We start from the raw sequence: 56137 nt of genomic DNA on the forward strand, positions 1-56137 counted from the left end.
AAGCTGGCCCGCCTGGTCGACCTGTACGCCAAGCGCCCGCAGGTGCAGGAGCGGCTGACCTCGCAGGTCGCCGACGCGCTGGATCGCAAGCTCGAGCCGCGCGGGGTGATCGTGGTGGTCGAGGCCGAGCACCTGTGCATGGCGATGCGCGGCATCCGCAAGCCGGGCGCGCGCACCACCACCTCGGCCGTGCGGGGGATCATGCGCACCTCGCCGACGACCCGTGCCGAGGCGCTGAACCTCATCAAGGGCCGTCGATGACCTGGGCGCTGCCCGCGCCGGGGCGGTGCGTGGTGATGGGCGTGCTCAACGTCACGCCGGATTCGTTCTCCGACGGCGGCCGTTACCTCGATCTCGACGCCGCCCTCGCGCACGCCCGCGAGATGTGGGCGCGGGGCGCGGACGTGATCGACGTCGGTGGTGAGTCGACGCGGCCGGGTGCGTCCAGAGTGGACGCGCCGACCGAGACCGAGCGGGTGCTGCCGGTCATCCGCGCGCTCGCCGAGGAGGGCGTGGTGCTTTCGGTGGACACCACGCGGGCCGCGGTCGCGGCGGCGGCGGTGGACGCGGGCGCGCGGATCATCAACGACGTGTCGGGCGGTCTGGCCGATCCGGACATGGCGAAGGTCGCCGCGGCGGCCGAGGTGCCGTGGGTGCTGATGCACTGGCGCGGGCACAGCCGCGAGATGACCAAGCTGGCCGTCTACACCGACGTGGTCGCGGAAGTCCGGGCGGAACTGTCCGAACGGGTCGACGCCGCGCTGGCGGCCGGGGTCGCCGAAGACGCCATCGTGCTCGACCCCGGGCTGGGCTTCGCCAAGCAGGCCGAGCACGACTGGGCCCTGCTGCACGGGCTGGATTCATTGCTGTCACTGGGTTTCCCGGTGCTCGTGGGAGCTTCGCGCAAGCGGTTCCTCGGCCGGTTGCTGGCGGACGAAGCCGGCGAGCCGCGCCCGCCAGCCGGTCGGGAACACGCCACCGCCGCGGTGTCCACACTGGCCGCCGCGGCCGGGGCGTGGGGTGTGCGCGTCCACGAGGTCGGCGCCACTTTGGACGCCGTGGCCGTCGCCGCGGCCTGGAGGCGGGGATGACCGATCGGATCACGCTGACCGGGCTGCGGGTGTTCGGGCGGCACGGGGTGTTCGAGCACGAGAAGCGCGACGGGCAGGAGTTCGTCGTGGACATCACCGTGTGGCTGGACCTGGACGAGGCGGCCGCGACCGACGACCTGACCAAGACGCTGCACTACGGCGAGCTGGCGCAGCTGGCGGCGGACATCGTCGCCGGGGAGCCGTACGACCTGATCGAAAGCGTCGGCGGCCGGATCGCCGACGAGGTGATGAAGGACTCGCGGCTGCACGCGGCCGAGGTGACCGTGCACAAGCCGTCGGCGCCGATCCCGCTCACCTTCGACGACGTGGCGGTGACGATCCGCCGATCGCGGCGAGGGACACGCGGATGAGCCGCGCGGTGCTCTCGCTGGGGTCGAACCTGGGGGACCGGCTGGGTTTCCTGGCTTCGGTGGTGACCGCGCTGCGGCCGGTCGCGGTGTCGAGCGTGTACGAGACCAAGCCGTGGGGCGTCGAAGACCAGCCGGATTTCCTGAACGCGGTCTGCGTGGTCGACGATCCGGCGCGCGACCACTGCGCCTGGCTGCGCGCCGGGCAGGAACTGGAGCGTGCGGCGGGCCGGGTGCGTGATCAGCGCTGGGGGCCGCGCACCCTGGACGTCGACGTGGTGACCGTCGACGGGGTGCGCTCGACGGATCCGGAACTCCTGCTCCCGCACCCCGGCACGCCGACGCGGGCCAGCGTGCTGATCCCGTGGCTGGAAATCGAGCCGGACGCCGTGCTGCCCGGCCACGGCCCGATCGCGGCGCTGCTCGAAGCCCTCCCGGCGGACGAACGCGCGGGCGTCTGCCTTCGCGTGGATCTCTCCCTCTGAAACGTTCGCTGCGACGAGGTGGCGCCGCGGTCATGCTGTACTGCTGGGCGGGCGAACTCAGTCGATCGCGGCCCGCATCGCTTCGACGAGCCACTGCACGGCGGGTGCCTGGGTGGGGATCGGCGGCCAGCCGTTGATGATCCCGAGCAGCTGCCAGTACCGCTCGGCGCGTGGATCACCGCCTTGGCCGAATCGGGCCAAAACCTCACGCCGATATGACACTTCGTCAGGGTTCCGCTCGCCCGCCCAGGCGTTGAACAGTTCGTCGGCGATGGCTCGCCCTTCCGGGGAATCCGGTGCTAGGCCGGATGTCAGCGCCTCGTTCGCCCGGGTGAACAAGGCGGTGTGGTCCGGTTGGTCCGCGGGCGCCATCGACTCCCCTTCGTCGCGCGCCGCCGAATGGGTCTCGCTCAGCCCGCGGATCAACGCCCGGAAGTCCGGGTCGCCGATGAGCTCGGCGAACTCGATCCACGCCTCGAGCTGCTCGGCCGTCGGGTCGTCGGGCAGCTCGGGCTTCGCCGAGCGCATCCGGTCGTAGAACTCCTGGTCGACGTTGAGCCCGTCGACCATCTCGTCCCAGAACTCGTCGATCAGCCGTCTGCGTTCTTCGTCGGACATCGAGGCCAGCCTGTTCATCAGCTTCACTTCCTCCAGTTCGGAACCCCGTTTCGCGACCGCGCGCAGGACCGATCGCCGCAGCTTGAGCCGCCGGATCTGCTCCTCGATCGCGTCGACGTGCACCGCGGCCAGCTCGGCGACGGAGGTCTGCCCGCCCAGCGCGCGTTCCACCTCCGGCAGGCCCAGACCCAGCTCGCGCAGGGTCTTGACCAGTTCGAGCCGGGCCATCGCCTGCGCGTCGTAGAGCCGGTACCCGGCGTGGGTGCGGCCGGTCGGCGGCAGCAGACCCTCGTCGGAGTAGAACCGGATCGTCTTCACCGGCAGGCCGGTGCGCCTGGCCAGCTCACCGATGGTGAACCGGGGCGCGGTCGCGGTAGGCACAGGACGCATGCTGAACCCTCCAGTCACTGGAGAGTCAAGCGTGCCAGCCGCGGCTGGGTACCGTGGCGCCATGCACTTCACCAGGCCCCGCGAGCTCGTCCTCGCCGGGCTGATCGGCCTCGTCCTCGGCTTCGGCCTGTTCGAACTGTTCTACGGCGAGCTGCCGCGGTTCCCGCTGCTCGCCGGGCTGCCGCTGCTGATCCTGGCGGTGATCGAGGTCATCCTCGGGGTCACGCTGCGTAATCGCATCCGGGCCGGTCGGGTGCTGGACGCCATCGGCATCGCCCGCGCGGTCGCGCTGGCGAAGGCGTCCTCACTGCTCGGCTCGCTGATGCTGGGTGCGTGGCTGGGCGCCTTGGCGTACCTTGTCCCGCGAGGCGGTGAACTCGCCGCTGCCGCTGATGACACGCCTGGCGCCGCGGTGGGGGCGCTCTGCGCGGCGGTGCTCATCGGCGCCGCGCTCTGGCTGGAGCACTGCTGCCGCGCGCCGGAACCGCGTGATCCCGATCATCGTGGGTACCCGACCGGTTAACGCACGGATATCACCGCTCGAAGTACCGAATGGGTCTCGGTCGGGTTACTAGAAGGTACGGTATTGAGCATGACTGGCGTGGGTGACGACTCGCGCGGCCGCCGTTCGGGCAGGCCGTGGCTCGTAGTCGGCTTTGCCCTCGCGGTCGCCGCGACTGCCGCTCTCGTGCTCGCCCAGGACCTCCGCTGGCTGCGACTGGGCATCATCGCCGCCCTCTGGGCCGCGCTGATCGGTGCCTTCATCGCCGCCAAGTACCGCAAGCAGGTGACGACCACCGAGGACGAGGTCGCACAGGCGCAGGCGGTCTACGAGCTGGAGCTGGAACGGGAGATCGCCGCGCGCCGCGAGTTCGAGCTGGAGCTCGAAGCGGAAAGCCGTGAACGGGCGCAGGAGGATTCGCGCGAAGAGCTCGACGCGCTGCGGTCCGAGGTGATCGCGCTGCGGGAGAGCCTGCAGTCGCTGTTCGGCGGCGAAGTGCTGTTCGAACAGGTCGCGCTGACCGCGCAGGCCACCAGGATGCGCTCGCTCAGCGAGGACCAGCGGCTGGTGCAGGCGTCCGGCTCGGTCTCGAAGCCGGCGCAGATCGGCTCCGGCAAGCAGTCGGGCGATCCGGACACCGGTGACCGGCCGACCGAGCTGATCGAGCGGGTGATCGAGCGCAAGGTGGTCACCCACCCGGAGCGCCGCCGCCGGATCATCGACGCGGAGACCGTGCAGAAGCCGGGCGAAAGCTCGCAGAGCCTGCCGAACGTGCTCAACCCGCCGTCCGCGCAGCAACAACACCAGCACCAGCAACATCAGCAACACCAGCACCAGGCGCAGCCCCAGCGCCGCCAGGAACCGCCGGAGGAAGCCGGTCCGCCGACCCGGCGGGTGCGCCCGGCGGACACCGTCGGCTCGGCCGCCGCGCGCGCCAGCAAGGCCGCGGGCGAGGCCAGGGCGGAGACCGCGCGCCGTCAGGCGAAGCAGGTCGAACTGGACAACGCCGCGTCGTCGAATCGGCGGACGCCACCCCCGCCGCAGCCGGAGGAACGCCGCCCGCGTCGCGAGGACATGACGCGTCCCGGCATCACGCCGCCGCGCCCGGCCGCCAAACCGCAGCCGGCACGGGCCCCCGAGCCGGTCAAGCCGAAGCAACCGGCCCCGAAGCCCGCCGCCGCGCGTGCCGAACCGGCCGACCGCTACCTGCCCACCGGGCGCCCGACCGAGTTGTCGAAGGAGTTCGACCTCGACTGGGCCGCCGAGCCGACGTGGGAGTCCGGCCGCCGCAACGGTGCCCCCGCCGCGCACGGCAACGGCTCCTCCCGCAACGGCACCCCGCCGCCGCGCACGGGTGGCCGCCGCCGCGCCGAGCACACCGGTGAGTACGAAGCCGTCCGGCCGGAGCCCGCGCAGCCGAAGCAGCCGGAACCGAAGCAGGAGCCCGCCAGGGGCGCGCACCGGCCGCAGGAGACCGCCGCCCAGCAGAACCCGCCGGTGCGGGCCGTCCAGGGCGAAAGCCGCCCGGGTGGCCGCCGTCGGCGGGGCGAGGAAGAGGGCTACCAGTCCTCAGCCAACCTGCCGCTGCCGAAACCGGCGGCCCAAGCCGAACCCGCCCAGCCGGTCAACGGCGGCGGGCGCAGGCGGCGCGCCGAGGGTGAGCCGCCGTCCTGGGAGCGCCTCGCCGAGGCGGCCCCGGCCAACGGTTCACGGCACTCCGGCGGGCATTCCGGTGGCCACTCCGCCGGGCACTCGAAGGCCGAGGAAGAGAAGCCGGAAGGCACACACGCAGCCGGCCGTTCGGTCAACGAACTGCTCGCCGCGCACGGTGCCGGTGGCACGACCCCGCGGCGCCGGCGCCGAGCCGAAGACTGACGCGCGCTACCCCGGGCGGAGGACACAGCGCTCGTCCGGACAGCACTGCGTAGGGTCTGCAGACCGTGATCGCGACTTCGTCGGTCCAGCGACGGCACAGGCCGCGCCGGATCACCGTGCTGCTCCCGGTGCTGGGGCTGATCCTGCTCGCCCTGTGCGGCCTGGTCCTGTTCGGCGTGCTGACCTCGCGGGTCGGGGCGCTCGCCGTGGTGATCGGCGTGGTCGCCGCACTGGTCCCGGTCGGCGTGGTCACCGCCGTCTTCCTCTGGGTGGACCGCTGGGAGCCCGAACCGGCCAAGTTGCTGCTGGTCACCTTCGCCTGGGGTGCCTTCGTCGCCACCGCGACCGCGCTGCTGATCAACAACACCGCGGAGACCGTCGGCGACCTGCTGCTCGGCAGCGGGAAGGGCAGCACGTTCAGCGCCGTGGTGTCCGCGCCGCTGGTCGAGGAGGCGGCCAAGTCGGCCATCGTGTTCCTGGTGCTCCTGCGCCGCCGCAAGGAGTTCGACGGCGTGGTGGACGGCATCGTCTACGCCGGGTTCTCCGCGGCCGGGTTCGCCTTCACCGAGAACATCTACTACTTCGGCCGGGCGTTCGCGGAGAACGGCTTCGGCGACGGTTCGCACGCGGGCGTGCTCGCCGCGTTCATCCTCCGCGGTGTGCTCTCGCCGTTCACGCACCCGCTGTTCGCCGTGTTCACCGGGCTCGGCATCGGGCTGGCCGCGCGCTCGGTGAGCCGTCCGGTGCGGGTGCTGGCGCCGCTGGGCGGTTACCTGGCCGCGGTCGCGCTGCACGCGCTGTGGAACGGCGCGGCCACCCTCGGCGGGGCCGAGGCCTTCCTCAACATCTACTTCCTGATCATGGTCCCCATGTTCATCGGGGTGGCCATGCTGGTGGTCTGGCACCGCCGACGCGAACAGCGGATCGTGGCCGCCGAACTGCCCGCGATGGCCAGCACGCGCTGGATCGCACCGTCCGAAGTGGACCTGCTGGCCAGCCTGCCGGGACGGCGGAAGTGGCGGCGGCTGGCGGCGAAGGAGTCGGGCCGGGCCGCGGGCCGCGCGGTCGGCACCTACCAGTCGGCGGTGACCGAACTGGCCTTCCTGCGCCGGGCGATGGCCACCGGGACGGCACCGGCGGACGCGGAGAGCCACCACGAGGAACTGGTCGCCACGCTGCGCTCGGCGAGGGCCGAAGCGGTCCGGTTGTCCAAGCGGAGCAGGCCTTCGCGGGGGAGCCGGACCGGGTGAAGCTCATCACCTCCCTGCCGACACCGCCCCCGGTGGCGGCTAATCTCCCAGTCTTCCGGCGGCGGGGCGCGATGGGGCGGGACCGGAACGCATGAGGGAGCATCAACCGGTATGAGCGTCGGAGACAACCGCGCCATGGATCGTCCGGCCAGACTCGCCGTCGGCGTGGTCTCGGCCGGTCGCGTCGGCAGCGTGCTCGGGGCCGCGCTGACCAGGGCCGGGCACACCGTGATCGCCGCTTCCGGGCTGTCGGCCGCTTCGGTCCGCCGCGCCGAACGACTGCTGCCAGGGGTGCCGCTGCGGCCGCCGGACGAGGTGGTGCGCAGCGCCGACCTGGTGCTGCTGGCGCTGCCGGACGACGCGCTGGCCGGCATGGTCCGCGGCCTGGTGGCCACCGATTCCCTGCGCCCCGGTCAGATACTGGTGCACACCTCGGGCGCGCACGGGGTGGAGATACTGGCCCCGGCGGCGGAGGTCGGCGCGCTGCCGCTCGCGCTGCACCCGGTGATGACCTTCACCGGTCGTGAAGAGGACATCGAGCGGATGGCGCACTGCTGCGTCGGGGTGACCGCCGCCACCGGTGACGACGCGGCGTGGAACGTCGGCGAGGCGCTGGTGATGGAAATGGGCGGGGAGCCGGTGCGCATCCCCGAACCCGCCCGCCCGCTCTACCACGCGGCGCTGGCGCACGGCGCGAACCACCTGGTCACGCTGATCGCCGACTGCGCGGAACTGCTGCGCGGTGCCGGGATCGCCGACGCCGAGCGGGTCCTCGGACCGCTGCTCTCCGCGGCATTGGACAATGTGCTCCGTCAGGGCGATCGCGCGCTGACCGGTCCGGTGGCCAGAGGTGACGCCGGGACCGTTCGGGCGCACCTGGACGTGCTGGCCGAACGCGCGCCCGGCATGTCGGCTTCCTACACCGCGCTGGCCCGCCGCACGGCGGCCCGCGCGGCGGGAGCCGGCCTGCTGGCCACGGACACCGCGGCCGAGCTGACCGGCCTGCTCGACGACCACGCCCGAGGGGCTGATTCCTGAATGACCACACCGAAAACCGCGCCGAAGTTCACCAGGGGCGGGCTGAACAGCTACCACCGCGCCGCCGACCTGCGCCGGGTCACCACGGCCCTGCGCCGGGTGGGCCACCAGGTGGCGCTGGTGCCGACCATGGGCGCGCTGCACGCCGGGCACCGGGAGCTGCTGCGCCGGGCGAAGCGGCTGCCGAACACCGTGGTCGGCGCCTCGATCTTCGTCAACCCGCTGCAGTTCGGCGCGGACGAGGACTTCGACGCCTACCCGCGGCCGCTGGAGCGCGATCTGGAGGTGCTGGCCGAGGCCAGGGCGGAGTTCGCCTTCACCCCGGTCGCCGCCGACCTCTACGGCGAGAACGCCCAGGTGACGGTCCACCCCGGACCGCTCGGGGACGAACTGGAGGGCGCGTCGCGGCCAGGGCATTTCGCCGGGGTGCTCACGGTGGTGGCGAAACTGTTCCACATCGTCCGCCCCGACTACGCGTTCTTCGGCGAAAAGGACTACCAGCAATTAGTGCTGATCAAGAAGATGGCCGCGGACCTCGATTTCGAGACCAGGGTGATCGGTGTTCCCACGGTGCGGGAAGCCGACGGGATGGCCCTGTCCTCGCGTAACGCCTATCTCTCCGACGCCGACCGTACGGACGCGGTGGTGCTGTCCCAGGCGCTGACCGCGGGCGCGCACGCCGGCCGCGAAGGCGCGGAGGCGGTGCTGGCCGCGGCTCGTGCCACGCTGGCGGCCGTCCCGCAGGTCGACGTCGACTATCTGGAACTTCGCGGGAACGATCTCGGCCCGGCCCCCGTCGATGGGGAAGCACGGTTGCTGATCGCCGCACGCGTAGGCCGCACGCGCTTGATCGACAACGTATCCGTCCTGCTCGGCGCGGCCGCCGAGCACGGAATGCCAACCGGGGAGTAGCGCAGCACATGTACCGCACGATGCTGAAGTCCAAGATCCACCGGGCCACGGTGACCCAGGCGGACCTGCACTACGTGGGCTCGCTCACGGTCGACGAGGACCTGATGGAGGCGGCGGACCTGCTGCCGGGCGAGCAGGTCTGCATCGTCGACGTGACCAACGGCGCCCGGCTGGAAACCTATGTGATCCCCGGCGAGCGCGGCAGCGGCATCATCGGCATCAACGGCGCCGCCGCGCACCTGGTGCACCCGGGTGACCTGGTCATCATCATCTCCTACGCGCAGCTCGACAACGCCGAAGCCGCCGCGTTCACCCCGCGCGTGGTCTTCGTCGACGCCGGCAACCGGGTGCTGATCAAGGGGGACGACCCGGCCGAGGTGCCGGACGGTTCCGGCCTGCTCAACGGCTCGCTGCCGGTGATCCAGCAGGGCATGGACCCGGCCGGTTTCCCGGTCGCCGAGACGGTCGACGCCGCGCGCCTCGACGCGCTGTTGCAGGAGCAGTCCGAACGCTGAGTGCGCGGTTTCACGCACGCCGGAAACGGCGTGCGTTCGCCGCGTTCACCCCGATTGCGATTTCGCCCACCCGTCGCCCACCGCCACCCTCAACGGAGCTCCGCGCAGATTCAGTAATCCGGTTGGCGTAGCCGATCAACGGGTTCGTACGCTGTGCGCATGAGCGAGAACCCCGCATCCGACCTTGCGAATGAAGACGACCTGCCCGAACAGATGCGCGTTCGGCGGGAGAAGCGGGAGCGGATTCTCGCCGAGGGCATCGAGCCCTATCCGGTGGAGGTGCCGCGCACGCACGGACTCGCCGAAATCCGGGCGGCCCACCCCGATCTGCCCGCGGACACCGCGACCGGGGAACGGGTGGGCATCACCGGCCGCGTGATGTTCCTGCGGAACACCGGGAAACTGTGCTTCGCCAGCCTGCGCGAGGGCGGCGCCGAACTGCAGGCGATGATCAGCCTGGCCAAGGTCGGCGCGGACGCGCTGGCCGCCTGGAAGTCCGATGTGGACCTGGGTGACCACGTGTTCGTCACCGGCGAGGTGATCACCTCCAAGCGCGGTGAGCTGTCGGTGATGGCCGACGGCTGGCGGCTGACCTCGAAGGCGCTGCGGCCGCTGCCGGTGGCCCACAAGGAACTGGCCGAGGAGACCCGCACCCGGCAGCGCTACGTGGACCTCATCGTGCGCCCGAAGGCGCGGGAAGTGGTCCAAACCCGTGCCGGGGTGATGCGCTCCCTGCGTGATTCCTTCCACCGCCGCGGCTTCACCGAGGTGGAGACGCCGATGCTGCAGACGCTGCACGGCGGGGCCGCGGCCCGCCCGTTCGTCACCCGGTCCAACGCCTTCGACATGGACCTCTACCTCCGCATCGCGCCGGAGCTGTACCTCAAGCGCTGCGTGGTCGGTGGTATCGAGAAGGTCTTCGAGATCAACCGGAACTTCCGCAACGAGGGCAGTGACTCCTCCCATTCGCCCGAGTTCGCCATGCTGGAGTACTACGAGGCGTACGCCACTTACGACACGAATGCGGTGATGACCAGGGAGCTGGTGCAGGAAGCCGCGGAGGCGGTGTTCGGCACGCAGGTGGTGACCCTTTCCGACGGCAGTGAGTACGACCTGTCCGGCGAGTGGACCGCCCTGACAATGTATGGCTCCCTGTCGGAGGCACTCGGTGAGGAAGTAACCCCGGAGACCCCGGTGGAGAAGTTGCGGGCCTTCGCCACCGCCCGTGATCTCGAACTCGATCCCAAACTCGGGCACGGCAAACTGATCGAGGAACTGTGGGAACACCTCGTCGGTGATCACCTGCACGCCCCCACATTTGTCCGGGATTTCCCGGTGGAGACCTCCCCGCTGACCAGGCAGCACCGCTCCCAGCCGGGGGTGGCGGAGAAGTGGGACCTCTACGTTCGGGGATTCGAACTGGCGACCGGGTACTCCGAGTTGGTCGATCCGGTGGTCGAACGGCAAAGGCTCGTCGCGCAGTCCCAGCTGGCCGCGGCGGGCGATAGTGAGGCCATGCGCCTCGATGAGGATTTCCTTCGCGCCCTTGAGTACGGAATGCCGCCGAGCGGTGGAGTCGGAATGGGTATCGATCGCTTGCTGATGGCGCTGACCGGGCTCGGTATCCGGGAGACCATCCTGTTCCCGCTGGTTCGACCCGAATAACCCAATCGAGATTTGCGTTTACTCGCGGGAGCGAGTATTAATGTCTTAACCGAGAAGCTCCTGTCAAGGGGCTTGTGGCCCCACCCGATCTTTCCTGACCAAGTTGCGAGCTAGCCCTAAGCAGGAGGAAACCCCAATGGCGCAGAAGGTCCTTGTCTCACTTGTGGACGACCTGGACGGTTCGGAGGCCGAAGAGACCGTCGAGTTCGGTCTGGACGGTGTGAGTTACCAGATCGATCTGTCGGCCGACAATGCCGAGGAACTGCGCGACGCGCTGGCCCAGTACGTCGAGCACGCCCGCCGTGCCGGTGGCCGCAAGCGTTCCGGTGGCCGCCCGGCCACCAAGGCCGTCGCCCGCCCGGCCACCGTCGACCGCGAGCAGAACCAGGCCATCCGGGCCTGGGCGCGCAAGAACGGCTATCAGGTTTCCGACCGCGGTCGCATCCCGTCCGAGGTTGTCGAGGCCTACCACAAGAAGAACTGAGTCACACCCGCTTCTTCCTGCCCGGGGGCATCGGCGTCGGTCGCCGGTGCCCCCCTTCGGTCATGTCGCACCGCGGAATAATGGTGGGCCACTTCACTCCTGGCTTCACCGCCTCGGCCGATCGCGATCGGCTGCTTAGCGCAGGCGCCCGCTCGGCCCATTCGCTGGTTGCGCAGGTTTTCCCGCGGTAATCGGCGGATGGGCTATTCCGCCTTGATGGGTGGTCAACTCGAACGGCCCGCCTTGTCGCGTTTGTTCTAGACCGCTGATCAGCGGGTGTGCGCTAATCGGCGCATGCCAGAACTCCTTCCGCTCGCCGCCGATCGCTTCACCGGGATCGTCCGCGCTATCGAGCCCGCCGACTTCGCCGCCCCCACCCCCTGTGCCGATTACGACGTCCGGGCGCTGCTGCGGCACCTTTTGTACTGGGGACCATTCCTGCTGGCCGCCGCCCGGCGCACGGAAGCGCCCGCGCCGGGGGAGGGCGAGGTGGCGCTGGAACTGGGTGAGGACTGGGCCGTCCGGCTCGACCGGCAGGCCGCCGACCTCACCGAAGCGCTGCTCCGCCCGGGTGCCAGGGAGGGCATGACCGACTTCGGCGGCAAACCGCTGCCCGCGTCGATGCTCTACTCCATGGTCTACGACGAGTTCGTGATCCACGGCTGGGACCTGGCCACCGCCACCGGGCGGCCGTTCGGCCTCGAAACCGAGGTCGCCACGGACCTCTACGACCTGCTCGTGCCGACCGCTGACATGGCGCGGGAGATGAAGGTCTACGGCCCGGAAGTGCCCGTCCCGGCCTCGGCGCCCATCCTGGACCGCCTGCTGGGCCTGACCGGCCGTGATCCCTCCTGGACGCCCGCGCGATAACTACCGTTCCAGGCGCAGGACAGCGCCTAGCCCCGGGAACAGGTGCGGGGGCAGCCTTCGCATTCGGCTTCGGCCGGCAGCAGGTAGGAGAAGCAGCAGCTTTCCCGCCGCCGCACCCATTCCCGCTGGTCGTTCAGGCGCAAGGTGGACGCCGAGGTCAGCGGCGCGTACGTGGCGTCGAGCACGAAAGCGGCGTCCGCCACCCCGGCGCCTTCGTCCCCGCCGTGCCTGCCTGCCCACCAGAGCGAGTTGTCGAGCGCGTCCGTCGCCGCGGCCCAGAGCGTCCGCTTGCCGAGCGGGCTCACCTGCCGGTACGCGCGGACGAACCGGGCGGCGTGCGCGATGTAGTGGCTCCGCAGCACGGCCACCAGCTCGTGCTCGTCCGCGACCACGGTCGCCTCCGGCAGTGACGAGCCCGGGTCGCTCGGCAGGCAGTAGAACTCGGTACCGAGCACCGCGATGCCGTCCGGGTGCGGCCGGTCGCCGGACAGCTTGAACGCCAGTTCGGCGGGGCGCAGCGTGGGTACCCGCCGCTCGTGGTGCAGCAGGAGCGCGGCGGCGTAGGCGGGGACGTGCAGGTACCACGACATCACGTACCCGGCCGCCGTCCGCTTCGGCGCCTCGCCGTGCCGCGCGCGCAGCCAGTCGCCGAGGAGGTCGTGCCAGCGCGTGAACAGGCTCGGCTCGGCGAGGAGCTCCCCGCAGCGCTGCCACTGCCCGCGGCTCGGCCCGTGCGGCAGGTCGAACCGGATGCCCGCCCGGCTCTGCAGCCCGTCGACCCGGCGCAGCGACTCCGTGAGCCCGCCGACACCGCCGACCGCCACCCGCGTGAGGTCGCCGGGACCGCGGAACGACATCGGGCCTCCTGCCGGGGCTGTTCGGGTGATTAGGCGTGCCTTACCTTACCGAAGGTCGCCGATCCTGCCACCCGGGTTCCTCGAAAGTGGGAGGAATCCCCGTCTTCGTGTTGTTCGCGCTGAGCGGACAGCGTGGTGCCCGCGGAATCCTGCGGCTACCTGCGACGTTGGACCTCACGTCAACCATCAGCGGAAACATCTGCCATCGAGCCCGGCCCGAGGGTGGCCGGGTATGCCGACTGACTGGGGCACCAACTGACGTAGTGGTACGCCAGCGCGACCGCATGGCTACTACAGTGGTCTTACGGTGCTGAACTCATCGTGGAAGGAATCGGTGGGTACTCACCGCCGGCGCAGCAGTCGAGGGAGTGGGAATGTTCGAGAGGTTCACCGACCGCGCGAGGCGGGTGGTCGTCCTGGCCCAAGAAGAGGCCAGGATGCTCAACCACAACTACATCGGCACCGAGCACATCCTCCTGGGTCTCATCCACGAGGGTGAGGGTGTCGCCGCCAAGGCGCTCGAGTCGCTGGGCATCGCCCTGGAGGGCGTTCGCCAGCAAGTCGAGGAAATCATCGGCCAGGGGCAGCAGGCGCCCAGCGGGCACATCCCCTTCACGCCACGGGCGAAGAAGGTGCTGGAGCTCTCGCTGCGCGAGGCCCTGCAGCTCGGCCACAACTACATCGGCACGGAGCACATCCTGCTCGGGCTGATCCGCGAGGGCGAGGGCGTGGCCGCGCAGGTGCTGGTCAAGCTCGGCGCCGACCTCAACCGGGTCCGCCAGCAGGTCCTGCAGCTGCTGTCGGGGTACCAGGGCAAGGAGCCCGCCGAGGCCGGAGGCGGCCGCGGCGAGGGCACCCCGTCGTCCTCACTGGTGCTCGACCAGTTCGGCCGCAACCTGACCTCCTCCGCCCGCGAGGGCAAGCTGGACCCGGTGATCGGGCGCGGCAAGGAGATCGAGCGCGTCATGCAGGTGCTCTCCCGCCGGACCAAGAACAACCCGGTGCTGATCGGGGAGCCCGGCGTCGGCAAGACCGCCGTCGTCGAGGGCCTGGCGCAGAACATCGTCAAGGGCGAGGTCCCGGAGACGCTGAAGGACAAGCAGCTCTACACCCTCGACCTCGGCTCGCTGGTCGCCGGTTCCCGGTACCGCGGTGACTTCGAAGAGCGCCTGAAGAAGGTGCTCAAGGAGATCAAGACCCGCGGCGACATCATCCTGTTCATCGACGAGATCCACACCCTCGTGGGTGCGGGTGCCGCCGAGGGTGCGATCGACGCGGCGTCGATCCTCAAGCCGATGCTGGCCCGTGGTGAGCTGCAGACCATCGGGGCGACCACGCTCGAGGAGTACCGCAAGTACGTCGAGAAGGACCCGGCGCTGGAGCGCCGCTTCCAGCCGATCCAGGTCGGCGAGCCCTCGCTCGAGCACACCATCGAGATCCTCAAGGGCCTGCGTGACCGGTACGAGGCGCACCACCGCGTCTCGATCACCGACTCGGCGCTGGTCGCCGCGTCCACGCTGGCCGACCGGTACATCAACGACCGGTTCCTGCCGGACAAGGCGATCGACCTGATCGACGAGGCCGGTGCCCGGATGCGCATCCGCCGGATGACCGCGCCGCCGGACCTGCGCGAGTTCGACGAGAAGATCGCCGACGTGCGCCGGGACAAGGAATCGGCCATCGACGCGCAGGACTTCGAGCGCGCCGCGCGCCTGCGCGACGAGGAGAAGACCCTGCTGGGCCAGAAGTCCGAGCGGGAGAAGCAGTGGAAGGACGGTGACCTGGACGTCGTCGCGGAGGTCGACGACGAGCAGATCGCCGAGGTCCTGGCCAACTGGACCGGTATCCCGGTGTTCAAGCTCACCGAGGAGGAGACCACGCGTCTGCTCCGCATGGAGGACGAGCTGCACAAGCGGATCATCGGCCAGGAGGACGCGGTCAAGGCCGTGTCCCAGGCGATCCGCCGCACCCGCGCCGGCCTGAAGGACCCGAAGCGCCCGTCCGGCTCGTTCATCTTCGCCGGCCCGTCCGGTGTCGGTAAGACCGAGCTGTCCAAGGCGCTGGCGAACTTCCTGTTCGGCGAGGACGACGCGCTCATCCAGATCGACATGGGTGAGTTCCACGACCGCTACACCGCTTCGCGGCTGTTCGGTGCCCCTCCGGGGTACGTCGGTTACGAAGAGGGTGGCCAGCTGACCGAGAAGGTGCGGCGCAAGCCGTTCTCGGTGGTGCTGTTCGACGAGATCGAGAAGGCGCACCAGGAGATCTACAACACCCTCCTGCAGGTGCTGGAAGACGGTCGCCTGACCGACGGCCAGGGTCGTACCGTCGACTTCAAGAACACCGTGCTGATCTTCACCTCGAACCTCGGGACCTCGGACATCTCCAAGTCCGTGAGCCTCGGCTTCCAATCCGGAAACGACGTTTCGTCGAAGTACGAGAAGATGAAGCAGAAGGTCAACGAGGAGATGAAGAAGCACTTCCGGCCGGAGTTCCTGAACCGGATCGACGACATCATCGTCTTCCACCAGCTGACCAAGGATCAGATCATCCAGATGGTCGACCTGATGATCGCGCGGGTCGAGACGCAGCTGAAGGCCAAGGACATGGACATCGAGCTGACCGACAAGGCGAAGGCGCTGCTGGCCAAGCGCGGCTTCGACCCGGTGCTCGGCGCCCGGCCGCTGCGTCGCACCATCCAGCGGGAGATCGAGGACCAGCTGTCCGAGAAGATCCTGTTCGGCGAGGTGCAGGCCGGTCAGATCATCGTGGTCGACGTCGAAGGCTGGAACGGCGAAGAGGGCGAGAAGGACGACCAGGCGAAGTTCACCTTCCGCGGTGAGGCCCGGCCGTCCAGCGTGCCGGACTCCCCGCCGGTGAGCATCGGCGCCGGTACCGGTGACGACCACCAGGAAACCGACGGCGAGTAGCGGTTCCCGTAGACGAAAGGCGCCCCCGGAGCCTCCGCTCCGGGGGCGCCTTTCTCTTGTTGCGGGCCCCTCCGGGGACACAAATGTGGCTTTGGGGGCAGAATCCGCCCCCAAAGCCACATTTGTGACACTGCACCAGCCCCCAATCCCCAGGCGCGCGGGTCGCCTCGTCTGGGATGGTGGGGGAGTGCGCGTAGTCCTCCTCGGGCCCGTCCGCGTTTACGCGGATGAAGGGCCTCCGACCGCCCTCGGTGGCGCGCGCCTTCGCATGCTCCTCGCCCGCCTCGCGCTCGCCGCCGGCCGCGTGGTCACGGCCGAGACCCTGGTCGCCGATCTCTGGGGTGCCGAGCCGCCCGCGGATGCGGCCAACGCGCTCCAGTCCCTCGTCTCCCGCCTCCGCAAGGCGTTGCCCGAGACCGGCGTGCTCACCTCGGCCGGTGGCGGTTACCAGCTGACCGCCGACGTCGACGCCGCCCGGTTCGAGACCCTCGCCGCGCAGGGGCGTGCCGAGCTCAAGGGGCGTCCGGCGAAGGCCGCGGCGCTGCTCGGCGAGGCGTTGGCGCTCTGGCAGGGCCCCGCCCTCGCCGACATCCTCGACGCCGAATTCGCCCATGCCCCCGCCGCTCGCCTCGACGACCTCCGGACCGCCGCCCACGAGGACTGGTTCGAGGCCGAACTGGCACTCGGCAGGCACGCCGAGATCCTCGCCGACCTCGAAGCCGCCGCCGGGCGACACCCGCTCCGCGAGCGCCTGGCGGCCTTGCGCATGCGTGCCCTGTCCATGGCCGGACGCCAGTCCGAGGCTCTCGCCGTTTTCGACAAAGTCCGCCAGACGCTCGCCGACGAACTCGGCGTGGACCCGTCGCCCGAGCTGACCGAGACGCACCTGGCCGTGCTCCGCGGCGAGCTGCCGCAACCAGCCAAAGCCGCCCACCCCGCCGCCTTCCCCGCCCGCCTGACCAGCTTCGTCGGCCGCGACGACGAGCTGGCGACCCTCGCCGCGCGCCTCGCCGAACACCGGCTGGTCACCCTGGTCGGACCGGGTGGCGCCGGGAAGACGCGCCTCGCCACCGAGGCCGCGGTCCGGCACCCGGAGGCGGGTCACGGCCGCGCCTGGTTCGTGCCGCTGGCGGGCGTGCGCAACGCGGCCGACGTGCCCGCCGCGGTCACCGCCGCGCTCGGCATCCGCGATCGCCGCGTGATCGACAGCGCCTCGCTCGACCTGACCGTGCCCGACGTGCTCGACCAGATCGCCGAAGGGCTCGGCCACCGCCCGTGCCTGCTGCTGCTCGACAACTGCGAGCACGTCATCGAGGCCGTCGCGGACCTGACCAGCGACCTGCTCGCCCGCGTGCCCGGCCTGCGCGTGCTGGCCACCAGCCGCGAAGCGCTCGCGATCACCGGCGAGGTGCTGTGCCCGCTCGGCCCGCTCGAACTGCCCAGCCGCGAGGTCCCCGCCGATCGCGCCCCCGCCGTTCGCCTGTTCACTGACCGCGCGACCGCGGTCAGCCCGGCCTTCACCCTCGACGAGGCCACCACGGCCGCGGTCGTGGAGATCTGCCACCGCCTCGACGGCATGCCGCTCGCGCTCGAACTGGCCGCGGCCCGCCTGCGCTCGATGACCGCGGCGCAGATCGCCCAGCGCCTCGACGACCGGTTCCGCCTGCTCACCTCGGGCAGCCGCAGCGCGCTCCCGCGTCAGCGCACGCTGCGTGCGGTGGTCGAGTGGAGCTGGGACCTGCTGGAGGAGCCGGAGCGCGTGCTCGCCAGGCGGCTGTCGGTGTTCTCCGGCGGCGGCACCATCGAGGCCATCGAAGGGGTCTGCGACGGCGACGTGCTCTACGTACTCGGTTCGCTGGTCGAGAAGTCCATTGTGGACGCCCGGCCGGACGAGCACGGGCAGCCGCGCTACCGGATGCTCGAAACGATCCGCGCCTACGCCGACGAACGCCTGGACGAAGCAGGCGAGCGCGAAACCTACCGCCGCCGGTACGCGACCCACTTCCTCGAACTGGCCGAGCGCGAGGAACCGCGGCTGCGGACCCCGGAGCAGCTCGAAGCGATCGCCGTGCTCGACGCCGACTACGACAACCTGATGGCCGCGCTGCGCTGGGCGATCGGTACGCGTGACGTCGAGATCGCGCACCGCCTGGCGCTGGCCATGCTCTGGATCTGGATGGTGCGCGGCCAGCACCCGCAGGCCGTCGAGGTCGCCGGGGAAGTGCTCGAACTGGGCGAGGAACTACCGCGGTACGCGGCCGCGATCTTCCGGCTCATCCAGGGCATGACCCAGGTGATCATGTTCGGCACCGAGAACGCGCCGGACTTCCGGGCGATGGTGGACGAATGCGTGGAAAGCGGGGCCGCCGACCGGTTCGCCATGCTGGCGATCGCGCTGCCGATGGTGTCCTTCGTGGCCGGGGACTACGAACTCGCGGACCGGGAGATCTCCCGCGCGCTCGACAGCGGGGACAAGTGGGCCCGCGCCTCCGGGCTGTGGGTGCAAGGGTTCGTGCTGGGCGATCGCGGCGACCGCCAGGCCGCCCACTCCGCCAGGACCACCGCGCTCAGCGAGTTCGAGGCGCTCGGCGACCGCTGGGGCATGAGCATGGCGTGGAGCATGGTGGCCGACGACCACTCGCTGCGTGGTGACCACGCCGCCGCCATCGAAGCCTTCGAACGCGGTTTCAGGCTGGCCCGTGAGCTGAACCTGGCCGAGGAGATGGGGCAGCAGTTCTGGCGGCTGGCCATGGAACGCGCCCGGTCCGGCGATCTGGTCGGCGCCTGGGCGGAAATGGCCAGGCTCGAACAGCTCAGCGAGGAATACCCCAGCGACGAGAACGCCATTTTCCTGTTGTACGGCAAGGCCGAACTGGCCCGGCGCGGCGGCGACGCCGCCTACTGCCGCGAGGTGCTCGCCGAGTTGTCGGCCCGGCCCGTGGAAACCCCGTTCCCGCCCGGCACCACCCTGGAATGGGCCAGCCGCGGCCTCGCCGCCCTCGCGGTGACCGAAGGGCGGCTGGCCGACGCACGCGTGCACATCGCCGCCGGCGCCCAGTCGGCCACCAACCGCCGGGACGTCGCCGACCTGGCACGCAGCGCCGAACTGCTGGCCATGGTGCAGCACCGCGAAGGCGCCGCGGCCGAGTCGGCGGCCATGCTCGGCATCAGCACGCGACTGCGGGGGGTGCTCGACCTCGGCGAGCCCGAAGTGCGCGAACTGATGGCGAACCTGACCGCCGAACTCGGCGAGCCCGCCTACGAAGCCGCCTACTTGTACGGGAGTCAGCTGTCCAAAGAGGACGCGATAGCCGAGTTCCTCGCACGGGCGGGCGGTTAGCGTCTAGCTGACTCAGGTGACGCGCTTGCGGTAGGACCGCATGGCCAGCGGGAAGAACACCGCCAGCACGGCGGCCATCCAGGCCAGCGCGCCGAGCAGCGGTCCGGTCACCGCGCCACCGTTGAGCAGGCCGCGCAGGGCGTCCGAGAGCAGGCTGACCGGGCTGATGTCGGTCCACGCCTGCAGCCAGCCCGGCATCGTGTCCGACGGCACGAAAACGTTGCTGCCGAAGCTGAGCGGCATGATGAACACGAACATCAGCCCCTGCACCGCGCCCGGCGTGCGCATCAGCATCCCGACGAAGATCGAGATCCAGCAGAAGCACAGGCCGAACAACACCACCAGCCCGGTGGCGGCCAGCAGCGACAGCGGATCGGTGGCGATCCGGTACCCCATCACCGTGGCGACCACCAGCAGCACGACCAGGCAGACCAGGTAGCGCACCACGTCCGCGAGCACCGCGCCGAACAGCGGGGCGGAGCGTGCGATCGGCATGCTGCGGAAGCGGTCGTAGAGGCCCTTGGACACGTCGGTGTTCATGTGCACGCCGATGGTCAGGCTGACCTGCATGATGTTCATCACCATCACCCCGGGCACCACCATGGTCAGGTAGGCGCCGGTGTCGCCGGAAATGGCGCCGCCGAACAGGTAGACGAACATGGCCAGGAAGACGATCGGCATCAGCACCACGTCGGCCAGCTGCTCGGGGTTCTTGCGGATCTTCAGCACCCCGCGCCAGGCGAGGGTGAGCCCGTGATTCAGGCTCCTGGCCGGGCTGACGTACCGCGGTGGCGGCGCGGCGATCGCTGTGGTCACACCAGGCTCCCTTCTCGTTCGGTGGTCTCCTCGGCGGCGTGCCCGGTCAGCGCCAGGAACACCTCGTCCAGGCTGGGCAGGCGCAACGCCAGTTCGTCGGCGGTCACCCCGGCTTCGTCGAGCCTGCGGACCAGGGTGGACAGCAGCATCGGGTCGGACACGGGCGCGGTGAGCAGGCCGGTGGCGCTCTCGCGGTGCGGGCGGACGCCGGTCAGCTCGCCGAGGATGCGCTCGACCAGGTCCAGGTCGGCGACCGAGGTCGGGCGCACCTGGAGGGTCTGCCCGCCGACGCGCCGCTTCAGCTCGTCGGAGCGGCCGTTGGCGACCACCCGGCCGTGGTCGAACACGGTGATCGTGTCGGCCAGCTGGTCGGCTTCCTCCAGGTACTGCGTGGTCAGCAGCACCGTGGTGCCCCCGGCGATCAGCGCGCGGACCACGCCCCACACCTCGTTGCGGGCGTGCGGGTCCAGTCCGGTGGTCGGCTCGTCCAGGTACAGCACCCGCGGCCGGCCGACCAGGCTGGCGGCCAGGTCCAAGCGCCGTCGCATGCCCCCGGAGTAGGTCCGGATCGGCCTGGTCGCGGCGTCGGTCAGCTCGAACTGCTCGAGCAGCTCCTTGGCGCGGGCCCTGGCGTCGGCGCGGCTGAACTCCAGCAGCCGCCCGATCAGCACCAGGTTCTCGGTGCCGGACAGGTCCTCGTCCACCGAGGCGTACTGCCCGGTGAGGCCGATCAGCCCGCGGACCCGCACCGGGTCCTTCACCACGTCGAACCCGCCGACTTCGGCGTGCCCGGCGTCGGGCTGGATCAGCGTGGCGAGGATGCGGACGGCGGTGGTCTTGCCTGCGCCGTTGGGCCCGAGCACCCCGACCACCTTGCCGGTCGGCACCTCCAGGTCCACCCCGTCCAGCGCCTTGGTCTCCCCATAGGTCTTCACCAGGCCTTCGGCCCGGATCGCGTGCGACATGTCCTCCTCCTTCACGTGTCGCGTTCGCCGCTCACCATGGCCGGGCGACCTGGCAGGCCGCGCACAGCGCGCTGTCAGGTCCTGTCAGCGGATCCGGGCATACTGGCGGCATGATCGATCAGCAGGAGGCGCCGCCGCGCAAGGTGCGCGCGGGTGCGCGCGTGGTGACCGGACTGCTGGTGCTCGCCACCGTGCCGCTGGCCGTGCTCGCCGCGATGCGCCTTCTCGGCATCGACGGCAACGCCTACACCACGGCGGCGCTGGCGTTGACGCCCTACCTGACCGTCGCCGGGTTTCTGCTCGGCGTGCTGGCGCTGGTGCTGAAGCGGTGGAAGGCCGGTGCGGCGGTGCTGCTGCTGGTCGCCGCGCTGGTGTCGGTGCTGGTGCCGCGGATGGTCGCGGAGGAACAGCCTGGGGTGACCCATGGTCGCGAGCTGCGGGTGCTGGCGTCGAACCTGTTCCTCGGCCGCGCGGAGGCTCAGTCCATTGTGGAATTGGTGCGGGCCAACCAGGTCGAGGTGCTGAGCCTGCTGGAGCTGAGCCCGGCGATGGTGGGGGACCTGGAGCGCGCGGGGTTGTTCACCCTGCTGCCGCACCGGGTGCTGCACCCGATCCGCGGTGGCGCGGGATCCGGCCTGGTCTCGAAGTACCCGCTGACCGAGCTGCAACTGGCGGGACCGTCGAAGCTGCGCCAGCCGAGCGCGCGGGTCGAGTTCGGCGACGGGACCGGGGTGGAGGTCGTCGCGGTGCACCCGATGCCGCCGGTCGAGTCGCCGGTGGACTGGAAGGCCGAACTGGCGGGGCTGCCCGAGCCGACCGCGGACCTGCCGGTGCGCATCCTGGCCGGGGACTTCAACGCCACCTTCGACCACGCGTCGTTCCGAGAACTGATCGACGCCGGGTACGCCGACGCCGCGGCGGAACTGGGGAAGGGCTACCGGCCGACGTGGCCGGGGAAGCTGTTCCCGCCGCCGGTGACCATCGACCACATCCTGGTCGACGACCGGGTCGCGGTGCGCGACTTCCAGGTGTTCGACGTCGCGGCCAGCGACCACGACGCGGTGTTCGCCCAGCTCACCGTGCCGGTGTGAGCCGGGTGTCGATCCGGGAGAGCGCGTCGAGCGAGGTGAGCGGCAGCGAAACGCCGCGCCCGTGGCGCACGTCGGCTTCACGCGGGTTGATCCGGATCAGCTTGCCGGTGGCCGCGCTGGCGAGTTCGGCGTAGCGGCGCACGGTCGGCACGGCCTGGCCCGCGCCGAGTTCGACGACGACCAGGTCGCGGTGCTTCCGGCGCCATTCGGTGAGCGCGGTGAGCGGGCCGTCGCTGCGGCCGGGGAGCCAGCCGAAGTCGCCGAACATCAGGATGTTCGGGCGCGCCAGGCCGCCGCAGTCCGGGCACGCGGGCAACGGGGGCCGGGCACGCATGGTCTCCGGGTCGACGGTCACCTCGACGTCCGCCGGCCAGATCCGGCCGGTGCAGCCGGTGAAGCACTGCAGGTGGTGGATCGACCCGTGCACCTCGCCGACGTGCGCGTCCGGCCAGCCCGCCTTCTGGAACTGACCGTCCACATTGGAGGTGAACACCCGCGAGCCACCGGGCGTGGCCGCGCCCCACTTCCGGAGCAGCTCGAACCCGGGGTGGGGCACGGTTTCGCGGTACAACTGGAGGCGGTGGCCGTAGAAACCCCAGGCCAGCTCGGGATCGGCGCCGAAGTGACCGGGGTCGGCCAGCTCCACGAAGCTCAGGCCGAGGCGCGCGTACGACGGGTAGGCGCGCCAGAAGCCTTCGTCACCACGGAAATCGGGCAATCCGGAGTCGACGCCCATACCCGCCCCCGCGCAGACCAGCAACGCTCCCGCGCCGCCGATCCACTCGGCGGCGCGCTCCACTTCCGGGCTCACGTCTGTGCTGGTCCTCGGTGCTAGTTCTCGGTGCTCAGCACGACCTCGAACTCGAGCAGGCTCGCGCCGCTGGCGACGGGCTTGCGCTGCCCACCGTGGGCCTCCTTGGCCGGGCCGTCGGCCCACGCCTTGAAGTGCTCCTCGGACTCCCACTTCGTGTAGACGAAGTACCGGTTGTCCCCGGCGACCGGGCGCAGCAACTCGAACGAGATGAAGCCGGGCTGCCCGTCCACCGCGTGGAGGCGGTTCGTGAACCGCTTCTCCAGCTCGGGTCCGGCGCCCTCGGGAACCTCGATTGCGTTGATCTTCACCACTGCCATGGGTTCAGCGTACGTGCCGAGCTGGCTCCCGTCCCAGGGCAGCGAGCCCAGCCGAATGCTATGAGTGGGGCATTACTTGCGTTCAATGCAAGTAATGCCCCACTCATAGCATTCGCCGGGGGTGGTGAGAGCTAGCGGCGAAGGGAGCCGGGGTAGAGGTGCTCGTCGTCGGGGAGGGTGGTGCCGCGGAACCAGGCGTCGAAGAAGGGGGCCAGGTCGGTGCGGCCCGCCTTCGCGGCGATGAACGCCTCGAACTCCCGCCAGGTGGCGTTCCCGTCCTTGTGCAGCGCGGGCCATTCCTTCAGCGCCGCGGCGAAGGGTTCGTCCCCGATCGTCCGCCGCAGGGCGTGCATGGCCAGGATGCCCTTGTCGTAGACGCCGTCGAATTCGGCGCCCGCGGTGGCCTCGTGCAGTTTCGCCGACCACAGCCGCGTGCTTTCCCGCGTCCGGTCGAGGGTCGAGTGGTACTGCTCGTCGAGGTCCGCGCCCTCCTTCGCCTCCGCCCACAGCCACTGGCTGTAGCTGGCCACGCATTCGTTCAGGCACACGTCCGACCAGTCCAGGACCGACACCGAGTTCCCGTACCACTGGTGCGCCAGCTCGTGCACCACCGTCTCCAGGTCCGCCCAGTTCGCGTAGGTCGGCCGCCCCTGCGTCTCCAGCGAGTACCCGATCCGGTCGTCGGTGTAGATACCGCCGGTCGCGGTCTGCGGGTACGGCCCGAAGCGCGACGCCAGGAACTCCACCGCCTCCGCGGTGCGCGCCGCCACCGAGCGCTGGCCCTCCGCGCCCGGTGCGTAGGCGTTCACCAGCGGTTTCCCGTCCGGCAGCGTGCTCCGCTCGAAGGTGAACCGGTCGATCGCCACGGTGGTCAGGTAGCTGGCGACCGGGGTGTCGTCGCGCCAGGTCGAGGTGGTCCAGCCGCCGTCGGTCGCGGTCTGCTCCTCGACCCCGCCGGAGACCACCGACCAGCCCTCCGGCACCCGTGCGGTGACCCGGAAGGTGGCCTTGTCGCGGGGGGTCTCGTTCACCGGGTACCAGTACGCGGCCGAGTGCGGCTGCCCGACGACGTAGGCCCCACCCGACGGGGACGGGTGCCACCCGCCCGCGCCCAGCCCTTCCTCACCACTGCCCGGCACGCCGGAGTAGCGCACCCGCGTCTTGAACGTCTGCCCAGTTGCAAGCGTTTGCGCCGGGGTGATCACCAGCTCGAAGTCGCTCTCCCGGGTGAACTCCGCCTGCTGTCCGTCGACCTCCACCGACGCCACGTCCAGCCCGCGCAGGTCGAGGTTGAACCGGTTCAGGTCCTGGGTGGCCTTCGCCGTGACGGTGGTGTCGCCGTCGAGCCGCTGGGCGGGCGGGTCGTAGGTGATCGACACGTCGTAGCCGAGTGCGTCGTAACCACCGTTGCCGTCGTTCGGGTACGCCGGGTCACCCGCGCCCGGCGCGCCCGCCGAGGCGACCCCGGGCTGTGCCGAGTCCGACGCGGGTGCGTCCGGACCGCCCGGGGTGCAGCCGATAATGAGCGGAACCAGGCCACAGAGGACGAGGTACTGGCGGCGGCGCATGGGCGGGAGCATAGATGGACCGGCGTGACACTGTTGTTGACTTCGGCGGCGAGGGTCCGCCGATCGTGTTGCTCCACGGGTTGATGGGCCGCGCCCGCACCTGGTGGACGGTCGCGCAGTGGCTCAAGCCATACGGGCACGTCGTGGCGCTGGACGCCGCCGGGCACGGGCGGGCCGCGAAGACCGGGCCGTGGCACACCGAGCGCTTCGTCGACGACGTACTCGACACGATCAGGTGGCTCGGCGAAGGCCCGGCCATCGTGATCGGGCATTCGATGGGTGGCCTGCACGCCTGGGGCGCCGCGGCCACCGCGCCCGAACTGGTGCGTGCGGTGGTTTCCGAGGACATGGCACCCGACCAGGTCGGCAAGAGCGTGGACGAATGGCGCTCGTACTTCGACTCCTGGCCGGTCCCGTTCGAATCACTGGCGCACGTCCGCGCGTTCTTCGGCGACCTCGGCGACTACTTCACCGAATGCGTGGTGGAACGGGAGGACGGCTTCCACCTCGCGGCCGATCTCGAGAACCTGTACGAGATCGCGGGCGAATGGGGCGTGCGCGACTACTGGTCCATTGTGGACAAAATCGGCTGCCCGCTGCTGGTGGTCGAAGGCGGGCGGGGGTCGATGCCGCCGGGTCAGCAGGCCGAGGTGGCGGCCAGGGCGGTGGACGGCAGGCACGTCGAAGTGCCCGGCGCGCACCACGTGGTGCACCTCGCCGCGCCCCGGGCGTACCGGGGCGCGGTCGAGGCGTTCCTGTCTGAGGTGCTCAGCCGTTAATTAATTCTTTCCACGCTTGCGTGGAAAGTTCGGGAGTAGCCGACGAACGCGCGCCGGCGGCGTCGGTGAGCACGGCGGCCGCGCGGGCCGCTTCGCTGTCGGTGCCCGGCTTCACCGGGCGCGCCAGTTGTGGCCAGATGTCGGCGCCGAAGAACCCGGTCTCGTCGACGTGCACCGAAGCGGTGCACTGGTGCGGCTCGATCCCGCGCGCGGCGACGAGCCCGGCCACGGCGTCCTTTGTGGACTGACCGAAAACCCCGTCGGCGGGCACGTTTAGCGCTCCGGAGTCACGCAGCAGGTGCTGGGCGGCGAGCACCTTCGGCCCGGTGTCGCCCGGCTTGAGCAGCGGCCACTCCAGCGGCTGCTCGACCCGCGTGCCGAGCGCGTTCCCGACCGCCGTGCGCAGTTCGGGCAACCGGCCGTAGAGCACCCCGCCCGGGCACTCGGTGGAGTTGAAGTCCCGGTGCCCCTTGATGTTCGCGGTGCCGATGCCGTACTGGCTCGCCATGTACGCGACCAGCTTCACCAGTGAGTTCCACAGGGCGGGCGTCACGTCGGCCTCGGTGTAGAGGCCCTCGTTCTCGACGCCGATGATCTGGCTGTTGTACCCGCCGACGTTGGCGCCCTGGACGTGCTTAGTGCCGCCCCGCAGGGTTTTCAGGCTTTCGTGCCTGCCCTCGGTGATGTGGCCGCCGCGGCTGTTGGTGAACTGCTGCCCGGTGTCGATCCAGCCCCGGGTGTCCATGTGGAAGTTCTGGATGGCCCTGGAGATCGCGAAGGCGCGCTCCAGGGAGAAGTCGCTGGTGTTGCCCGGTTCCACGGTGTGGTGCACCACGATGTAGGTGGGCTTGTGGTTCTCGATGGTGATGGCGCCGCTCGGTGGGCGGGCGCCCCAGGCGGCGGTGCCGTGGATCGTCGGTTCCGGCGCCGCGCCGGCGGCGAGTTCGGCGTTCGCGGCACGGGCGGTGAGGCTGCCGAACGCGCCGATGGCGGTCACGGTCAGCCCGCCCTTGAGCGCGGTTCGTCGGTCGAAACCCGGGTTTCCGGCCATGTGTCGATCTCCCTCGGACAGGGCGCGGCGGCGCGCGAGGCCCACCGGCCCAGATCGTTTTCAGGCGGTCATTCGGTTGTGCGCAGGGGTACATCGCAGGGGGGTGCGCTCCGGAACCGTAACCGCCGACGCGGCCACAAGACAATAGATAACCAACTTTGGTCTGTAAATGTAAGAAGCTGCCTTAAAGATCAATGTTCACCCGGGAGAGCGAACAACCCGTCGGCCGTCTGCTCGACCAGACCGTCCACCAATAGCGAGTCCAGGCACCGGTCCCGCTGCCCGGACTGCGACCACGCGAGGTCCAGCCTGGCCTTCTCCACCGGCCCTTCGGTGCCGCGCAGCACGTCCAGCAGCAGGCCCCTGACCTGCCGGTCGGTGCCGGCGAACTTCTGCACCACCTTCGGCGGACCCGCGTAGGCCGGGCGTCCCGCCCGCTGCCAGGCGCACTCGGCGTAGAGCGGGCAGTCGGCGCAGCGCGGCGTGCGGGCGGTGCAGATGAGCGCGCCGAGTTCCATCAGCGCGGCGGACAGGCGGGCCGCGCGGTCTTCTTCGGGCGGCAGCAGCGCTTCGACGTCGTTCATGTCCCGGGTGTTGGACGGCGGACCGGCGTCACCGGCCCCGTGCACCGCGCGCGCGACCACCCGCCGGACGTTGGTGTCCACCACCGGAGCCCGCTTGCCGTAGGCGAAAGTGGCCACCGCACGCGCGGTGTAGGCGCCGATGCCGGGCAACGCCAGCAGGGTGTCCACATCGGACGGAACGACGTCGCCGTGCTCGGCGGCGATCACCCCGGCCGCGGTGTGCAGCCGCAGCGCGCGTCGCGGGTAGCCGAGCTTGCCCCAGGCCCGCAGCACCTCGCCCTGGGAGGCGGCGGCCAGCGAGGACGGCAGCGGCCAGCGTGCCATCCACTCGTGCCAGATCGGCTCGACCCTGGCCACCGGCGTCTGCTGGAGCATGATCTCGCTGACCAGCACGCCCCAGCCGGTGCGCTCGGGGTGCCGCCACGGCAGGTCGCGCGCGTGGGTGGCGAACCAGTCGATCAGGGTGTCGGCATCGATGGACATTGCCGTGAGTTTAGAGCGGCGCGAAGCGCTCCGTTGAGGGTGGCGGTGGGCGACGGGCGGGCTTGGGGTCGGTCTGCCGGGACCTCGTTCGTCGGGCTGGTGAAAGCCCGTCCGACGAAGGGAACGAAATGACCATCAAGATCGCTTTGGACCGGTTCGAGCAGCTGCTCACCGCCGTGCCCGCCGACGGCTGGGAACGGCCCACACCCTGTGCGAAGTGGGCGATCGCCGACCTGGCCGGGCACGTCATCACCGTGGTGCGGCTCGGCCGTGAACTCGTGCTGGGGGCCGATTTCCCGCAGGCGGGGAAGGAGACCCGTGAGGCCGACCCGGTAGCCGCGTGGCGGGAGGCGCGCCAGGGGCTGGAGGACGTGCTCGCGAAGGCGGACTCCACCGTGGAAGTGGCCGCACCGGTGGGCCGGGTGCCGTTGAGCACCATGCTCGACACGTTCTTCCTCACCGAGATCCTGGTGCACAGCTGGGACCTGGCCACCGCGCTCGGGGTGCCGCCCGCGCTCGACCTCGAACTGGTGCGCAAGGTGGACGACTACGTACGCCCGTTCGGCGGTGAAGGCACGGACGGCGTGTTCGATCCGGCCGTCCGCAGCTCGGCTGGCGCCGACGAGACCACGCGCTTGGTGAACCTGCTGGGGCGTGTCGCTTAGGGACCGAACCACATCTGCTCGGCGGTGCGCGGCGGGGCTGAGGTCGAGCGGACCTTCAGCTCCGTCGGCAGGGTGATCACCCGCGGTGCCCCGTGCTCGGCCGAGGCCAGCAGCAGCTTCCCGGCCGCCCTGCCCTTGTCCAGCACGGGCTGGTGCACGGTGGTCAGGCCGTGCCGCTCGGCCTCGGCGATGCCGTCGAAGCCGGTCACCGTCAGCTCGGCGGGTACCCGCAGGCCGCGGCGGTCGGCTTCGGCGAGCGCGCCGAGCGCGAGGATGTCCGAGGTGCAGATCACGGCGGTGACCTGCGGATACGCGTCCAGCAGCTGCCGGGCGGCGGAAGCGCCGTCGTCCACGGTGTGCTCGAAGCGTTCGACCACCGGCACGCTCGACCAGTCCACGCCGACGACCTCGAAGGCCTTCGCCAGCGCGGCCAGCCGGGTGCGCTGCACGTGGAAGTGGGCCTCGCGCTGGCGCGGCACCGAGGCGAAGTCGTCGTTGCGCTCGCGGGCCAGCCGCATGCACAGCACGCCGACCTGGCGGTGGCCGAGTTCGACGAGGTGGTTGGCCAGGCCGGTGATGGCGGCGGCGTCGTCCGGGCCGACGCGGTCCACGCCCTCCACCCGCGGCTGGTCGACGATCACCGTGGGCACCGGCCGCTGCAACACCGCGGCGAGGTGCGGGTCGTCGTCGGGTACGGAGTAGACGACGAAACCGTCGACCCCGGCGCGGTGCACGGCCGCGACGTCCTCGCGACCCGGGCTGGCGGGCACCAGGTGCAGGCCGACGCCGGCGTCTTCGCAGGCCAGCGCGAGGCCTTCGAGGACTCCTATGGCGGCGGGGTCGCGGAAGGCGTAGGAGAGGTTCTCGGTGAGCAGCAGCCCGACCGCGCCCGCCTTGCGGGTGCGCAGCGACCTGGCCACCGGGTCCGGGCCGGGATATCCCAGCCGTCGTGCGGTTTCCAGCACGCGGCGGCGCAGCTCGGGGGAGAGCTGATCGGGCCGGTTGTAGGCATTGGACACCGTGGTCCTGGACACGCCCAACTCGGCCGCCAGTGACGCCAGCGTCGCCTGCCGCCTGGTGCGAATTGGACGACCCATCCGGTCACCGTAACGGTTCAGTTCCCGATGGTGAAGCGGGTCCTGGTCACAGTTGATCTGCCCCCATCACCCGATGCGGTAAAGTGAATTCGACAACGGTTTCCATTAGCTACTGGCGGTGCACGGACCGCCCCCGTTCAGGAGAACCACCATGACCTCTCGCCGCCCGTACCGCCTGGCCGCCACCACCACGGCCGTCGCCGCGCTCGCCTTCGGGGCGGTGGCCTGCGGTAACGGTGAGCAGGCCGCCACCGCGGACGGCAAGGTCCCGGTGGTGGTCTCGACGAACGTCTGGGGCAGCGTGGTGACCGCGGTCGGCGGCGACAAGGTCTCGGTGAAGGCGATCATCGACGACCCGAGCGGCGATCCGCACTCCTACCAGTCCACGCCGGAGGATGCGGCCGACGTCACCGGCGCCAAGCTGCTGCTGGCCAACGGCGGGGGCTACGACGAGTTTTTCACCCAGATGGCTGACCAGGCGCCGGACGCGCGCAAGGTGGTCGCCTTCGACGTCAGCGGCCACGCCCACGAGGAACCCGCCCCCGAAGCCTCCGCGGCCCCCGAGCCCCACGAAGGTGAGGCCCACGAAGGTGAGGCCCACGCCGGAGAAGCCCACGAGGAAGGCCACGCCCACGAGCACGGCGGTGCCAACGAGCACGTCTGGTACGACCTGCCCACGGTGAGCAAGGTCGCCGACCAGATCGCCACCCAGCTGGGTGAACTGCAGCCCGCCGACGCCGGCGTGTTCACCGCCAACGCCACGCAGTTCAAGGGCAAGCTCGACGAGCTGACCAAGCAGGCCGGGCAGATCGGCACCGCCAACCCGGACCGCAAGGTGGTCGCCACCGAGCCGATCGCGCACTACCTGCTCGAGACCGCGAAGGTCGCCGACGCCACGCCGCCGGAGTTCGCCAAGGCCATCGAAGAGGAATCCGAGGTGCCCGCGGCCGCGCAGGACGCGATGAACCAGCTCGTCTCCGGCAAGCAGGTGCACGCGGTGATCAACAACGCCCAGACCACCAGCCCGGTGACCGAGCAACTGGTGACCACCGCGAAGAACGCCGGCGTGCCGGTGGTCGACGTGACCGAGACGCTGCCCGCCGGGGTCACCGACTACATTGCCTGGATGACCCAAGAGGTGAACGACTTGGCCGCGGCGCTGGGCCGATGACCCGGCCTGCCGTCGAAATCTCCGGCGCGCGCCTGCGCTTCGGCGAGCGCACGCTGTGGTCCGGTCTGGACCTCCAGGTGCAGCCGGGGGAGTTCCTCGCCGTGCTCGGCCCCAACGGGTCGGGCAAGACCAGCCTGCTGCGGGTCCTGCTCGGCCAGCAGGGCCTGACCGCGGGCTCGGTCCGCGTGGCGGGGCACGCGCCCGGCGGCAGCAACCCGAACATCGGCTACATCCCGCAGCAACGCGCGCTCGACGAGGGCCTGACCCTGCGCGGCACCGATCTCGTCGGCCTCGGCCTCGACGGGCACCGCTGGGGCACCGGCCTCTTCGGACTGTCGAAGCGCCGCCGCCGGATCGCCGACGCCCTCGAATCCGTCGGCGCCGAGGCCTACGCGAATTCACCCGTCGGCCGCCTTTCCGGCGGTGAGCAGCAACGGCTCCGGGTGGCGCAGGCGCTGATCGGTGATCCCGAAGTGCTGCTCTGCGACGAGCCGCTGCTCTCGCTGGACCTCGCGCACCAGCGGGTGGTCAGCGGCCTGATCGACGAGCGGCGTCGCAAGGCCGACACCGCCGTCCTCTTCGTCACGCACGAGATCAACCCGATCCTGTCCTATGTGGACCGGGTGCTGTACCTGGTGAACGGGGAGTTCCGCATCGGCACCCCCGACGAGGTGATGAGTTCGGCGACGCTGTCCGAGCTGTACCGCACCCACGTCGAGGTGCTGCGGGTCGGCGGGCAGATCCACGTCGCCGGCGCGCAGAGCGCGCTCTGCGAGGACGAACCCCACCACCTCACCGACCAGGTTTCCTGAATGGACAAGCTCTTCGACTTCGCGCTCACCGGGCGCCTGCTCGGCCTGCCCTTCGTGCAGAGCGGCCTGCTCGCGGCCGCCGTGCTCGGGGTGGTCGCCGGACTGCTCGGCCCGCTGATCGTGATGCGCCGGATGTCGTTCGCCGTGCACGGCACCGCGGAACTGGCGTTCACCGGCGCGGCGGGCGCGCTGCTGCTCGGCATCGGCGTGGAGTACGGCGCGCTCGCCGGTGCCGTCGCCGCCGCGCTGCTGCTCGGCCTGCTCGGCGGCCGGGAGTCCGAACGCGACTCGGTGATCGGCGCGATCCTGTCCTTCGGGCTCGGCCTCGGCGTGCTGTTCCTGTGGATCTACCCCGGGCGCGCGGCGAACAAGATGGGCATCCTGACCGGGCAGATCATGTCCGTGGACTCGGTCGACGCCACCGTGCTGGTGATCGCCGCCGCGGTGGTGCTGGCTGTGCTCGCGGTGATCTACCGGCCGCTGCTGTTCGCCAGCGTGGACCGTTCGGTGGCGCTCGCGCGCGGCGTGCCGGTGCACACCCTGTCGGTGATCTTCGCCGTGCTGGTCGGCATCGCGACCGCGATCGGCGTGCAGATCGTCGGCGCGCTGCTGGTGGTCGCGCTGATGGTGACCCCGGCCGCGGCGGCCGCGCGGGTCACCGCCAGCCCGCTGCGCGCGACCGTGCTGGCGATCGTGTTCGCCGAAGTGGCCGCGCTCGGCGGGATCGTCCTCTCGCTGGCGCCCGGCGCCCCGGCCAGCGCCTTCGTCACCGCGATCTCGTTCCTGATCTACCTGGTCTGCCGGATCATCTCCTACGCGCGCGGGCGCGCCCGCAAGCGGGAACAGCTCAGCGAATCGGTTTCGCTGCCAGCTGCGTCCGCACCGAGTCGATGAACCCGTCCTGCAGGAACGGCAGGTTCCCGGCGGCGATCCCGCGCTCGACCACCTCCAGCACCACCACCTCGGAGTCGGCGAAGGCCTTCACCGCGGCCGAGGTGTCGTTGCGCTGGTTGTGGTAGGCGAGCAGGGTCACGTCGCTGAACGCGGCGGTCAGGTACCGCGAGCTGACCTTGATGAACGAGTCGCCGTAGAGCAGCGTCTTCTTGGTCACCATGCCGGGCAGCGGGCGCTGCGTGCGGCGTTGCGGGTCCTCCATGTTGTCCACCGGTTCGGCCGCGCGGTCGTCGACGCCGTCGGGGCGCAGCTCGTACTTGGTGTTCGTCTTCGGCGCGCGCTTGCCGAGCAGCGGCGGGAGGTCGGCGTCGATGGTGTATTCGCCGAACAACGGGGTCTGCCAGAGCCGGGTCACGCCCGGCCGGATCGCCTCGGCCACCTGCCGCGACAGCACGATCGCGCCCTCGTCGGTCCAGTGCGAGTCGTTCGACGGGTAGATCGGGCGGTTCATCTTCCGCTGCGCGTCGTGGAGGTACGGCTGCAGGTCGACCGCGCCGGCCTGGCCGACGATCCGGTTCCACAGCTCCGGCGTGGCGCTGGTGACGCAGTCCTTGCCGGGATAGGTCGAGGGCAGGTGCTGCGGCACCATCGTGGTCTTGTCCGGGGCCACCACCAGCACGAACTGGCGTCCGGAGTTCTCCACCGCGGCCCGCAGCTTGGCCAGCTGGCCGGTCGTCTCGGCGAGGCTGCGGGTCGGTGAGCACTTCGCCTCGGCGTCGTAGCCGTAGTACAGCCAGCCGTCCGACCCCTCCACGACCTGGCGGAACCCGGCGTCGCCGTTGGTCGGCCCGCCCGGTCCGACCGGCGGCTGCTCCCCCGCGGGCGGCGGCGGGCTGCCCGGCAGCGGCCCGGACTTCGGCGCGCCACCCTGGTCCAGCGGAGCCGATTCGCCGAACAGCGTCCGGCTGATCCCGTCCGCGGCCTGGATCGCGCCACTGCGGAAGATCAGCTGGTCGGTGGCCCATTCGGGCAGGTCGGTGACCATGCCCCAGCCGTCGGAGAAGCTGGGGAAGGACTTGAGGCTGTGGTTCTCGATCTCGGCGGGTCGTGCGCCGAACACCCAGAGCAGCGTCGGCGTGACGAAGAAGGCGAGTGCGCAGATCAGCGCCGTCCGCTGGCGGCCGCTGTGGCGGGGCCGGTAGAGGGCGTGTTCGCGGGGCAGCCAGGCTTCGTGCACCGCGGGCAGCTGCTGGGGTCGTCGGGACACGCCCCCACCGTACTCAGTGGAGCATGAGCAGGACCTGCAGTTCACCGACGAGGAAACCGATCACCCCGCCGACCGCGATCAGCTTCCACTCGTCCTGCCGGAACGCCGGGCGCAGCAGGTTCTCGTACTCCTGGGGCGTGAGGTTGAGCATGCGCTCCTCGACCATGTGCGCCACGTCCATCGCCCTGGTCAGGTAGCCCTCGGCGTACCGGACGGTCTCCGGCAGCCGCCGCACCGCCCGCTCGGCCGCCGCCTGCTTCATCTCGGCCAGCCGCTGCTGCCCGATGGTCAGCGCCACCACCGGCCTGGCCACGCTGGTCTGCTCGTCGATGGCCTTGGCCACCATGCGCTGCACCATCGCCACCAGCCGGTCCGACCGCGGCCCGCGCAGGATCGCGTCGACCAGGTTGTGCACGGTCAGCACCTCGTGGGCGATCAGCTCGCCGTACTGCCGCGCGACCTCGGTCCGCCGCTGCTGGAACTTGCCCTGCAGGGTCACCCGCGGCAGCACGCGCACCGGTTCACGCGGCACGAAGATCAGCTTGATCGCCAGCCAGTCGGTGAACAGCCCGATGCAGCCGCCGAAGATCGGCAGCACCCACGGCTCCTTGGTCACCGCCCACACCACGGCCTGCACCAGGCCGAGCCCGAAGCCGAAGTAGATGCCGGTGCGCGCGATGAACGCCATCTCCGGGCGCGAGGTCTCCCGGATCAACCGCACCAGCAGGGCCTTGTCCCTGGTCAGGTGCTGGACGGTCATGTCCTTGACGTCCAGGACCTCGTCGAGGTTCTCGCGGATCTCCAGCATCAGCTCGCGCACGACCCGCGGGGCCGACGCCTGCAGCTGCTTGATGATCAGTTCCTGCGCCATGGTGGGCAGGGCTTCCCACATCCGCGGGTGGTACTCGGCGAGCACGTCCCGCGCGATCTCGTCGACCGCGCGCAGCAGCGGCTGCTCGAGTTCACCGGCGATCTTGTCCGGGTCGATCCGGTCGACGATCTCCTTGAGGTCGAGCAGGTTCGCGGTGAGCAGGTCGGTGGCCACCGACGCCATCCGCCCGCCGTGCTTGGGCACCACGCCCTGCCAGCCGAAGAACGGCTTGAGGCCGACGAATTCGAGGGGCCGGAACATCATCTCGATGGCCACGCGCTTGGTCACGTACCCGATCAGCGCGGCGATGAACGGGATCAGCGCGTACAGCGGCCAGTGCTCGGCGAAGTCAGCCAGCACCGCGTCCACCGTGTTCCCCCTCACTGCTTGTCGCGTGCACGGTAGCGGGGGGCTTTTGGGGGCTTTCGGGACGGGTGGGATGGGGCCGCCCCGGGTTTTCAGTGTGACTACGGCGAAGACCTCGATGTCAAGGCGGGAAAGATGCCTGGGCATCGAGGTCTTCGCCGTGTTTTTGGCTGTGGACCGGGGCGGGGTGGGGGGTCTGGGCGGGTCCCTGGTGGGGTGCCCCGGGCGGCGGTTGTGCTGGTGGGCGGGTGGTCGGTTGTGCTGGTGGGGCGGTTGCGCTGGTGGTGGTGGCGGTGCTGCTGGTGGCGGCGGTGTTGGTGGGGCTGGGCTGTGTCACGAATGTGGCTTTGGGGGCCGATATCGCCCCGAAAGCCACATTTGTGTCCAGTGGAGCGGTGACATCGGGGCGGCGGTCAGTGCAGCAGCAGGAGCACTTGTAGTTCGCCGACGATGCCGCCGATCACCGCGCCGACCGCGATCAGCTTCCACTCGTCCTGCCGGAACGCCGGGCGCAGGATGCCTTCGAACTCCAGCGGGCTCAGCCTGGTCATCCGGTCCACGATCGTGTTGCGCACGTCGAGCGCTTCGGTGGCGTACTGCTCCAGGTGCTTCACGGTCTCCGGCAGGTGCTCGATCGCCTTCGCGGCGGCGGCTCGCTTGAGTTCCTGGTACTCCCGGCCGCCGACGGTCAGCGCGACCAGCGGCTTGGCGATGCTCGCCTGCTCGTCGATGGTCCGCTGCACCTCGCGCTGGATGAGCGCGAACAGCTTGTCCGACTTGGGCCCGGTGAGCACGGCCTCCAGCACGTTCGACATGGTCAGCACCTCGTCGGCGATGAGCGTGCCGTAGTCCTGGGCGACCTGCGTGCGGCGCTTCTGGAACAGGCCCTGCCAGCGGAAGAACAGGAAGCCCTTCGGCTCACGCGGGAAGAAGATCATCTTCAACGCGAGCCAGTCGGTGACGAATCCGGTGAGGAAACCGAACAGCGGCATGATCAACGGTTCCTTGGTCAGCGCCCACGCGGCGAACTGCACCAGTCCGATGACGAATCCGAAGTAGACACCCGATCGGGCGATGAACCGGAGTTCCGGCTGGGCCACCTCTTCGATCAGCCGCACGGTCAGCGCCTTGTCGCGGACCATCGCCTCGATCAGCATGTGGTCCACGTCGAGAACGTCGTCGATGTTGGCGGAGACCTCGCGCAGCAGCCGCGCGACCACCTTCGGCGCCTGCGCGCGGATCCGGTCGAGCAGCAGGCGTTGCGCCCTGGCGGGCAGCAGTTCCCACAACCGGGGCTGGTGCTGCTCCATCACCTCGCGGGTGACGTCCTCGACCGCTCGCAGCAGCGGCTCCTCCAGCTCGGCGACCATCCGGTCCGGATCGAGCCTGGCGAACAGTTCGCGCGGGTTCACCAGGTGGCTGGTGAGCAGCGCGACCGCGGTGGTCGCCATTCGCCGCGCGTTCGCCGGGATGACGCCCTGCCAGCCGAGGAATGGCGGTATGCCGCGGAATTCGAGCGGTTTGAACATCATCTTGATGGCCACGCGTTTGGTGACGTATCCGATGAGCGCCGCGATGATCGGCATCGTCGCGTAGACGTGCCAATGCGCGGCGATGTCGTCGAGGATGGCGCGCACGGACCCTCCACTCGTTGGCCGCGCGACAACAGTAACCGATACCCCGGATGGCGGTATGGGCTGCGAGCCCTCGCGTCACTACAGTGCACGAATGGTTGCTGCCGACAAGACCGCCCCGGCTCCGGCTCCCGGCCCCGCCCAGTTCGAAATGACTCGCCGCGGATACAACCAGCGTCAGGTCGACGAGCGCTTTTCGCGCATGTCGGCCGACCTGAAAGCCGCTTCGCGAGGTCGTGATGAGGCGCTGGCTTCGGTCGCCGAGTTGTCCAAGGCGCTCAGCTACGCGCAAAAGGAACTCGATGAAGCAAAAGGCGGTCTCGCCCGGCTGACCGCGAGCCCCACCGGGGCCTCCGCGATGGCCGAGCGGGTCCGCATGATGATGCAGCTCGCCGAGGAGGAGATCGCCGAGCTGCGCGCGAAGGCGGAGGAAGACGCCGCCGCCACCAGGGAAGAGGCCGACAAGTACTCGCGCGACGCCCGCCGCGCCGCCGAACAGCTGGCCAAGGACCGCACCGCCGAGCACGAGCAGCTGCTCGCCGACGGCCGGGCCGAGATCGAGAAGCTCAACGAGGCCGCTGCCGAAGACCGCCGCAGGCTCGACGAGCAGGCGCAGGGCCGCCGCGACGAAGCGGACCAGAAGGCCACGGACGAGCTGCTCGCCCGCAAGTCGGAGGCCGAAGCCGTACTGGAGAAGCAGGAGGCCGAGGTCATGGCGCGGGCGCAGAGCCTGCTCGCCGACGCCGAGAAGAAGCTCGCCGCGGCCACCAAGGACCGCGAACTGGCGCTGGACCTGCGCCGCCGCGTCACCGAACGGATCAGCGCCGCGCAGAGCGCCGTGCTCGAAGCGGTCAAGCAGCTCGGCCCGCCCGAGCCGGAGGAAGCCGAGCAGGCGAAGGCGCCGGTGAAGACCCCGTCGCCGAAGCCGTCACCGGTCAGCTCGTCGTGACCGCGTGAAGTTCGTCGTCGATCCAGCCACGATCGTGTAGTTCGCGGCAGAACCGGTGGTAGGAGGCCGAGAGCGCCGGCTGCTCGGCCACCACCGGTTCGACCAGCGTGCCGCCGCCGGTCGTGCGCAGCCCACCGGGCCGCACGCCGGCCGCGGCCAGCAGTGCCGCGCCGTAGGCCGGATCCCCGTGCGGGGCCACCTCGATGACCAGTCCGGTCAGGGTGGCCCTGATCTGCGTCCACAACAGACTGCTGGTGCCGGGGCCGGTGCTCAGCAGCGGTCCGGTGGGCTCGATGCCCAGCCGCCGCAGGTGGTCCAGCGCGAGCCGCTCGACGAAGGCGGCGCCCTCCAGCCGGGCGCGGTGCAGTTCCACCTCGTCCGCCGGTTCGGCCGTGGTGTGCACGCGGCTTTCCCCGGTGCTCCGGCTTTCCCGGTAGACCACCAGTCCGGCGGGTCCGCGAGCGGCAGCCGCTTCGTCCAGCCGATCGGTGTCCCGAAAGGGTTCCTGGCCGAGGTCCGAGGTCCCGCCCGGCAACCACCAGCCGTCCGGGTGCCGATGGCTGTGCAGCGTCCCGCTGGGATCCGGCACCAGTGCCTCGGTTACTCCTTTGAGGACATACGTCGGCCCGAGCAGGGCGGCGAACCGGCCGGGGGACACCGCGCCCGCGGCGATCTGCCCCGCGCAGCTCGCGGTCATCCCGGCCACCACGGGGCAGTTCTTCGGCAGGCCGGTCAGCGCGGCGGTGGTGCGGGAGACGGTGCCGAGCACGGTCGCCGGGCGCGCCACCTCCGGCAGCCACTTCGGCGGCACCCCGAGGGCGTCGTGCACCTCGCTCGCCCATTCGCCGGTGAGCGGGTCGTAGCCGGTCCACAGCGCGTTCGCGGCGTCCGTCGCGACCCGTGAACCGGTGAGCTGCTGCCCGATCAACTCCGGCACGTGCCGGATCCCGGCCGCCTCACGGGCGTGCTCGGCGAGCCAGGCGACGCGGCCCAGCGCGGCCGTCGGCGGCAGGCTCAGCCCGAGCGCCGCCCAGCGGGAGGCGCCGAGTTCGGCGGCCCGGCTGTTGAATTCGGCGCCGCGCCGGTCGTCCGGGAGCAGCGCCGGACCGGCGGCCAGCCCGCGCCGGTCGACCGGGACGATCGTCCCCGAAGTCGCCGTGACCGCCACCGCGCCGATCTCCGCGCGAGGCAGGTCCGCGGTGACCTGGCAGAGCGCGCGCTCGACCGCGGGCCACCAGGTGCGCGGGTCGTGCTCGCTGCGCCCGGCGCCGTGGCGGACCGGGCCGGGCAGCGGGACCAGCGTGGATGCGAGCAGATGGCCGTCTTCGGCGACCGCCAGTGCCTCGACTCCCGGGGCACCCAGGGTCGCCACGCCGATGCCGATCGTGATCGAGGTCAGAGGACTCACCCGTGCCGTGTCGCCGTTTCGCTCGATTCTCGCAGGTTTACCCGGCGGTGGCTGCCCGAACGTTCGCACCCGCCGTTGAACAATGTGTTGCCCGGCATAGGTGAGTAGGGCAAGCAACCTTCTGAGCTTTGCCTGAGACTTTCGCTACGGTTCTGTCGCGACCCCACCATTTACCACTGGTCGCCGATATTTTCTCGCTGGCGATCTTCGAGCGGGGTGAATGCGGTGCCTGGGGTTGGTGGAGAATTGTCGGAACCGGACGTCCGGCCGTGGTGGTGGCGGGGTGCGCCGTTCATCCTGCTGCCGTTGGTGGTCATCGGCGGCTTCCTGGTGGCGTTCGGTTTCCTGCACCCCCGCATCACCGCCGCACTGGCCGATTCGGACCAGGCCGTGCGGACGGCCGCCGAAGACGGTTCGATGGGCGCGGCCTACCCCCCGGGCAGCCTGCTGCTCCTGGCCGAAGCCGGGGAGGTGCACCGCGGTGACGTGGTCGTCGTGGACGCCGGCGCGTGGCAGCGGGAGGGGCAACTGGTCAGCCGGGTGATCGGTCTCGGTGGGGACACCGTGGTCTGTTGTGATCAGCAGGATCGAATGACCGTGAACGGAATTTCCGTGCACGAAGAGTACCTCGGCCCGGATCGCGGGGTGTTCCCCTTTTCGGTGAATGTGCCGCCTGATTCCGTGTTCCTGCTCGGGGACAACCGGGGAAACGCGTTCGATTCACGGGCATTCGTGGACGACCCGGAACTCGCCGCGCTGCCGCTGACCGCGATTCGCGGCCGGGTGGTCGCCGAGCGGGTGGGGGATGAAGATCGGAGCCTGCCGCAGCCCACTGCCTTCGTCGCCGCGGGCCTGGCCGAGCCGCGACCCCCGGAAGCCCTGCCCGGCCCCCTCGCCTGGGCCGTCAACACGGGCATCGGGTTCGGGGCCGCCGCCGTGCTGATCGGCGCGGCCATGCTCGTCGCGCGTGGGCTCAGGAAACGAGCTTCCGGTGGTCCTCGTGCAGCCGCGTCGGACGCGGCAGATTCGGCTTCCTGATCTCGGCGAGCGCGGCGGGCCCGAGGCGCTGGCGGCGGGAGAAGCCGTACTGCTGGGTGTCGGTGACCCTGCTGAACTCGAGGTCGTCCGGTTCCACGCCGATGCCGTAGGCGAACAGGTACTCGTCGTTCAGCGCGTCGGAGAAGGCGCACCAGGCGCCGGCGAAGCGCCACACCTTGGCGGCGAGGAGTTCGCCGCCGAGTTCCCAGGAGGCGTTCTCCCAGCGCGCGTGGTCGGCCGCGGCGTGCTCGACCTCCGAGACCACCGCGTCCAGCACCGGCTCCGGGCGCTGGTCGGGCGCGCTGGGCAGGGTGAAGTTGGACATGGCGAAGGCGGCGGTGAAGGCCACCTGGCTGAGCCGGTCCGAGCCGGGGGCGGTGTGCAGGTCGTCGTGGCGGGCGCGGGCGGCCGAGCCGGTGAAGACCGCAGCCGCGTTCGAGAAGTGGCCGAGCCAGGCTGCCCAGAGCGGCTCGCCTGCCTTGCCCTCGAGCGCGGCCAGCCAGCGCGAGCCCTGCCAGGTGTCGCTCAGGCCGTAGAGCGCGAAATCGAGCGGGGGAGAATCGTCGACGCGGTCGGGCATAACTCGGAGATTCCTTTCCGGTGCCGGTCGACGGGCGGACCCGGATCTTCTCATTCCGGTGTGGAGCGGGCAACCAGCCCCCGGTCGGATGCCGGGCTTTACCTCGACCTTGCTTGACGTCCTACGGTCGCTGAAGTGCGACGACGTCGGAAAGGACGTGGATGATGAGCATCACCGTGCTGGGACTGGGTGAGATGGGTTCGGCGCTGGCCGCCGCCTTCGTGGCGGGCGGGCACCGGACGACGGTGTGGAACCGCACGCCGGGGAAGGCGCCGGCGGGTGCACGGGAGGCCCCGACGGTCGCTGACGCCGTCGCCGATGGCGGCCTGATCGTGGTCAGCGTGAAGGGCAACGCGGTCGCGCGGTCGCTGCTGGCCTCGGCCGGCGACCTCCGTGGACGCTCGGTGCTGAACCTGACGGACGGCACCTCCTTCGAAGCACGGGAGGTCGCCGAATGGGCGGTTTCAGCCGGGGTTGAATACCTGCACGGGCAGATCATGACCATCGCCCCCGGCATCGGCCACCCGGACTCGGTGATCTTCTACGGCGGTTCGGTGTCCGTGTTCGAGGATTTCCGGTCCACTTTGGACCTGCTGGGCGGCCACAGCACCCACATCTCCACCGACGCGGGTGCCCCCACCCTGTACGGCATGGCCGTGCACGACACCATGTGGGGCGCCCTGAACGGTTTCCTGCACGCCGCCGCCCTCCTGACCGACGCAGGCATTTCGGTCAGCGACTTCATGGCGAACGCCGCCCCCTCCATGTCGGCCCTGCTGGGCCACCTGCCCATGCTCGCCTCCGAAGTGGACAGTGAGCAGTACGCCCTCGATTTCGGTGCCCTGCAACACCACCTGCCCTCGGTCAACGACCTGCTCCGAGAAAGCACGGCCCGCGGCATCAATGTGGACCTCCCCGCCTACACCCAGCGCCTGGTCACCACCGCCATCGAAAACGGCCACGCCCACGACAGCTACTCCCGCCTGGTCGACCACTTCCGCAAAGCCGGGTGAGGTTATTTGCTGAGCTTTCCCACGAGGCCGGGAGCCGGAAGCCAGGCGAACTTCTTGCCCGCTTTGACGCGCAGCAGGAAGCCGCGTTCCTCGAGTTGGCCGAGATCCTTGCGGGCCGTCTCTTCGGACACCCGGTGGCTGCGGCCGTGTGACCTCGCCGTGTAGTTCTGACCGGGGTTCTTGACCGCGTTGTCGAGCACGGCGACCTGCCGGTGGTTGAACTCGCCGGGGAGGGTGGCCAAGGACTGCTGGAGGAGGCGAGCCTCCTCCATTTTGGCCGACAGGTGCTGTTGCAGGTCCTCGATCGCTCGCTTGAGCACGTCGAGGTGGTAGAGGAAGAAGTAGGTGAGGTCGTTGGTGTCCTGCTCGGTGTGGAGGAAACTCCGAGCGTACCGGGCGGGCGCTTTCCGCAGTATTTTGGACACCGTGAGGAACTCGGTGAGCCAGAAACCCTGGTTGAGCATCGACCAGTAGAAGAGTGTGCGCGCGGTTCTGCCGTTCCCGTCCTCGAAGGGGTGTTCGTACCCGACCATGAAATGGATGGTGAGCGCACGAAGCACCGGTGGGAGGTAGGCGGAGCCGGTTTCGCCGTTCGCGAAGTCGCACAGCTTGGCCATGCGCTCGGGCAACAGTTCGGCAGGTGGAGGGCGGTGGAGCAACTTGTCCGTCTCGTCGAGCACGTTGATGCGCTCCTCGTCCGGTGACTGGAAACGGCCGGACGCCGTCGTGTTCTCGAGGGTTCCCTCGGTGACGATGCGGTGGATCTCGCAGATGAGTTCCGGGGTGAGCTTTTCGTTCCGGAGTTCGCCGATGCGAGTCATGGCGTGGTAGTTGTTGACGATCATTCTTTCGCTGACCGTGACGGGTTCGCGTCCGCTGCGAAGCATTTCCTTCGCCACGCTCCGTTCGGTCGAGGCGCCTTCCAGTTGACTGGAGGTGATCGCTTCTTCGATCAATGAGCTGATCAGGTACCGGTCACGGGTGTCGTGATCGGTGACCTGTTCACTGGTGCTGATCTGCCCGCTGGCGTTCCTTGTGATCTCCTCGGACAGGCGCAGCACTTCGTCGGGCAGGGCGTAGGCGAAGGGTTCGCCCTGTACGTCGACCAGCGGAATCTGACGCAGGACGCTGTTCCGGCGCAGGCGCGTGGCCAGCCACCATTCCTCGACGTCGAACCCCTCCGGCGGGGTGCGGAAGCGCAGCTCGTCCCATGGCAGGTACGGCGCCTGGCTGACGTTGATGGGGCGGTACCGGGTCAGCAGCTCGAGCAGGCGCCGGGGCTTGTCCCGCCGGAGCCGGTTGAGCAGCGTGGACAGGTCAGGCGGTGGCATCGGTGTCTTCACGAGGCACCGTCCTCCCGGGCCGCGGCAGCAAGTCCAAGTCAGTCTACGACTTGGCGCAACCGCAGCGTCAAGCCTCCGCCAAGTTCCGCCAACACTGGGCGCAAGCTCGTCGCCTACCAGATGCGCCACTCGCGGAGCGCTCAACTACTACATATGCCAATCGAAAGCTGCGCCAACCTTGGGCCAAGTTCCGCCAACACTTGGCGCAACCCGGCTGGGCCGTCAGAACTGGTAGTACAGGAACGGGCTGAAGGTGCCCGTGGCCACCAGGATCGACGCGTACACCAGGCCCACGGTCATCACCGCGATGCGCAGCCCAGTGGCCGGTTTGCTTCGGGACGACTCCAGCAGTGGGCCGGTCACCGGGTGCGCCGGTAGGAATACGACCACCATCGCGACCAGCAGGAGCACCAGCCGCTGGTTCGTCAGTGCCGAGGCGACCACATCGGTCAAGCCGTCGAAGTCGGGCAGGAGCATGTGCCCGATCATGTTCAGCGCCCGCGGCAGGTCCGCCGACTTGAAGAACACCCAGCCGAAGACCACCAGCACGAAGGTCAGCGCGCGCCGGGCGATCATGGCGTAGCGGTCGGCCGGGGCCGCCGACCAGCCGAAGGCGCGTTCGATGATCAGCAGCGCGCCGTGGAAGGCGCCCCACACCAGGAAGGTCCAGTCCGCGCCGTGCCAGAAGCCGGTCAGGACGAACACGATGCACAGGTTGCGGTACGTCTTCCCCGCCCCGCCCCGGTTGCCGCCCAGCGGGATGTAGACGTAGTCCCGGAACCACCGCGACAGCGACATGTGCCACCGCCGCCAGAACTCGGTGATGGTGACCGACGAATACGGCCGCGCGAAGTTCTCCGGCAGCCGGAACCCGAGCATCCGCCCCAGCCCGATCGCCATGTCCGAATAACCCGAGAAGTCGAAGAACAACTGCAGCGTGTACCCCAGCGCCCCCAGCCACGCCACCGCGAACGTCATGTCACCCGGCGGCGTGGAAAAGCACGCGTCGACCATCGGGCTGATCGAGTCCGCGATGATCGTCTTCTTGCACAGCCCGAGCGCGAACCGCGGGAAGCCGGCGGCGATGTCGTCGAGCCGGTGCGACCGGTGCTGCGGCAGCTGGTCGGCGATCTCCCGGTACCGCACGATCGGCCCGGCGACCAGTTGCGGGAACATCGAGATGTACGTCGCGAACGACACCGGGTTGCGCAGCGCCTTCCGCTCACCGCGGTAGATGTCGACCACGTACGAGATGTGGTGGAAGGTGTAGAACGAGATCCCGATCGGCAGGGCCAGCTGCACGATCGGGAAGTCACCGCCGAGCGCCTGCGCGAACCACGCGATCTGCTCGGTGGCGAACCCCGCGTACTTCCACACCACCAGCATGCCGACGTTGAAGCCGATGACGCACAACAACAGCACGCGCCGCCGCGCGTCCCGGGTGCGGTCCCATTCGTGCGGCTCCAGCGACGGCCCGGCCAGGTAGTTCAGCACCATGCACGCCAGCAGCAGCAGGGTGAACGCCCCGGCACCGCTGGCGTAGAAGATCAGGCTGCCGACCGCGATGATGCCGTTCCGCCAGCTCCGCGGGCACAACAGCACGGCGACCAGCACCGCCGGCATGAAGTACCACAGGAACAGCGGCGAAACGAACGACATGGCCGAGCGGCTCCCCCTGGTGACGTGTCAGTTCTGTGACCTTAGCCGAGGGGAACCGGCGCCAGCGGTCAGATCCGGCCGGTCACGCGCCGCAGTCGAGCCACTTCGGCCAGCAACACCCCGGCCGCCACCGAGGCGTTCAGCGACTCGACGCCGGCCGCCATCGGGATGGACACCGTCGCGTCACAGTTTTCGCGCACCAGCCGCGACAACCCGCGCCCTTCCGAGCCCAGCACGATCACCAGCGGATCGGTCGCCAGGTTCAGCTCGTCGATGTCCATCGAGCCGTCGGCGTCCAGGCCGACGATCATCAGGCCCTCCTGGGCCCACGACTTCAGCTGCCGGGTCAGGTTCGTGGCCATCGCCACCGGCAGCTTCGCCGCCGTGCCCGCGCTCGTCCGCCACGCCACCGCGGTCATGCCCGCGCTGCGACGGCCCGGCAGCACGACCCCGTGCGCGCCGAACGCGGCCGCCGAGCGGATCACCGCGCCCAGGTTGCGCGGGTCGGTCACCCCGTCGAGCGCCACCAGCAGCGGCGGCTCGCCGGAGTCGCGGGCGGCGACCAGCAGGTCGTCCGGGTGCGCGTACTCGAACGGCGGCACCTGCAAGCCGAGGCCCTGGTGCATGGCCCGGTTCGTCTTGCGGTCGAGTTCCTCGCGCGGGATCTCCAGGATCGAGATGCCCTTGTCGCCCGCCATCCGCACGGCCTCGTTGACGCGGTCGTCGGTCTCGATGTTGAGCGCCACGTACAGCGCGGTCGCCGGCACGTTCGCGCGCAGCGCCTCGACCACCGGGTTGCGCCCGGCGATCAGTTCGGGGGCCTCGGCCTTCTCGGCGCGGCTCTTCGCCGCGCGCGCGTTCGCCGTGGCCCGCCGCTGCTTCGGGTGCCCCGGGCGCATTTCGGCCTTGGGGGTCGGGCCTTTGCCTTCGAGCCCCTTGCGCCGCTGGCCGCCCGAGCCCTTGACGGCACCCTTCTTGGTGCCCTCCTTGCGAATCGCGCCGCGACGCTGGGAGTTGCCTGCCATTGCTACGAGTCCTTAAGGGTCCACTGTGGACCGTTGGGGGTGTCCTCCACCGCGACACCCGCGTTGAGCAACCACGCGCGGACGGAGTCCGCGAGGGTGAAGTCCCGCTCCTTGCGGGCCTGTTGCCTGGTCTCGAGGAGTCCCGAGACGAGATCGGCCAGCGCCTGGTTGGCCGGGCCTTCCTGACCCGCCGCCCAGCGCGGGTCGAGCGGGTCGACCCCGAGCACCGCGGTCATCGCGCGGACCGAGGCGCCGAGTGCACGCGCCCGCTGGTTATCGCCGGAGTCCAGCGCGGCGTTGCCGTCACGCACGGTGTTGTGCATCACGGCGAACGCCTGCGGGGTGGACAGGTCGTCGTCGAGCGCCGCGGAGAACTCCGCGGGCAGCTCGCCCGGTTCGACCGCGCCGGTCGCGCCCGCCACCCGCCGGAGGAACTGCTCGATCCGGCGATAGCCCTGCGCCGCCTCGGAAAGCGCCGCGTCGGAGTACTCGATCGTCGACCGGTAGTGCGGCTGGATCAGGTAGTAGCGCAGTTCGACGGCGCGGTAGTCCCGCAGCATCTCCGGGATGGAGACCACGTTGCCCAGCGACTTCGACATCTTCTCGCCGGACATGGTCACCCAGGCGTTGTGCAGCCAGAAGCGGGCGAACGGGTCGCCCGCCGCGTTCGACTGCGCGCGCTCGTTCTCGTGGTGCGGGAAGACCAGGTCGACGCCACCACCGTGGATGTCGAACTCACCACCGAGGTACGCGGTGGCCATCGCCGAGCACTCCAGGTGCCAGCCGGGCCGCCCGTCACCCCACGGTGTCGGCCACGACGGCTCGCCGGGCTTCGCGCGCTTCCACAGCGTGAAGTCGCGGGGGTCGCGCTTGCCCTCGCCCAGGCTCTCGCCCTGCTGGACGTCGTCGAGCTGCTGGCCGGAGAGGGTGCCGTAACCGTCGAAGGACTTCACCGAGAAGTACACGTCGCCGCCGGCGGCGTAGGCGTGCCCGCGGTCGATCAGCCGCTGCATCAGCTCGATCATCTGCGTCACGTGGCCGGTGGCCCGCGGCGCGATCGAGGGCGGGAGGCAGCCGAGCGCGGTGTAGGCGTCCTCGAAGGCGCGCTCGTGCGTCGCCGCCCATTCCCACCACGGCCGGTCGTTCGCCGCCGCCTTGGTGAGGATCTTGTCGTCGATGTCGGTGACGTTGCGCACGAACAGCACGTCGAGTCCACTGTGGACAAGCCAGCGGCGGAGCACGTCGTAGTTCAGCGCGCCGCGGACGTGCCCGATGTGCGGAACGCCCTGCACGGTGGCACCACACAGGTAGATCGACGCCGTTCCACTGCGGGCGGGCTGGAACTCCCGCGCACTCCTGGACGCCGTGTCGTATAGGTGTAGGGCCACGCCGAAATGGTACGGGCTCGCCGTGACGGTGGTCGCACCGATCCGGCTTCAGAGCAGCTGGTGGGTCCTCAGCGCGGTCAGCAGGGCGTCCGGGCGCTCGGTCGTCGGCAGCGGATCGACCAGGGCGAACGCGCAGCCCAGCGCCCGCGCACCGCCGTCGGCCTCCTCGGCGTCACCGATCATCAGCGCCTCCGGACCGGTGACCCCCAGCTGGTCGAGCGCGGCCTGGAAGATCTCCGGCTGCGGTTTGATGGCGCCGACCTCGAAGGACAGCACGAAGGTGTCCACGTAGGCGTCCCAGCCGCGGGCGGTGAAGGCCGGGCGGATGTCGAAGGCGATGTTGCTGATCACGGCCACCTTGACGCCACGACCGGCGAGCCCCTTGAGCACCGCCTCGGTGTCCGGGTACGGCGTCCACATCGCGGGATCGATCAGCCGGGTGTAGAGCGCCTCGCGCTGCCGCAGGTCCGGCACGCCGGACTGGCGCAGCACGTCGAGGTAGACCTTGCGGTGCAGTTCGACGTCGAGGTCGCGGTTCTCCCAGGCGTGCTGGTGCTCGTCGTCGAACCGGGCCACCTGCCCGACCGGGGCGGTCATCCGCCGCATCAGCTCGGTCTGGGCTTCGAGGTCCAGCGGCGCGCCGCCGTCGTCGGTGAGGTCGGTGAGCCAGGTCTCGTCCTGCTCCAGCCGGAAGACGGTCCCCGAGAAGTCGAACATCGCCGCAGTGATCGTCACGGCGTCAGGCTACCGGGATCAACAGGGCGGTGGCGATCGCCGCGATGCCTTCGCCACGGCCGGTCAGGCCGAGGCCGTCGGTGGTGGTGCCCGCCACACTGACCGGCCCGCCCGCCGCTTCGGACAGCACCTGCTGCGCTTCGTCGCGGCGCTTGCCGATGCGCGGTGCGTTGCCGATCACCTGGACCGCCGCGTTGCCGACGGTGAACCCGGCTTCCTCCACCCGGCGACGGGCTTCGGCGAGCAGGTCGACGCCGTGCGCACCCGCCCAGCGCGGGTCGCCGGTGCCGAAGACCGCGCCGAGGTCGCCGAGACCGGCGGCGGAGAGCAGGGCGTCGCAGAGCGCGTGGGCGGCGACGTCACCGTCGGAATGCCCGGCGCAGCCGTCCACGCCTTCCCAGTGCAGACCGGCGACCCAGCAGTCGCGACCGGCTTCCACCGGGTGCACGTCCACACCCTGGCCGACTCTGGGGATCAACGGGGGCCTCCGGTGGCTTCGGCGAGCGCCGCTTCGGCGAGCGCGAGTTCGAACTCCGACGCCAGCTTGGCGGCGTCGGGATGGCCCTCGACCAGCCGGACCCGCGCGCCGAGCCGGTCGAGCAGCCGCTCGGGGCCGTGCTCGGCGAGTTCGGCGCGCAAGTCGGCGTGGAAGGCCATCGGGGTCTGCAGGGTGCGCAGGCGTGCGCGATCACGGGTGCCGGTGATGCGGGCTCCGGGGTCGACCAGCTTCACGGTGTCGGTCATCGGCAGCACGGGGACGGCTGCCGGCGCACCACCGTGCACGGCCGCGACCACCGCCTCGACCAGCGCCGCCGGGGTGCGGGCGCGGGTGGCGTCGTGGATCACCAGCACTTCGGAGGGTGTTCGGCCGACCACGTGCACGGCCCGCCGGAGTGACTCGCTACGATCCGCGCATCCGGGAAAAACCCGGTACCGCCCAGCGGCCCCGGGTACGACTCGAACCGCCGACTCGCTTTCGGCGAGCCGGCGGTCCGAATCCAGCACTATCGTCAGATCTTCACAGCCGGAACAGATCAGGCCACGAACCGCATGAGTGAGCAGTGCTTCGCCACGCAGGGACGCGAGTGCACCCTGGCTGGTGTCCGCGACGAGCAGTGCCGCATGGTTCATCGCCGTGATCTGACCGGTGGTTCAGCCGCTCAGACCGCCGCGGTTTCCAAAACCTCGTCGAGCAGGACTTCGGCTTTGCCTTCGTCGGTGCCCTCGGCCAGTGCCAGTTCGCTCACCAGGATCTGCCGTGCCTTGGCCAGCATCCGCTTCTCGCCTGCCGACAAGCCACGGTCCTTCTCACGCCGCCAGAGGTCGCGCACCACTTCGGCCACCTTGTTCACATCGCCGGAGGCGAGCTTCTCGAGGTTGGCCTTGTACCGACGAGACCAGTTCGTGGGCTCCTCGGTGTGCGGCGCACGCAACACGTCGAACACGCGATTCAGACCGTCCTGCCCGACGACATCCCGCACGCCGACGATCTCGGCGTTGTCTGCGGGCACGCGAACGGTGAGGTCCCCTTGCGCGACCTTGAGGACGAGGTATTTCTTCTCCTCGCCCTTGATCACGCGGGTCTCGATCGCTTCGATGAGTGCGGCACCGTGGTGCGGGTAGACGACGGTCTCTCCGACCTTGAAAACCATGTGTCCTCTGCCCCTTTCGCTATCACCATCCTAGCACGGCTCGACTGACACCATCTAGCGCCCCGAGTTCCGTCGTCGCAGGTCAGCGGCCGGATCGTGGGCCGGACGGGGGTTGACAAACGTGCATTTCCCATGCTCATGCAGGTGAGCCGCAAATCGCGGCCCGGCCACCGGGAAATCCACTTAGGACCATTGATCTTCGAATCCGCCACGCGCAACGGCCACCGGGTTCGGGCGCGCACGGGAGGCCGGGCTACCCTTCGCGGGGAACAGGACGCGCAGGAGGGACACGAGACCGTGAGGCAGCAGAAACGACGCGTGCTCGGCGTGGCCGCGCTCGGCCTTGGCGCGGCGCTGGCGCTCGCGGGCTGCGGCGCTGGTCAGATCACCCAGACCGACACCCAGCTGTCCGCGGTCACCGGTGGCTTCGCCGACCTGGGCAAGATCGCCGTCCGTGACGCGAAGCTGACCTTCCCCGGCGACGCCGCGTACTACCCGGCGGGCGCCGACGCCCCGGTCGAACTGGTCGTGACCAACAGCGGGCCCACCGACGACGAGCTGGTCGCGGTCACCGCCGAAGGTGCCACCGGCACGGAGATCCAGGGCTTCAAGGCGCTCGTGGCGGGCAGCAAGCTGACCGTCAGCCCGATGGCGAGCCTGCCGCACGACCACGGTGCCGCCCCGGCGACGCCCGTGGCGCCGCCGCCGGCCCCGCCCTCGCAGCAGCCGCCGAGCGCGCCGAACCAGCCGAGTGGTGCGAACCAGCCGCCGGTCGCCCCGGCTCCGCCGCCCGCGCCCGCGCCGGCGCACGAGGACCACCCGGTCGGGCACGCGGTGATCAACCTGCTCGGCCTGAAGGCCCCCGTCTACCCCGGCCAGACGCTCAAGCTCACCCTCACCTTCCGCGACGCCGGTTCGATCGTCGTCGACGTGCCGATCGCCAGCTCCACCCGGCCGCGCCTCGAGCACGGCGGCGAAGGCGAACACGGTGGTGAGCACAGCGGTGAGCAGGGCAACCAGGCCGGTGCCCCCGCCGACCACGGCGACCCGCCCGCCTCCCACTCGGGCCCCATGGAGAACCAGCACGAGAACCACGGCGGTTGAGGTTCTTCGAAAACTGTCGGTGCTCGTCGCTAGCGTGAGCGTCCGTGGCTAAGAAGAGCAGTACCTCGTACCGCTGTGGCGAGTGCGGTTACGAGGCGGCCAAGTGGGTCGGCCGGTGTCCCGAGTGCCAGGCATGGGGCTCGATCGAGGAGCGCGGGGACGCGCGCCCGGCGATCGCGCGCATCGTGGCGGGCGCGCCCAGTGCGCCCGCGCGGCCCATCGGCCAGGTCGACGTCGAAGCCGCCAGGGCCCGCCAGACCGGCGTGCCCGAATTGGACCGCGTGCTCGGCGGCGGACTGGTCCCCGGTGCGGTGATCCTGCTCGCCGGCGAGCCGGGTGTCGGCAAGTCGACCCTGCTGCTCGAGGTCGCCTACCAGTGGGCCGCGGGCAAGGCCGGCGAGCACCCTTCCCTGTACGTCACCGGCGAGGAGTCCGCGGGCCAGGTCCGCCTGCGCGCCGAGCGCACCGGGAACGTCCACGAACAGATGTACCTCGCCGCGGAGAGCGATCTCGGCGCGGTCGTCGGCCACGTCGACGACGTCAAGCCCGGTGTGCTGATCGTCGACTCGGTCCAGACCATGTCCTCCCCGCAGGCCGAGGGCGCGCCCGGCGGGGTCACGCAGGTGCGCGCCGTCACCGCCGGGCTGGTCGCGCTGGCCAAGGAACGCGGGCTGCCCATCATCCTCGTGGGACACGTCACCAAAGAGGGGTCCATCGCCGGGCCGCGCGTGCTGGAACACCTGGTGGACGTGGTCCTCCAGTTCGAGGGCGACCGCCACTCCACGCTGCGCATGGTGCGCGGGGTGAAGAACCGGTTCGGCGCCGCCGACGAGATCGGCTGCTTCGAACTCCGGGAGACCGGCATCGTCGGCGTGCCCGACCCGTCCGGGTTGTTCATGAACCGCACCACCGAGCCGGTCTCCGGCACCGCGATCACCGTGGCGATGGAGGGCAAGCGCCCGCTGATGAGCGAGGTGCAGTCGCTGGTCGCCGAATCGACGCTGCCGCAGCCGCGCCGCGCGGTGAGCGGGCTCGACTCGTCGCGCGTGCAGATGGTGCTCGCGGTGATGGAGCGCCGCGCCGGGCTGCAACTGGCCAAGCGCGACGTCTTCCTGGCCACGGTCGGCGGGATGAAGATCACCGAACCCGCCGTGGACCTGGCACTGGTGCTGGCGATCGCCTCCTCGGTGGCCGACGTCGCGTTGTCACCGCGGCTGGTCGCGGTCGGCGAAGTGGGGCTGGCGGGGGAGATCCGGCGCGTGTCCAACGTGGGCAAGCGCATCGCCGAGGCCGCCCGCCTGGGCTTCACCCACGCGCTCGTGCCGCCGGACTCCGGCAAGTTCCCGACCGGTATCCGGGTGCTCGAGGTCGCCAATGTCGGTCTGGCGCTGTCGGCCGCCGAGCACGCGCGCGCCTGAGTATTTCGGCTCTGCCTGAAACGTCTTGTGCACCGTTGCCCGCTGTCTTCAGGATGTCGGCTATTCGACGGAAAATAACCGACGAAATACTGGGGAAGGAGCAACAAGTGCAGCGTAGAGGTTTCCTCCGGGCGATCGTCGGGGTCGCCGCGGCGAGTGCGCTCGTCCTGCCGGGTGCCGCGTTCGCCTCGGCGCCCGCCGCGGTCGCACCCTCCGACGTCCGGGTGGCCGGCGCCAAGTCGCTCAACGTCCAGTACCAGGTCCAGGAGACCGGTTACTGGTGCGGCCCGGCGGCGGCGCGGATCGCGATGTCCGCGCGGACCGGCAACCTGCCCTCGCAGGGCGACCTGGCCGCCCAGATGGGCACCACGGAGAACGGCACCGACCACATCGGCCAGATCGCGAACGCGCTCAACGCCAACCTCGGCACCACCTGGTACGAGGTCAAGGAGATGCCGAACGACCCGCCGTCGCAGGCGCAGAAGGACCTGCTGTGGCAGGACATCGTCACCGACGTCGACAACGGCTACGCGGTGGTCGCCAACATCGTCGCCCCGCCGGGCAACCAGCCGCCCGGCTACCCGCCGAACGAGACGATCTACCACTACTTCACCGTGATCGGCTACAACAGCGACAACATGACGGTGCACATCGCCGACTCGGCCAACTTCGGTGGCAACCAGATCTACTGGCTGTCCTTCGACCAGCTGGCCTCGCTGATCCCGCCGAAGGGCTACGCGGCCTGACCTGAACGCGCGGCGCTCCCGGTGGAATTGCCACCGGGGGCGCCGCGTCATGCGCGGAAGAAAAACGAATACCTACTTTGGTAGTGAGCTGATCGGGTGACACCGGCGACAGCGGTCGGCATTTTCCGGACTATTTCCCTCGTGTGACGGAAACCAACCGGCAACGCACTGGGGAAGGAAACTCCGAAATGATGAGACGCAAGGTTCTCGCCGTGCTCACCGCGGTGATCGCCGGAATCAGCACCGCGCCCGCCCTCGCTTATGCCGCACCCGCCGCTGTCGCCTCACGCCCGGCCGAAACGGCCGAGGTCGATATCTCGAAACTGCCCGCCTTCGTCGAACTCAACGTGCGCCACGAGTGGCAGCAGACGGGCTACTGGTGCGGCCCGGCGGCGACGCGGATGGCGCTCTCCGCACGCATGTCCAACCCGCCGTCCCAGGCCAGCCTCGCCCAGCAACTTCCCACGCACACCGGGGGAACCGACCACATCGGCCAGGTCACCAGGGTGCTGAACAACAACCTCGGCACCGGCTGGTACGAGACCAAGGAGATGCCGAACGACCCGCCGACCGCGGCCCAGCGGAACCTGCTCTGGCAGGACATCGTGCTCGACATCAACAACAATTACCCGATCGTGGCCAACATCGTCGCGCCGGCGAACAACCACCCGCCCGGCTACCCGAACTACACCGTTTACCACTACTTCACCGTGACCGGTTACAACAGCGACAACATGACGGTGAAGATCGCCGATTCGGCAGGCTTCAGCCAGGGCGTCTATTGGCTCACCTTCAACCAGTTGGCGACGCTCATTCCGCCGAAGGGGTATTCCGCGTAGAACTGTTTCAGCCTCGATTGAAACTGCGTGACAGGAACCGGGCGCCGTCGTTAGCATGCCGCGACTTCCGGCGTCCGGTTTCTGTCGGTCCCCCGGCGTAGGCTCCCGCCCGTGATCCGAACCACACTGGGAGGCGACTGATGGAAGCGCTGCTCGCGATCGGCACGCGCAAGGGGCTCTGGCTGGCCAGGAGCTCGAACTCGCGGGCCGACTGGACGGTCACCGGCCCGCACCTGCCGATGACCGACATCTACGCGCTGGCGATCGACACCCGTGCCGGTTCGCCACGGCTGCTCGCCGGGGTGATGAGCCAGCACTGGGGGCCGGGGGTGGCCACCAGCGACGACCTCGGCGCCACCTGGCAGGAGCCGGAGCAGGCGCCGATCGCCTTCCCGGAGGACACCGGGGCCGCGCTGGAACGGGTCTGGCAGCTGACGCCCGCGCCGGAGCCGGACGTGGTCTACGCCGGGGTCGAGCCGTCGGCGTTGTTCCGCTCGGCCGACGGCGGCAAGTCCTTCGAGCTGGTCCGCGGGCTGTGGGACCACCCGCATCGTCCACAGTGGACGCCCGGCTTCGGTGGCATGGCCATCCACACCGTGCTCCCGCACCCGACCGAACCGCGGCGGCTGACCGTGGCGATGTCCACCGGCGGCGTCTACGACACCACCGACGGCGGGCAGACCTGGGCGCCGGCCAACCAGGGCATCCACGTCAAGTTCCTGCCGGAGGAGTACCCGGAGTTCGGGCAGTGCGTGCACAAGGTGGCCCGGCACCCGGCGCACCCGGACCGGTTGTTCGCGCAGAACCACCACGGCGTGTACCGCAGCGAGGACCACGCGAAGAGCTGGCAGTCGATCGCCGACGGGCTGCCGTCGGACTTCGGCTTCGCCATGGTGGTGCACCCGCACAAGCCGGAGGTCATCTACAACTTCCCGCTGCAGGCGGACGAGCACCGCTTCCCGCCGGACGGGCGCTGCCGGGTCTACCGCAGCGAAGACGGCGGCGACCACTGGACGGAGCTCTCCGGCGGGCTGCCCGACAGCGGCTTCTACTCGGCGGTCCTGCGTGACGCGATGTGCGTGGACGACGCCGACCCGGCGGGCGTGTACTTCGGCTCACGATCGGGTGAGGTCTGGGCCAGCGCCGACGAGGGGGACAACTGGCAGCGCGTGGTCGAGCACCTGCCTGATGTGCTCTGCGTGCGGGCCGCGGTGATCTAGGTGGTGCAGGTCCACCTGCCGTCGATGCTGCGGCCGATGGCCGGGGAACAGACCGTGCTGGAGGTCCAGGGCGCCACCCTCACGGCGGCCCTGGACGAACTGCGCACGCGGTACCCCGCACTGGAACGCCGGCTACGGGACGAGTCGGGCGCCCTGCGGCGCTACGTCAACTTCTACGTCGACGGCGAAGAATGCCGCCGCCTCTCCGGCCCCGACACCCCGCTCACCCCGCACACCGAACTCATGATCATCCCCTCCGTAGCCGGCGGCTAACCCACCCCCAACGTGGACTTCGGCTACCTGAACGTGGAACTCGCCCGCGCCAACGTGGACCTCAGCTACCTGGGTGTGGGGTTCGGCCGCCTGAATGTGACTCTCACCAAGTGGACCCCCACCCCGAGCCCCACACCCAGACACCCGAACCCCACGTTCAGACACCCGAGTTCCACGTTCAGACAGCCGAGTTCCACGCTCGGGCACGCGAGTTCCACGTTCAGGCAGCCGAGCCCCACGCTCGGGCACGCGAACCCTGCGGTCGGGCACGCGAACCCTGCGGTCGGGCACGCGAGCCCCGCGGTCGGGCAGCCGAGTTCCACACTCGTGTCGGCGAGTCCACATCCAGGCAGCCGAGTCCTGCACTCGGGTAGCCGAGTTCCGCGTTCGGGCGCGCGAGTCCCTCACTCCGGCAGCTGAGTTCGACATTCAGGCGGGCGAGTGCCGCGTTCGGGCTGCTGAGTTCCACACTCAGGTACGCGAGTTCTGCGTTCAGGTAGCCGAGTCGCACACTCCGGCACTCGAGTCCCGCACTCAGGTACGCGAACCCCGCGTTCGGGTGGCTGAGTTCTGCACTCGGGTAGTCGGGGGCTGCGTTTGGGTGGGCGAGTTCCGCATGGGGGCAGCCCGGGGCGGCGGGTGGGTGGGGGTGCCGTGTGAGAGGGGTGGTGCGTGGAGGGTGGGGAGGAGAGGGGGAGGGGGTGGGCGTGCGGGGCACGCCCACCGGGGTGGTTATTGGGCCAGCAGGTTGGCGCAGCGGATGAGGCCGATGTGCGAGTACGCCTGCGGGTGGTTCCCCAGCGACCGTTCCGCGATCGGGTCGTACTGCTCGGGCAGCAGACCGGTGGGGCCAGCGGCGTCCACCAGTTGCTCGAACAGTTCTTCCGCCTCGGTCCGCCGTCCGGTGAGCAGGTAGGCCTCGACCAGCCAGGCGGCGCAGATGTGGAACCCGCCCTCGCTGCCGGGGAGGCCGTCGTCGCGGTGGTAGCGGTAGACGGTGGAGCCGCTGCGCAGTTCGGCTTCGATGGCGGTGACCGTCGACTGGAAGCGGTGGTCGCCCGGGTCGATCAGGCCGGTGAGCCCGACGAAGAGCGACGCCGCGTCCAGGTCGGTGCCGTCGTAGGCGGTGGTGAACGCCTGCACCTCGTCGTTCCAGCCGTGCTCCAGCACGTCGGCGGCGATGGCGTCGCGCAGGCCGGGCCACGCCGCCGGGATTTCCCGGTCGTAGATCTCGCCCAGCTTGATCGCGCGGTCGATGGTCACCCAGCCCATCACCCGGGAGTACACCCGGTGCCGCGGCACGTGGCGCTCC

The 56137-nt window shown here is 70.2% G+C and carries 54 protein-coding genes (2 of these 54 running past the window's edge); 30 read left to right on the forward strand and 24 right to left on the reverse strand.

Annotated elements, in window-relative coordinates; genetic code table 11:
- The 4 genes in view from folE to folK are tightly spaced (each overlapping or abutting the next) and all read left to right on the forward strand, a layout consistent with a single transcriptional unit that may run on beyond the window.
- Positions 1–261: the final stretch of a GTP cyclohydrolase I gene (gene folE / locus L3Q67_RS13485; protein ID WP_499189819.1), read on the forward strand. 309 nt of this gene lie to the left of the window's left edge; only the last 261 of its 570 coding nucleotides appear in the window; its start codon lies beyond the left edge, outside the window; its stop codon occupies positions 259–261.
- Positions 258–1091, forward strand: a complete 834-nt coding sequence (gene folP / locus L3Q67_RS13490; protein ID WP_499189820.1) for a dihydropteroate synthase — start codon at positions 258–260, stop codon at positions 1089–1091. The genes folE and folP overlap by 4 nt, the downstream gene beginning before the upstream one ends.
- Positions 1088–1462 (forward strand): dihydroneopterin aldolase, encoded by a 375-nt coding sequence (gene folB, locus L3Q67_RS13495; protein ID WP_499189821.1) that lies wholly within the window; start codon positions 1088–1090, stop codon positions 1460–1462. The genes folP and folB overlap by 4 nt, the downstream gene beginning before the upstream one ends.
- Complete coding sequence (folK, locus tag L3Q67_RS13500) at positions 1459–1944, forward strand: 2-amino-4-hydroxy-6-hydroxymethyldihydropteridine diphosphokinase (RefSeq protein WP_499189822.1); 486 nt, start codon at positions 1459–1461, stop codon at positions 1942–1944. Before folB ends, folK begins: the two co-directional genes overlap by 4 nt.
- A gap of 57 nt (positions 1945–2001) precedes the next feature.
- On the opposite strand, the gene L3Q67_RS13505 is transcribed toward folK, so the two are convergent.
- Entirely contained in the window at positions 2002–2952 is a 951-nt protein-coding gene (locus L3Q67_RS13505) for a helix-turn-helix domain-containing protein (protein ID WP_499189823.1), read from the reverse strand.
- A 61-nt stretch (positions 2953–3013) separates the two neighbouring features.
- On the opposite strand from L3Q67_RS13505, the gene L3Q67_RS13510 reads away from it, so the two are divergent.
- The 9 genes from L3Q67_RS13510 (at position 3014) to L3Q67_RS13550 (ending at position 12063) form a co-directional block, all read left to right on the forward strand.
- Positions 3014–3475 carry a DUF3180 domain-containing protein gene (locus L3Q67_RS13510; protein ID WP_499189824.1) on the forward strand — a complete coding sequence of 154 codons (462 nt, stop codon included), beginning with the start codon at positions 3014–3016 and terminating at the stop codon, positions 3473–3475.
- A 69-nt stretch (positions 3476–3544) separates the two neighbouring features.
- Positions 3545–5329, forward strand: a complete 1785-nt coding sequence (locus L3Q67_RS13515) for a DUF6779 domain-containing protein (RefSeq protein ID WP_499189825.1) — start codon at positions 3545–3547, stop codon at positions 5327–5329.
- Positions 5330–5445: 116 nt separating this feature from the next.
- The gene (locus L3Q67_RS13520) at positions 5446–6579 is read left to right on the forward strand and encodes a PrsW family intramembrane metalloprotease (RefSeq protein WP_499191526.1); all 1134 of its coding nucleotides are present in this window, start codon (positions 5446–5448) and stop codon (positions 6577–6579) included.
- A gap of 135 nt (positions 6580–6714) precedes the next feature.
- Complete coding sequence (locus tag L3Q67_RS13525; RefSeq protein ID WP_209670753.1) at positions 6715–7617, forward strand: Rossmann-like and DUF2520 domain-containing protein; 903 nt, start codon at positions 6715–6717, stop codon at positions 7615–7617.
- Positions 7618–8529 carry a 4-phosphopantoate--beta-alanine ligase gene (gene panC, locus L3Q67_RS13530; RefSeq protein ID WP_499189826.1) on the forward strand — a complete coding sequence of 304 codons (912 nt, stop codon included), beginning with the start codon at positions 7618–7620 and terminating at the stop codon, positions 8527–8529.
- A gap of 8 nt (positions 8530–8537) precedes the next feature.
- On the forward strand, positions 8538–9044 hold the full coding sequence (panD, locus tag L3Q67_RS13535; RefSeq protein ID WP_499189827.1) for an aspartate 1-decarboxylase: 507 nt from the start codon (positions 8538–8540) through the stop codon (positions 9042–9044).
- 159 nt (positions 9045–9203) lie between these two features.
- Complete coding sequence (lysS, locus tag L3Q67_RS13540) at positions 9204–10709, forward strand: lysine--tRNA ligase (RefSeq protein ID WP_499189828.1); 1506 nt, start codon at positions 9204–9206, stop codon at positions 10707–10709.
- Between the two features lie 136 nt (positions 10710–10845).
- Positions 10846–11193: a histone-like nucleoid-structuring protein Lsr2 gene (locus tag L3Q67_RS13545; protein ID WP_153028816.1), complete on the forward strand. Its 348-nt coding sequence runs from the start codon at positions 10846–10848 to the stop codon at positions 11191–11193.
- A 294-nt stretch (positions 11194–11487) separates the two neighbouring features.
- On the forward strand, positions 11488–12063 hold the full coding sequence (locus tag L3Q67_RS13550; RefSeq protein WP_499189829.1) for a DinB family protein: 576 nt from the start codon (positions 11488–11490) through the stop codon (positions 12061–12063).
- Between the two features lie 26 nt (positions 12064–12089).
- On the opposite strand, the gene L3Q67_RS13555 is transcribed toward L3Q67_RS13550, so the two are convergent.
- Entirely contained in the window at positions 12090–12920 is an 831-nt protein-coding gene (locus L3Q67_RS13555; RefSeq protein ID WP_499189830.1) for a (2Fe-2S)-binding protein, read from the reverse strand.
- Between the two features lie 374 nt (positions 12921–13294).
- On the opposite strand from L3Q67_RS13555, the gene L3Q67_RS13560 reads away from it, so the two are divergent.
- Positions 13295–15850: an ATP-dependent Clp protease ATP-binding subunit gene (locus tag L3Q67_RS13560; protein WP_499189831.1), complete on the forward strand. Its 2556-nt coding sequence runs from the start codon at positions 13295–13297 to the stop codon at positions 15848–15850.
- Positions 15851–16118: 268 nt separating this feature from the next.
- On the forward strand, positions 16119–19190 hold the full coding sequence (locus L3Q67_RS13565; protein WP_499189832.1) for an AfsR/SARP family transcriptional regulator: 3072 nt from the start codon (positions 16119–16121) through the stop codon (positions 19188–19190).
- Positions 19191–19202: 12 nt separating this feature from the next.
- On the opposite strand, the gene L3Q67_RS13570 is transcribed toward L3Q67_RS13565, so the two are convergent.
- Together L3Q67_RS13570 and L3Q67_RS13575 are read right to left on the reverse strand one after the other, a co-directional pair.
- Positions 19203–20006, reverse strand: a complete 804-nt coding sequence (locus L3Q67_RS13570) for an ABC transporter permease (RefSeq protein WP_499189833.1) — start codon at positions 20004–20006, stop codon at positions 19203–19205.
- The gene (locus L3Q67_RS13575; protein ID WP_499189834.1) at positions 20003–20971 is read right to left on the reverse strand and encodes a DrrA family ABC transporter ATP-binding protein; all 969 of its coding nucleotides are present in this window, start codon (positions 20969–20971) and stop codon (positions 20003–20005) included. The genes L3Q67_RS13570 and L3Q67_RS13575 overlap by 4 nt, the downstream gene beginning before the upstream one ends.
- 110 nt (positions 20972–21081) lie before the next feature.
- Here L3Q67_RS13575 and L3Q67_RS13580 point away from each other — a divergent pair, with 110 nt between their 5' ends.
- A complete protein-coding gene (locus L3Q67_RS13580; RefSeq protein WP_499189835.1) occupies positions 21082–22062 on the forward strand; it encodes an endonuclease/exonuclease/phosphatase family protein in 981 nt (326 codons plus the stop codon).
- Here the strand turns inward: L3Q67_RS13580 and L3Q67_RS13585 are convergent.
- The 3 genes from L3Q67_RS13585 to L3Q67_RS13595 form a co-directional block, all read right to left on the reverse strand.
- Entirely contained in the window at positions 22046–22873 is an 828-nt protein-coding gene (locus tag L3Q67_RS13585; RefSeq protein WP_499189836.1) for an SIR2 family NAD-dependent protein deacylase, read from the reverse strand. The genes L3Q67_RS13580 and L3Q67_RS13585 overlap by 17 nt on opposite strands.
- A 20-nt stretch (positions 22874–22893) precedes the next feature.
- Positions 22894–23193 (reverse strand): antibiotic biosynthesis monooxygenase family protein, encoded by a 300-nt coding sequence (locus L3Q67_RS13590; RefSeq protein WP_499189837.1) that lies wholly within the window; start codon positions 23191–23193, stop codon positions 22894–22896.
- Between the two features lie 131 nt (positions 23194–23324).
- On the reverse strand, positions 23325–24761 hold the full coding sequence (locus tag L3Q67_RS13595; RefSeq protein WP_499189838.1) for a M1 family metallopeptidase: 1437 nt from the start codon (positions 24759–24761) through the stop codon (positions 23325–23327).
- 14 nt (positions 24762–24775) lie between these two features.
- Between L3Q67_RS13595 and L3Q67_RS13600 the strand changes: the two genes are divergently transcribed.
- Positions 24776–25540: an alpha/beta fold hydrolase gene (locus L3Q67_RS13600; protein WP_499189839.1), complete on the forward strand. Its 765-nt coding sequence runs from the start codon at positions 24776–24778 to the stop codon at positions 25538–25540.
- Here the strand turns inward: L3Q67_RS13600 and L3Q67_RS13605 are convergent.
- Both L3Q67_RS13605 and L3Q67_RS13610 read right to left on the reverse strand, forming a co-directional pair.
- The gene (locus L3Q67_RS13605) at positions 25530–26591 is read right to left on the reverse strand and encodes a peptidoglycan recognition protein family protein (protein ID WP_499189840.1); all 1062 of its coding nucleotides are present in this window, start codon (positions 26589–26591) and stop codon (positions 25530–25532) included. The two genes, L3Q67_RS13600 and L3Q67_RS13605, sit on opposite strands and share 11 nt — an antisense overlap.
- Positions 26592–26782: 191 nt before the next feature.
- The gene (locus tag L3Q67_RS13610) at positions 26783–27658 is read right to left on the reverse strand and encodes an HhH-GPD family protein (protein WP_499189841.1); all 876 of its coding nucleotides are present in this window, start codon (positions 27656–27658) and stop codon (positions 26783–26785) included.
- A 128-nt stretch (positions 27659–27786) separates the two neighbouring features.
- Here L3Q67_RS13610 and L3Q67_RS13615 point away from each other — a divergent pair, with 128 nt between their 5' ends.
- Positions 27787–28323 (forward strand): DinB family protein, encoded by a 537-nt coding sequence (locus tag L3Q67_RS13615; RefSeq protein WP_499189842.1) that lies wholly within the window; start codon positions 27787–27789, stop codon positions 28321–28323.
- On the opposite strand, the gene L3Q67_RS13620 is transcribed toward L3Q67_RS13615, so the two are convergent.
- The gene (locus L3Q67_RS13620; RefSeq protein ID WP_499189843.1) at positions 28320–29420 is read right to left on the reverse strand and encodes a LacI family DNA-binding transcriptional regulator; all 1101 of its coding nucleotides are present in this window, start codon (positions 29418–29420) and stop codon (positions 28320–28322) included. The two genes, L3Q67_RS13615 and L3Q67_RS13620, sit on opposite strands and share 4 nt — an antisense overlap.
- Before the next feature lie 151 nt (positions 29421–29571).
- Between L3Q67_RS13620 and L3Q67_RS13625 the strand changes: the two genes are divergently transcribed.
- From L3Q67_RS13625 to L3Q67_RS13635, 3 genes are read left to right on the forward strand one after another with little or no spacing between them, the layout of a single operon-like run.
- Positions 29572–30591: a TroA family protein gene (locus L3Q67_RS13625; RefSeq protein WP_499189844.1), complete on the forward strand. Its 1020-nt coding sequence runs from the start codon at positions 29572–29574 to the stop codon at positions 30589–30591.
- Positions 30588–31403, forward strand: coding sequence for a metal ABC transporter ATP-binding protein (locus tag L3Q67_RS13630; RefSeq protein WP_499189845.1), 816 nt, complete (start codon positions 30588–30590; stop codon positions 31401–31403). The genes L3Q67_RS13625 and L3Q67_RS13630 overlap by 4 nt, the downstream gene beginning before the upstream one ends.
- Entirely contained in the window at positions 31404–32297 is an 894-nt protein-coding gene (locus L3Q67_RS13635) for a metal ABC transporter permease (protein WP_499189846.1), read from the forward strand.
- Here the strand turns inward: L3Q67_RS13635 and L3Q67_RS13640 are convergent.
- From L3Q67_RS13640 to L3Q67_RS13650, 3 genes are all read right to left on the reverse strand, one after another.
- Positions 32251–33564 carry an alginate O-acetyltransferase AlgX-related protein gene (locus tag L3Q67_RS13640; RefSeq protein WP_499189847.1) on the reverse strand — a complete coding sequence of 438 codons (1314 nt, stop codon included), beginning with the start codon at positions 33562–33564 and terminating at the stop codon, positions 32251–32253. The genes L3Q67_RS13635 and L3Q67_RS13640 overlap by 47 nt on opposite strands.
- A gap of 13 nt (positions 33565–33577) precedes the next feature.
- The gene (locus L3Q67_RS13645) at positions 33578–34804 is read right to left on the reverse strand and encodes a DUF445 domain-containing protein (RefSeq protein WP_499189848.1); all 1227 of its coding nucleotides are present in this window, start codon (positions 34802–34804) and stop codon (positions 33578–33580) included.
- Positions 34805–35214: 410 nt separating this feature from the next.
- A complete protein-coding gene (locus tag L3Q67_RS13650; RefSeq protein WP_499191527.1) occupies positions 35215–36387 on the reverse strand; it encodes a DUF445 domain-containing protein in 1173 nt (390 codons plus the stop codon).
- A gap of 142 nt (positions 36388–36529) precedes the next feature.
- On the opposite strand from L3Q67_RS13650, the gene L3Q67_RS13655 reads away from it, so the two are divergent.
- Positions 36530–37384 (forward strand): coiled-coil domain-containing protein, encoded by an 855-nt coding sequence (locus L3Q67_RS13655; RefSeq protein ID WP_499189849.1) that lies wholly within the window; start codon positions 36530–36532, stop codon positions 37382–37384.
- Here the strand turns inward: L3Q67_RS13655 and L3Q67_RS13660 are convergent.
- Positions 37371–38792, reverse strand: a complete 1422-nt coding sequence (locus L3Q67_RS13660; RefSeq protein ID WP_499189850.1) for an acetate and sugar kinases/Hsc70/actin family protein — start codon at positions 38790–38792, stop codon at positions 37371–37373. The two genes, L3Q67_RS13655 and L3Q67_RS13660, sit on opposite strands and share 14 nt — an antisense overlap.
- Positions 38793–39038: 246 nt before the next feature.
- Between L3Q67_RS13660 and lepB the strand changes: the two genes are divergently transcribed.
- Positions 39039–39830: a S26 family signal peptidase gene (lepB, locus tag L3Q67_RS13665; RefSeq protein WP_499189851.1), complete on the forward strand. Its 792-nt coding sequence runs from the start codon at positions 39039–39041 to the stop codon at positions 39828–39830.
- Here the strand turns inward: lepB and L3Q67_RS13670 are convergent.
- Positions 39766–40410, reverse strand: coding sequence for a hypothetical protein (locus L3Q67_RS13670; RefSeq protein WP_499189852.1), 645 nt, complete (start codon positions 40408–40410; stop codon positions 39766–39768). The genes lepB and L3Q67_RS13670 overlap by 65 nt on opposite strands.
- A gap of 164 nt (positions 40411–40574) precedes the next feature.
- Here L3Q67_RS13670 and L3Q67_RS13675 point away from each other — a divergent pair, with 164 nt between their 5' ends.
- Positions 40575–41423 (forward strand): NAD(P)-dependent oxidoreductase, encoded by an 849-nt coding sequence (locus tag L3Q67_RS13675; RefSeq protein ID WP_499189853.1) that lies wholly within the window; start codon positions 40575–40577, stop codon positions 41421–41423.
- Between the two features lie 2 nt (positions 41424–41425).
- On the opposite strand, the gene L3Q67_RS13680 is transcribed toward L3Q67_RS13675, so the two are convergent.
- The 8 genes from L3Q67_RS13680 to L3Q67_RS13715 form a co-directional block, all read right to left on the reverse strand.
- The gene (locus tag L3Q67_RS13680; protein ID WP_499189854.1) at positions 41426–42754 is read right to left on the reverse strand and encodes a Fic family protein; all 1329 of its coding nucleotides are present in this window, start codon (positions 42752–42754) and stop codon (positions 41426–41428) included.
- Positions 42755–42988: 234 nt separating this feature from the next.
- A complete protein-coding gene (locus tag L3Q67_RS13685; RefSeq protein WP_499189855.1) occupies positions 42989–44425 on the reverse strand; it encodes an MBOAT family O-acyltransferase in 1437 nt (478 codons plus the stop codon).
- Positions 44426–44493: 68 nt separating this feature from the next.
- Positions 44494–45450: a TrmH family RNA methyltransferase gene (gene rlmB, locus L3Q67_RS13690; protein ID WP_499189856.1), complete on the reverse strand. Its 957-nt coding sequence runs from the start codon at positions 45448–45450 to the stop codon at positions 44494–44496.
- 2 nt (positions 45451–45452) lie between these two features.
- Positions 45453–46838 carry a cysteine--tRNA ligase gene (gene cysS, locus L3Q67_RS13695; protein WP_499189857.1) on the reverse strand — a complete coding sequence of 462 codons (1386 nt, stop codon included), beginning with the start codon at positions 46836–46838 and terminating at the stop codon, positions 45453–45455.
- Positions 46839–46886: 48 nt separating this feature from the next.
- Complete coding sequence (locus L3Q67_RS13700) at positions 46887–47573, reverse strand: HAD family hydrolase (RefSeq protein ID WP_499189858.1); 687 nt, start codon at positions 47571–47573, stop codon at positions 46887–46889.
- A 4-nt stretch (positions 47574–47577) separates the two neighbouring features.
- A complete protein-coding gene (gene ispF / locus L3Q67_RS13705) occupies positions 47578–48051 on the reverse strand; it encodes a 2-C-methyl-D-erythritol 2,4-cyclodiphosphate synthase (RefSeq protein ID WP_499189859.1) in 474 nt (157 codons plus the stop codon).
- Positions 48048–48704 (reverse strand): IspD/TarI family cytidylyltransferase, encoded by a 657-nt coding sequence (locus tag L3Q67_RS13710; protein WP_499189860.1) that lies wholly within the window; start codon positions 48702–48704, stop codon positions 48048–48050. The genes ispF and L3Q67_RS13710 overlap by 4 nt, the downstream gene beginning before the upstream one ends.
- Before the next feature lie 29 nt (positions 48705–48733).
- Positions 48734–49225 carry a CarD family transcriptional regulator gene (locus L3Q67_RS13715; RefSeq protein WP_020669809.1) on the reverse strand — a complete coding sequence of 164 codons (492 nt, stop codon included), beginning with the start codon at positions 49223–49225 and terminating at the stop codon, positions 48734–48736.
- Positions 49226–49522: 297 nt separating this feature from the next.
- On the opposite strand from L3Q67_RS13715, the gene L3Q67_RS13720 reads away from it, so the two are divergent.
- From L3Q67_RS13720 to L3Q67_RS13745, 6 genes are all read left to right on the forward strand, one after another.
- A complete protein-coding gene (locus L3Q67_RS13720; RefSeq protein ID WP_499189861.1) occupies positions 49523–50329 on the forward strand; it encodes a copper chaperone PCu(A)C in 807 nt (268 codons plus the stop codon).
- A 44-nt stretch (positions 50330–50373) separates the two neighbouring features.
- On the forward strand, positions 50374–51747 hold the full coding sequence (gene radA / locus L3Q67_RS13725) for a DNA repair protein RadA (RefSeq protein ID WP_499189862.1): 1374 nt from the start codon (positions 50374–50376) through the stop codon (positions 51745–51747).
- 107 nt (positions 51748–51854) lie between these two features.
- Positions 51855–52493, forward strand: coding sequence for a C39 family peptidase (locus tag L3Q67_RS13730; RefSeq protein WP_499189863.1), 639 nt, complete (start codon positions 51855–51857; stop codon positions 52491–52493).
- Between the two features lie 191 nt (positions 52494–52684).
- Positions 52685–53332: a C39 family peptidase gene (locus L3Q67_RS13735; RefSeq protein WP_499191528.1), complete on the forward strand. Its 648-nt coding sequence runs from the start codon at positions 52685–52687 to the stop codon at positions 53330–53332.
- Between the two features lie 140 nt (positions 53333–53472).
- The gene (locus L3Q67_RS13740) at positions 53473–54552 is read left to right on the forward strand and encodes a WD40/YVTN/BNR-like repeat-containing protein (protein ID WP_499189864.1); all 1080 of its coding nucleotides are present in this window, start codon (positions 53473–53475) and stop codon (positions 54550–54552) included.
- Positions 54553–54825, forward strand: coding sequence for a MoaD/ThiS family protein (locus L3Q67_RS13745; protein WP_282773230.1), 273 nt, complete (start codon positions 54553–54555; stop codon positions 54823–54825).
- 732 nt (positions 54826–55557) lie between these two features.
- Here L3Q67_RS13745 and otsB read toward each other — a convergent pair.
- A protein-coding gene (gene otsB / locus L3Q67_RS13750) for a trehalose-phosphatase (protein ID WP_499189865.1) crosses the window boundary here: on the reverse strand, positions 55558–56137 show its 3' end. It continues 1949 nt past the right edge of the window; only the last 580 of its 2529 coding nucleotides appear in the window; its start codon lies beyond the right edge, outside the window — the gene reads right to left on this strand; it ends in the stop codon at positions 55558–55560.

This window comes from Saccharothrix sp. AJ9571, assembly GCF_021725495.1.
Classification (GTDB): Bacteria; Actinomycetota; Actinomycetes; order Mycobacteriales; family Pseudonocardiaceae; genus Amycolatopsis; species Amycolatopsis magusensis.

Excerpts from the sequence above, each read along its gene's own strand:
- folP (WP_499189820.1), top strand. The coding sequence starts at position 258 with ATGACCTGGGCGCTGCCCGCGCCGGGGCGGTGCGTGGTGATGGGCGTG.
- L3Q67_RS13625 (WP_499189844.1), top strand. The coding sequence starts at position 29,572 with ATGACCTCTCGCCGCCCGTACCGCCTGGCCGCCACCACCACGGCCGTC.
- L3Q67_RS13565 (WP_499189832.1), top strand. The coding sequence starts at position 16,119 with ATGCTCCTCGCCCGCCTCGCGCTCGCCGCCGGCCGCGTGGTCACGGCC.
- panD (WP_499189827.1), top strand. The coding sequence starts at position 8,538 with ATGTACCGCACGATGCTGAAGTCCAAGATCCACCGGGCCACGGTGACC.
- L3Q67_RS13610 (WP_499189841.1), bottom strand. The coding sequence starts at position 27,658 with ATGTCCATCGATGCCGACACCCTGATCGACTGGTTCGCCACCCACGCG.
- L3Q67_RS13650 (WP_499191527.1), bottom strand. The coding sequence starts at position 36,387 with ATGCCGATCATCGCGGCGCTCATCGGATACGTCACCAAACGCGTGGCC.
- L3Q67_RS13515 (WP_499189825.1), top strand. The coding sequence starts at position 3,545 with ATGACTGGCGTGGGTGACGACTCGCGCGGCCGCCGTTCGGGCAGGCCG.
- L3Q67_RS13630 (WP_499189845.1), top strand. The coding sequence starts at position 30,588 with ATGACCCGGCCTGCCGTCGAAATCTCCGGCGCGCGCCTGCGCTTCGGC.
- panC (WP_499189826.1), top strand. The coding sequence starts at position 7,618 with ATGACCACACCGAAAACCGCGCCGAAGTTCACCAGGGGCGGGCTGAAC.
- L3Q67_RS13555 (WP_499189830.1), bottom strand. The coding sequence starts at position 12,920 with ATGTCGTTCCGCGGTCCCGGCGACCTCACGCGGGTGGCGGTCGGCGGT.
- L3Q67_RS13620 (WP_499189843.1), bottom strand. The coding sequence starts at position 29,420 with ATGGGTCGTCCAATTCGCACCAGGCGGCAGGCGACGCTGGCGTCACTG.
- L3Q67_RS13685 (WP_499189855.1), bottom strand. The coding sequence starts at position 44,425 with ATGTCGTTCGTTTCGCCGCTGTTCCTGTGGTACTTCATGCCGGCGGTG.
- L3Q67_RS13675 (WP_499189853.1), top strand. The coding sequence starts at position 40,575 with ATGAGCATCACCGTGCTGGGACTGGGTGAGATGGGTTCGGCGCTGGCC.
- L3Q67_RS13505 (WP_499189823.1), bottom strand. The coding sequence starts at position 2,952 with ATGCGTCCTGTGCCTACCGCGACCGCGCCCCGGTTCACCATCGGTGAG.
- folK (WP_499189822.1), top strand. The coding sequence starts at position 1,459 with ATGAGCCGCGCGGTGCTCTCGCTGGGGTCGAACCTGGGGGACCGGCTG.
- L3Q67_RS13580 (WP_499189835.1), top strand. The coding sequence starts at position 21,082 with ATGATCGATCAGCAGGAGGCGCCGCCGCGCAAGGTGCGCGCGGGTGCG.
- L3Q67_RS13670 (WP_499189852.1), bottom strand. The coding sequence starts at position 40,410 with ATGCCCGACCGCGTCGACGATTCTCCCCCGCTCGATTTCGCGCTCTAC.
- L3Q67_RS13655 (WP_499189849.1), top strand. The coding sequence starts at position 36,530 with ATGGTTGCTGCCGACAAGACCGCCCCGGCTCCGGCTCCCGGCCCCGCC.
- lysS (WP_499189828.1), top strand. The coding sequence starts at position 9,204 with ATGAGCGAGAACCCCGCATCCGACCTTGCGAATGAAGACGACCTGCCC.
- L3Q67_RS13680 (WP_499189854.1), bottom strand. The coding sequence starts at position 42,754 with ATGCCACCGCCTGACCTGTCCACGCTGCTCAACCGGCTCCGGCGGGAC.
- L3Q67_RS13600 (WP_499189839.1), top strand. The coding sequence starts at position 24,776 with ATGGACCGGCGTGACACTGTTGTTGACTTCGGCGGCGAGGGTCCGCCG.
- L3Q67_RS13605 (WP_499189840.1), bottom strand. The coding sequence starts at position 26,591 with ATGGCCGGAAACCCGGGTTTCGACCGACGAACCGCGCTCAAGGGCGGG.
- folB (WP_499189821.1), top strand. The coding sequence starts at position 1,088 with ATGACCGATCGGATCACGCTGACCGGGCTGCGGGTGTTCGGGCGGCAC.
- L3Q67_RS13575 (WP_499189834.1), bottom strand. The coding sequence starts at position 20,971 with ATGTCGCACGCGATCCGGGCCGAAGGCCTGGTGAAGACCTATGGGGAG.
- L3Q67_RS13590 (WP_499189837.1), bottom strand. The coding sequence starts at position 23,193 with ATGGCAGTGGTGAAGATCAACGCAATCGAGGTTCCCGAGGGCGCCGGA.
- L3Q67_RS13740 (WP_499189864.1), top strand. The coding sequence starts at position 53,473 with ATGGAAGCGCTGCTCGCGATCGGCACGCGCAAGGGGCTCTGGCTGGCC.
- L3Q67_RS13710 (WP_499189860.1), bottom strand. The coding sequence starts at position 48,704 with ATGAACCATGCGGCACTGCTCGTCGCGGACACCAGCCAGGGTGCACTC.
- L3Q67_RS13560 (WP_499189831.1), top strand. The coding sequence starts at position 13,295 with ATGTTCGAGAGGTTCACCGACCGCGCGAGGCGGGTGGTCGTCCTGGCC.
- L3Q67_RS13545 (WP_153028816.1), top strand. The coding sequence starts at position 10,846 with ATGGCGCAGAAGGTCCTTGTCTCACTTGTGGACGACCTGGACGGTTCG.
- L3Q67_RS13635 (WP_499189846.1), top strand. The coding sequence starts at position 31,404 with ATGGACAAGCTCTTCGACTTCGCGCTCACCGGGCGCCTGCTCGGCCTG.
- L3Q67_RS13735 (WP_499191528.1), top strand. The coding sequence starts at position 52,685 with ATGAGACGCAAGGTTCTCGCCGTGCTCACCGCGGTGATCGCCGGAATC.
- L3Q67_RS13510 (WP_499189824.1), top strand. The coding sequence starts at position 3,014 with ATGCACTTCACCAGGCCCCGCGAGCTCGTCCTCGCCGGGCTGATCGGC.
- rlmB (WP_499189856.1), bottom strand. The coding sequence starts at position 45,450 with ATGGCAGGCAACTCCCAGCGTCGCGGCGCGATTCGCAAGGAGGGCACC.
- L3Q67_RS13615 (WP_499189842.1), top strand. The coding sequence starts at position 27,787 with ATGACCATCAAGATCGCTTTGGACCGGTTCGAGCAGCTGCTCACCGCC.
- L3Q67_RS13595 (WP_499189838.1), bottom strand. The coding sequence starts at position 24,761 with ATGCGCCGCCGCCAGTACCTCGTCCTCTGTGGCCTGGTTCCGCTCATT.
- L3Q67_RS13525 (WP_209670753.1), top strand. The coding sequence starts at position 6,715 with ATGGATCGTCCGGCCAGACTCGCCGTCGGCGTGGTCTCGGCCGGTCGC.
- L3Q67_RS13550 (WP_499189829.1), top strand. The coding sequence starts at position 11,488 with ATGCCAGAACTCCTTCCGCTCGCCGCCGATCGCTTCACCGGGATCGTC.
- L3Q67_RS13715 (WP_020669809.1), bottom strand. The coding sequence starts at position 49,225 with ATGGTTTTCAAGGTCGGAGAGACCGTCGTCTACCCGCACCACGGTGCC.